This window comes from Microbacterium sp. MMO-56 (genome assembly GCF_037146215.1).
Taxonomy (GTDB): domain Bacteria; phylum Actinomycetota; class Actinomycetes; order Actinomycetales; family Microbacteriaceae; genus Microbacterium.
Window position 1 is genome coordinate 1 of record NZ_JBBCVW010000019.1, and the last position, 55,107, is coordinate 55,107.

The 55,107-nt window shown below is 72.7% G+C and carries 53 protein-coding genes and 1 riboswitch (1 of these 54 only partly in view); of the genes, 24 read left to right on the forward strand and 29 right to left on the reverse strand.

Annotated features, from left to right (window positions below; genetic code table 11):
* Positions 1-90: 90 nt before the first annotated feature.
* The 7 genes from WFI00_RS15050 to WFI00_RS15080 form a co-directional block, all read right to left on the reverse strand.
* A complete protein-coding gene (locus WFI00_RS15050; protein WP_336633212.1) occupies positions 91-465 on the reverse strand; it encodes an ATP-binding cassette domain-containing protein in 375 nt (124 codons plus the stop codon).
* The gene (locus tag WFI00_RS15055; protein ID WP_336633213.1) at positions 462-1,415 is read right to left on the reverse strand and encodes an ABC transporter permease; all 954 of its coding nucleotides are present in this window, start codon (positions 1,413-1,415) and stop codon (positions 462-464) included. The genes WFI00_RS15050 and WFI00_RS15055 overlap by 4 nt, the downstream gene beginning before the upstream one ends.
* 25 nt (positions 1,416-1,440) lie before the next feature.
* A complete protein-coding gene (locus WFI00_RS15060; RefSeq protein WP_336633214.1) occupies positions 1,441-2,412 on the reverse strand; it encodes an ABC transporter permease in 972 nt (323 codons plus the stop codon).
* Positions 2,413-2,443: 31 nt separating this feature from the next.
* The gene (locus WFI00_RS15065; RefSeq protein WP_336633215.1) at positions 2,444-4,060 is read right to left on the reverse strand and encodes an ABC transporter substrate-binding protein; all 1,617 of its coding nucleotides are present in this window, start codon (positions 4,058-4,060) and stop codon (positions 2,444-2,446) included.
* Positions 4,061-4,305: 245 nt separating this feature from the next.
* Entirely contained in the window at positions 4,306-6,219 is a 1,914-nt protein-coding gene (locus WFI00_RS15070; protein WP_336633216.1) for an FAD/NAD(P)-binding protein, read from the reverse strand.
* Entirely contained in the window at positions 6,216-7,577 is a 1,362-nt protein-coding gene (locus tag WFI00_RS15075; protein WP_336633217.1) for an NtaA/DmoA family FMN-dependent monooxygenase, read from the reverse strand. Before WFI00_RS15075 ends, WFI00_RS15070 begins: the two co-directional genes overlap by 4 nt.
* The gene (locus WFI00_RS15080; protein ID WP_336633218.1) at positions 7,574-8,779 is read right to left on the reverse strand and encodes an LLM class flavin-dependent oxidoreductase; all 1,206 of its coding nucleotides are present in this window, start codon (positions 8,777-8,779) and stop codon (positions 7,574-7,576) included. Before WFI00_RS15080 ends, WFI00_RS15075 begins: the two co-directional genes overlap by 4 nt.
* 140 nt (positions 8,780-8,919) lie before the next feature.
* Here WFI00_RS15080 and WFI00_RS15085 point away from each other — a divergent pair, with 140 nt between their 5' ends.
* Positions 8,920-9,639, forward strand: a complete 720-nt coding sequence (locus WFI00_RS15085; protein ID WP_336633219.1) for a GNAT family N-acetyltransferase — start codon at positions 8,920-8,922, stop codon at positions 9,637-9,639.
* Between the two features lie 61 nt (positions 9,640-9,700).
* Here the strand turns inward: WFI00_RS15085 and WFI00_RS15090 are convergent, their stop codons facing one another.
* Complete coding sequence (locus tag WFI00_RS15090) at positions 9,701-10,555, reverse strand: sulfurtransferase (RefSeq protein ID WP_336633220.1); 855 nt, start codon at positions 10,553-10,555, stop codon at positions 9,701-9,703.
* 178 nt (positions 10,556-10,733) lie between these two features.
* Here WFI00_RS15090 and WFI00_RS15095 point away from each other — a divergent pair, with 178 nt between their 5' ends.
* Together WFI00_RS15095 and WFI00_RS15100 are read left to right on the forward strand one after the other, a co-directional pair.
* Positions 10,734-10,940, forward strand: a complete 207-nt coding sequence (locus WFI00_RS15095) for a hypothetical protein (protein WP_336633221.1) — start codon at positions 10,734-10,736, stop codon at positions 10,938-10,940.
* Between the two features lie 79 nt (positions 10,941-11,019).
* Positions 11,020-13,095 (forward strand): bifunctional lysylphosphatidylglycerol flippase/synthetase MprF, encoded by a 2,076-nt coding sequence (locus tag WFI00_RS15100; RefSeq protein ID WP_336633222.1) that lies wholly within the window; start codon positions 11,020-11,022, stop codon positions 13,093-13,095.
* A gap of 11 nt (positions 13,096-13,106) precedes the next feature.
* Here WFI00_RS15100 and WFI00_RS15105 read toward each other — a convergent pair whose 3' ends face one another.
* From WFI00_RS15105 to trmB, 3 genes are all read right to left on the reverse strand, one after another.
* On the reverse strand, positions 13,107-13,427 hold the full coding sequence (locus WFI00_RS15105) for a DMT family transporter (RefSeq protein ID WP_336633223.1): 321 nt from the start codon (positions 13,425-13,427) through the stop codon (positions 13,107-13,109).
* Positions 13,428-13,437: 10 nt separating this feature from the next.
* A riboswitch (guanidine-III (ykkC-III) riboswitch) is annotated at positions 13,438-13,501 on the reverse strand.
* Positions 13,502-13,545: 44 nt separating this feature from the next.
* On the reverse strand, positions 13,546-14,391 hold the full coding sequence (locus tag WFI00_RS15110) for a CPBP family intramembrane glutamic endopeptidase (protein WP_336633283.1): 846 nt from the start codon (positions 14,389-14,391) through the stop codon (positions 13,546-13,548).
* A gap of 2 nt (positions 14,392-14,393) precedes the next feature.
* Positions 14,394-15,173, reverse strand: a complete 780-nt coding sequence (gene trmB / locus WFI00_RS15115; RefSeq protein ID WP_336633224.1) for a tRNA (guanosine(46)-N7)-methyltransferase TrmB — start codon at positions 15,171-15,173, stop codon at positions 14,394-14,396.
* A gap of 67 nt (positions 15,174-15,240) precedes the next feature.
* Between trmB and WFI00_RS15120 the strand changes: the two genes are divergently transcribed.
* Both WFI00_RS15120 and WFI00_RS15125 read left to right on the forward strand, forming a co-directional pair.
* Positions 15,241-15,618, forward strand: coding sequence for a YidH family protein (locus WFI00_RS15120; RefSeq protein WP_336633225.1), 378 nt, complete (start codon positions 15,241-15,243; stop codon positions 15,616-15,618).
* A gap of 10 nt (positions 15,619-15,628) precedes the next feature.
* Positions 15,629-15,991: a DUF202 domain-containing protein gene (locus WFI00_RS15125; RefSeq protein ID WP_336633226.1), complete on the forward strand. Its 363-nt coding sequence runs from the start codon at positions 15,629-15,631 to the stop codon at positions 15,989-15,991.
* A gap of 18 nt (positions 15,992-16,009) precedes the next feature.
* Here WFI00_RS15125 and WFI00_RS15130 read toward each other — a convergent pair whose 3' ends face one another.
* Complete coding sequence (locus tag WFI00_RS15130) at positions 16,010-16,852, reverse strand: DUF3097 family protein (protein WP_336633227.1); 843 nt, start codon at positions 16,850-16,852, stop codon at positions 16,010-16,012.
* Positions 16,853-17,072: 220 nt separating this feature from the next.
* Here WFI00_RS15130 and WFI00_RS15135 point away from each other — a divergent pair, with 220 nt between their 5' ends.
* From WFI00_RS15135 to WFI00_RS15150, 4 genes are all read left to right on the forward strand, one after another.
* A complete protein-coding gene (locus WFI00_RS15135; protein ID WP_336633228.1) occupies positions 17,073-19,094 on the forward strand; it encodes a TPM domain-containing protein in 2,022 nt (673 codons plus the stop codon).
* A 75-nt stretch (positions 19,095-19,169) separates the two neighbouring features.
* Positions 19,170-19,904 (forward strand): PspA/IM30 family protein, encoded by a 735-nt coding sequence (locus WFI00_RS15140; RefSeq protein WP_336633229.1) that lies wholly within the window; start codon positions 19,170-19,172, stop codon positions 19,902-19,904.
* A 95-nt stretch (positions 19,905-19,999) separates the two neighbouring features.
* Entirely contained in the window at positions 20,000-20,875 is an 876-nt protein-coding gene (locus tag WFI00_RS15145) for an arginase family protein (protein ID WP_336633230.1), read from the forward strand.
* Positions 20,872-21,321, forward strand: coding sequence for a Fe-S oxidoreductase (locus tag WFI00_RS15150; RefSeq protein WP_336633231.1), 450 nt, complete (start codon positions 20,872-20,874; stop codon positions 21,319-21,321). Before WFI00_RS15145 ends, WFI00_RS15150 begins: the two co-directional genes overlap by 4 nt.
* 48 nt (positions 21,322-21,369) lie before the next feature.
* Here the strand turns inward: WFI00_RS15150 and WFI00_RS15155 are convergent, their stop codons facing one another.
* Genes WFI00_RS15155 through WFI00_RS15165 form a run of 3 tightly spaced genes read right to left on the reverse strand, consistent with a single transcriptional unit; the run spans position 21,370 to position 23,133 of the window.
* Positions 21,370-21,858, reverse strand: a complete 489-nt coding sequence (locus WFI00_RS15155) for an SIP domain-containing protein (RefSeq protein ID WP_336633232.1) — start codon at positions 21,856-21,858, stop codon at positions 21,370-21,372.
* Between the two features lie 40 nt (positions 21,859-21,898).
* Positions 21,899-22,645, reverse strand: a complete 747-nt coding sequence (locus WFI00_RS15160; RefSeq protein WP_336633233.1) for a tyrosine-protein phosphatase — start codon at positions 22,643-22,645, stop codon at positions 21,899-21,901.
* Positions 22,642-23,133, reverse strand: a complete 492-nt coding sequence (locus WFI00_RS15165) for a carboxymuconolactone decarboxylase family protein (RefSeq protein ID WP_336633234.1) — start codon at positions 23,131-23,133, stop codon at positions 22,642-22,644. The genes WFI00_RS15160 and WFI00_RS15165 overlap by 4 nt, the downstream gene beginning before the upstream one ends.
* A gap of 72 nt (positions 23,134-23,205) precedes the next feature.
* Between WFI00_RS15165 and WFI00_RS15170 the strand changes: the two genes are divergently transcribed.
* The 8 genes from WFI00_RS15170 (at position 23,206) to WFI00_RS15205 (ending at position 30,693) form a co-directional block, all read left to right on the forward strand.
* On the forward strand, positions 23,206-24,126 hold the full coding sequence (locus WFI00_RS15170) for an alpha/beta fold hydrolase (protein WP_336633235.1): 921 nt from the start codon (positions 23,206-23,208) through the stop codon (positions 24,124-24,126).
* 141 nt (positions 24,127-24,267) lie between these two features.
* Positions 24,268-25,773: an ABC transporter substrate-binding protein gene (locus tag WFI00_RS15175; RefSeq protein ID WP_336633236.1), complete on the forward strand. Its 1,506-nt coding sequence runs from the start codon at positions 24,268-24,270 to the stop codon at positions 25,771-25,773.
* Positions 25,774-25,801: 28 nt separating this feature from the next.
* A complete protein-coding gene (locus tag WFI00_RS15180) occupies positions 25,802-26,752 on the forward strand; it encodes an ABC transporter permease (protein WP_336633237.1) in 951 nt (316 codons plus the stop codon).
* Complete coding sequence (locus WFI00_RS15185; RefSeq protein ID WP_336633238.1) at positions 26,749-27,663, forward strand: ABC transporter permease; 915 nt, start codon at positions 26,749-26,751, stop codon at positions 27,661-27,663. Before WFI00_RS15180 ends, WFI00_RS15185 begins: the two co-directional genes overlap by 4 nt.
* A complete protein-coding gene (locus WFI00_RS15190) occupies positions 27,660-28,448 on the forward strand; it encodes an ABC transporter ATP-binding protein (protein WP_336633239.1) in 789 nt (262 codons plus the stop codon). The genes WFI00_RS15185 and WFI00_RS15190 overlap by 4 nt, the downstream gene beginning before the upstream one ends.
* 20 nt (positions 28,449-28,468) lie before the next feature.
* Positions 28,469-29,257, forward strand: a complete 789-nt coding sequence (locus WFI00_RS15195; RefSeq protein ID WP_336633284.1) for an ABC transporter ATP-binding protein — start codon at positions 28,469-28,471, stop codon at positions 29,255-29,257.
* Between the two features lie 51 nt (positions 29,258-29,308).
* Positions 29,309-30,355: a M4 family metallopeptidase gene (locus WFI00_RS15200; protein WP_336633240.1), complete on the forward strand. Its 1,047-nt coding sequence runs from the start codon at positions 29,309-29,311 to the stop codon at positions 30,353-30,355.
* On the forward strand, positions 30,352-30,693 hold the full coding sequence (locus WFI00_RS15205; protein ID WP_336633241.1) for a protealysin inhibitor emfourin: 342 nt from the start codon (positions 30,352-30,354) through the stop codon (positions 30,691-30,693). Before WFI00_RS15200 ends, WFI00_RS15205 begins: the two co-directional genes overlap by 4 nt.
* A gap of 9 nt (positions 30,694-30,702) precedes the next feature.
* On the opposite strand, the gene WFI00_RS15210 is transcribed toward WFI00_RS15205, so the two are convergent.
* Genes WFI00_RS15210 through WFI00_RS15220 form a run of 3 tightly spaced genes read right to left on the reverse strand, consistent with a single transcriptional unit; the run spans position 30,703 to position 32,580 of the window.
* Complete coding sequence (locus WFI00_RS15210) at positions 30,703-31,326, reverse strand: GNAT family N-acetyltransferase (RefSeq protein ID WP_336633242.1); 624 nt, start codon at positions 31,324-31,326, stop codon at positions 30,703-30,705.
* Positions 31,327-31,336: 10 nt separating this feature from the next.
* On the reverse strand, positions 31,337-32,065 hold the full coding sequence (locus WFI00_RS15215) for a uracil-DNA glycosylase (RefSeq protein ID WP_336633243.1): 729 nt from the start codon (positions 32,063-32,065) through the stop codon (positions 31,337-31,339).
* Positions 32,065-32,580: a phosphoribosyltransferase gene (locus WFI00_RS15220; protein WP_336633244.1), complete on the reverse strand. Its 516-nt coding sequence runs from the start codon at positions 32,578-32,580 to the stop codon at positions 32,065-32,067. The genes WFI00_RS15215 and WFI00_RS15220 overlap by 1 nt, the downstream gene beginning before the upstream one ends.
* A gap of 40 nt (positions 32,581-32,620) precedes the next feature.
* Here WFI00_RS15220 and WFI00_RS15225 point away from each other — a divergent pair, with 40 nt between their 5' ends.
* Positions 32,621-34,120 carry an MFS transporter gene (locus WFI00_RS15225; RefSeq protein ID WP_336633245.1) on the forward strand — a complete coding sequence of 500 codons (1,500 nt, stop codon included), beginning with the start codon at positions 32,621-32,623 and terminating at the stop codon, positions 34,118-34,120.
* Positions 34,121-34,124: 4 nt separating this feature from the next.
* Here WFI00_RS15225 and WFI00_RS15230 read toward each other — a convergent pair whose 3' ends face one another.
* Positions 34,125-35,228 carry a hypothetical protein gene (locus tag WFI00_RS15230; protein WP_336633246.1) on the reverse strand — a complete coding sequence of 368 codons (1,104 nt, stop codon included), beginning with the start codon at positions 35,226-35,228 and terminating at the stop codon, positions 34,125-34,127.
* Positions 35,229-36,032 (reverse strand): SDR family oxidoreductase, encoded by an 804-nt coding sequence (locus WFI00_RS15235; protein ID WP_336633247.1) that lies wholly within the window; start codon positions 36,030-36,032, stop codon positions 35,229-35,231.
* Between the two features lie 130 nt (positions 36,033-36,162).
* Here WFI00_RS15235 and WFI00_RS15240 point away from each other — a divergent pair, with 130 nt between their 5' ends.
* A complete protein-coding gene (locus tag WFI00_RS15240) occupies positions 36,163-37,485 on the forward strand; it encodes a bifunctional o-acetylhomoserine/o-acetylserine sulfhydrylase (RefSeq protein ID WP_336633248.1) in 1,323 nt (440 codons plus the stop codon).
* Between the two features lie 223 nt (positions 37,486-37,708).
* Complete coding sequence (gene metX, locus WFI00_RS15245) at positions 37,709-38,911, forward strand: homoserine O-acetyltransferase MetX (protein WP_336633249.1); 1,203 nt, start codon at positions 37,709-37,711, stop codon at positions 38,909-38,911.
* A gap of 393 nt (positions 38,912-39,304) precedes the next feature.
* On the opposite strand, the gene WFI00_RS15250 is transcribed toward metX, so the two are convergent.
* Complete coding sequence (locus WFI00_RS15250; protein WP_336633250.1) at positions 39,305-39,934, reverse strand: GNAT family N-acetyltransferase; 630 nt, start codon at positions 39,932-39,934, stop codon at positions 39,305-39,307.
* Between the two features lie 99 nt (positions 39,935-40,033).
* On the opposite strand from WFI00_RS15250, the gene WFI00_RS15255 reads away from it, so the two are divergent.
* Complete coding sequence (locus WFI00_RS15255) at positions 40,034-40,666, forward strand: TetR/AcrR family transcriptional regulator (RefSeq protein ID WP_336633251.1); 633 nt, start codon at positions 40,034-40,036, stop codon at positions 40,664-40,666.
* A gap of 69 nt (positions 40,667-40,735) precedes the next feature.
* Here the strand turns inward: WFI00_RS15255 and WFI00_RS15260 are convergent, their stop codons facing one another.
* The 4 genes from WFI00_RS15260 to WFI00_RS15275 form a co-directional block, all read right to left on the reverse strand.
* Positions 40,736-41,956, reverse strand: a complete 1,221-nt coding sequence (locus WFI00_RS15260; protein WP_336633252.1) for an MFS transporter — start codon at positions 41,954-41,956, stop codon at positions 40,736-40,738.
* 20 nt (positions 41,957-41,976) lie between these two features.
* Positions 41,977-42,309, reverse strand: a complete 333-nt coding sequence (locus tag WFI00_RS15265; protein WP_336633253.1) for a thiamine-binding protein — start codon at positions 42,307-42,309, stop codon at positions 41,977-41,979.
* 67 nt (positions 42,310-42,376) lie between these two features.
* Positions 42,377-43,603 carry a hypothetical protein gene (locus WFI00_RS15270; RefSeq protein ID WP_442928335.1) on the reverse strand — a complete coding sequence of 409 codons (1,227 nt, stop codon included), beginning with the start codon at positions 43,601-43,603 and terminating at the stop codon, positions 42,377-42,379.
* Position 43,604: 1 nt separating this feature from the next.
* Positions 43,605-44,432 (reverse strand): ADP-dependent NAD(P)H-hydrate dehydratase, encoded by an 828-nt coding sequence (locus WFI00_RS15275; RefSeq protein ID WP_336633255.1) that lies wholly within the window; start codon positions 44,430-44,432, stop codon positions 43,605-43,607.
* A gap of 77 nt (positions 44,433-44,509) precedes the next feature.
* Between WFI00_RS15275 and WFI00_RS15280 the strand changes: the two genes are divergently transcribed.
* Complete coding sequence (locus tag WFI00_RS15280; protein WP_336633256.1) at positions 44,510-45,580, forward strand: NADH:flavin oxidoreductase/NADH oxidase; 1,071 nt, start codon at positions 44,510-44,512, stop codon at positions 45,578-45,580.
* Positions 45,581-45,639: 59 nt separating this feature from the next.
* Here the strand turns inward: WFI00_RS15280 and WFI00_RS15285 are convergent, their stop codons facing one another.
* The 3 genes from WFI00_RS15285 to WFI00_RS15295 all read right to left on the reverse strand — a co-directional run bounded on the left by WFI00_RS15285 (position 45,640) and on the right by WFI00_RS15295 (position 50,050).
* On the reverse strand, positions 45,640-46,692 hold the full coding sequence (locus WFI00_RS15285) for a hemolysin family protein (protein WP_336633257.1): 1,053 nt from the start codon (positions 46,690-46,692) through the stop codon (positions 45,640-45,642).
* Complete coding sequence (locus WFI00_RS15290) at positions 46,689-48,017, reverse strand: hemolysin family protein (RefSeq protein ID WP_336633258.1); 1,329 nt, start codon at positions 48,015-48,017, stop codon at positions 46,689-46,691. Before WFI00_RS15290 ends, WFI00_RS15285 begins: the two co-directional genes overlap by 4 nt.
* Positions 48,018-48,592: 575 nt before the next feature.
* Entirely contained in the window at positions 48,593-50,050 is a 1,458-nt protein-coding gene (locus WFI00_RS15295; protein ID WP_336633259.1) for a GuaB1 family IMP dehydrogenase-related protein, read from the reverse strand.
* A gap of 109 nt (positions 50,051-50,159) precedes the next feature.
* Between WFI00_RS15295 and WFI00_RS15300 the strand changes: the two genes are divergently transcribed.
* Both WFI00_RS15300 and WFI00_RS15305 read left to right on the forward strand, forming a co-directional pair.
* Positions 50,160-53,876, forward strand: coding sequence for a multifunctional oxoglutarate decarboxylase/oxoglutarate dehydrogenase thiamine pyrophosphate-binding subunit/dihydrolipoyllysine-residue succinyltransferase subunit (locus WFI00_RS15300; protein WP_336633260.1), 3,717 nt, complete (start codon positions 50,160-50,162; stop codon positions 53,874-53,876).
* 168 nt (positions 53,877-54,044) lie between these two features.
* Complete coding sequence (locus tag WFI00_RS15305; RefSeq protein WP_336633261.1) at positions 54,045-54,998, forward strand: diacylglycerol kinase; 954 nt, start codon at positions 54,045-54,047, stop codon at positions 54,996-54,998.
* Here the strand turns inward: WFI00_RS15305 and WFI00_RS15310 are convergent.
* On the reverse strand, positions 54,934-55,107 hold the 3' end of the coding sequence (locus WFI00_RS15310; protein ID WP_336633262.1) for a sensor histidine kinase. The gene runs 741 nt beyond the window's last position; only the last 174 of its 915 coding nucleotides appear in the window; its start codon lies beyond the right edge, outside the window; its stop codon occupies positions 54,934-54,936. The two genes, WFI00_RS15305 and WFI00_RS15310, sit on opposite strands and share 65 nt — an antisense overlap.

Sequence of the window (55,107 nt, forward strand, 5' to 3'; positions counted from 1 at the left end):
CCGCCGGATCGCCCGCGGCTTCACCAACTACGACAACTACCGGCTCCGCATGCTCCTGATCGCCGGCGGACTTGACCCCCTCACCCCCACCTAGAATGCGCAGAGCCGGATGACGAGCGGCTCGCCGACCTGTCGGCCGATCCGCTGGACCGGATCGAGGCTCGTCGCCGGATCCTGCGGGATGAGCCCGATCCGCCGCCCGCGCACGTCGCGCCAGGCGCGGGGCGAGAGCGCGGACAGATCCTCGCCGTCGAAGCGGAAGGTGCCGGCATCCACCGTCGCGTTGCCTGCGAGCAGGTGCAGCACGGCGTGCGCGGTCGTGCTCTTGCCCGAGCCCGATTCGCCGACGATCGCGACGATCTCACCGCGGTCGACGGTGAAGCCGACGCCGTCGACCGCGGTGCGCGAGCGCCCGTCGACCGTGTACGAGACGGTGAGGCCCTCGACCTCGAGCAGCGCGCTCATCGGCGTCCTCCGTTGCGCTCGATCGCCCGCGAGATGCGGTTCGCCGACAGCACGACCGCGACGATGACCAGCCCCGGCAGGGTCGTCGGCCACCAGGCGACGGCGAGGTAGTCCCGGCCTCCCGCGACGAGGGACCCCCACTCGGGGGCGGGCGGAGGGGCGCCGAAGCCGAGGAAGGACAGCGACGAGATGGCGAGCACCATGACGCCGAACTCCAGGGCCGCGAGGGCGACGACCGGTCCCGAGGCGTTGGGCAGCACGTGACGGCGCAGGATCGTGTACCACCGCACCCCGGCGACGCGCGCCGCCTCGACGTAGACGGCGGTGGCGACCGAGAGGACCTCGGCGCGCATCACGCGGGAGAACGAGGCGATGCTCGCGAGGCCCACGGCGACGGCGACGTTCAGCGTCCCGAAGCCGAGCGCCGTGATGAGGGCGAGGGACAGCAGCAGGCTCGGGATCGCGAGCAGGACGTCCATGAAGCGCATGATCGCGTCGTCGACGATGCCGCGGAGGAACCCGGCGAGCAGCCCGAACAGCGACCCGACCGTGAGGCCGACGACGACCGCGACGCTCGTGGCCGCGAGCGACGTCGCCGACCCGTGCACGACACGCGCGAAGAGGTCGCGCCCGAGGTTGTCGGTGCCGAACCAGTGGTTCGCACTCGGCGGCTGGAGCCGGTCGGCGGGAACCCCCTCGATCGGGTCCCACGCCGTGAACCAGGTCGGGACGAGAGCCCACAGCGTGACCAGGACGAGCACGAGGATCGACAGGACGAGCGAAGGCTGGGCAAGGAAGGACCGGACGCGCGACGGGCGGCGCGCCTCGGCCGCGGCGACGGGCGCAGGGACCGGGGTCCCGGCATCCGTCACCGCGGGCTCGGCGGGCAGGGACGCGCGCGTCGAGACGTGTGCGTGGTCGGGGGCGGCGAGCGCCGTGTCGAGCGTCATGGGTGCTCCGTTCGGATGTCGGGGCTCACGCGACGGCGAGCGCGCTGCGGGCGAGCGTGATGCGGCGGTCGACGAGCGGGTAGACCAGGTCGACGAGCAGGTTGGCGAGGACGAACACGAGGGCGGCGAAGACGACCACGATCTGCACGACCGGCACGTCGCGGTTGTTCACCGCCGTGACGACGAGTCGTCCGATGCCGAGGCGCGAGTACACCGTCTCGGTGACGACGGCGCCCGACAGGAGCCCGCCGACCAGCACGCCGAGCATCGTGAGGGTCGGGATCACGGCGTTGCGGAACGCGTGCCCCAGCTGGACACGGGCCTCGGTCGCCCCCTTGGCCCGGACCACCTCGACGTACGGCTCGGCCAGGGTGGAGCGCAGGCTGCGGGCGAGCAGCTGCGCGACAAAGGCGCCCGAGGGGATGGCGATCGTGAGGGCCGGCAGCACGAGGCTGACCAGCCCCGCATCGCCCACGGAGGGGAACAGCCGCAGCCGGAACGAGAACGCCTGCAGCAGGAGCAGCCCGATCCAGAAGACCGGGATCGACACCCCGATCGGCGGCAGCGAGAACAGGATGTTCCGCACCCACACGGGCCGCGCCAGCGAGGCCGCGAGCGCGAGGCCCACCCCGAGCAGGATGGACAGCGCCAGCGCGAGCGAGGTGAGGGCGAGGGTCGGCGGGAGAGCCTCGATCAGCAGCGCGGATGCGGGGCGCCCTGTCTGCGTGGAGAGCCCGAAGTCACCGGTCAGTGCACGGCCGAGCGCCGTGAGGTACTGCTCCCACAGGGGCCGGTCGAGCCCGAGCTCGCTGCGCAGCGTCGCGACGAGCTCGGGGTCGAGGGCGGCCTGATCGCCTCCCCCGGCGAACAGGGTCGCCGCATCGCCCGGCAGGAGGTACAGGATGAGGAACGAGACCGTGTAGGCCGCCCACAGCACGAGCACTCCCTGGCCGATCCTCCTGCCGATGTAGCGCAGCCACACGATCTCGTTCCTCATGGTCGTCACCTCTGTTCCGCGGAAGACGCGGTCACTCCGCGATCCAGGCGTCGTAGAAGTCGAGCCGGCTCGACGCCTCGAAGGTGAGGCCGGCGACCTTCTTCGCGGCGGTGATCGTCGTCGACAGCTGGTAGATCGGGATCGAGTACGCGTCGGTGACGAGCAGCGTCGCGGCCTCGTCGACGACCTTCTGGCGCGCCGCGCGGTCGGTGATCGACGCCTGCTCGGCCAGCAGCTCGTCGATCGGCTCGACCGCCGTACGCCGTGTCGAGTTGTTCGTCCCCTGCGACGAGAAGATGGTCCGCAGCACGTCCGGATCGGCTCGGGTCAGGTTGCCGTAGCTGAAGTCGTAGTCGCCGTTCGCCTGCGCCGCCTGCACGTCCGCGAAGGCGGCGAACTTCAGCTGCAGGTCGACGCCGATCTGGCGCAGCTGCTGCTGGACGAGCTCGAGGACCTCCTTGGGGGACTGCCAGTACGTCACGAGGAAGCTCAGCTTCTCGCCGTCCTTCTGACGGATGCCGTCGGGCCCCACGGTCCACCCGGCGCCGTCGAGGAGTTTCTCGGCCGCCGCGGGGTCGTACACGAGCACGTCGCTCAGATCGGTGAACGAAGGGGTCGAGGAGGACAGCGGCGACACCGCGGGAGTGTCCTCCGGGCCGAGCAGCGACGCCGTGATCTGGGCTCGGTCGATGCCCTTCTGGATCGCCTGGCGCACCGCCTTGTCGGCGAGCGTCGGCGTCGACTGGTTGGCGTACAGGTTGTACACCACACCCGGGTTGGCCCGGTTCAGGGTCCAGAACCCGTCGGTCTGGAACAGCGGCTCGTCGGTGGGGGCGATGCCGGTGGTGGCGTCGATCTGACCCGACTGCAGGCTGCCGGTGCGGTTGCCCGACTCCGGGATCACGACGTAGGTGATCGTGTCGAGATAGGCGTCGCCGGTGTGCGCGGCGGTGGGCGGCGCCCACGCGTATCCCGTGCGGCGCTCGAGCACCGCGCCCTGGTTCGGGGTGTAGCTCTTCACCGAGAACGGGCCCGAGCCGACGTAGTTCCCGAGGCAGCGGTCGGCCTGACCGACCGCTGCGGTCGCAGGCGAGAGGAGCCCCAGCGAGAACGTCGACGTCGCCTGCAGGAACTGCGCGCTCGGCGCGGAGAAGTCGACCGTGACGGTCCTCGCGTCCGGCACCTCGATGCCCGTCAGTCCCGCGAGGTACGACGAGCCCAGCGAGGCCTTCGCCCCGAGGGCCTGGATCGCCTCGAAGTTCGTCTTGACCGAGGCGGCGTCGATCGGCGCGCCGTCGGCGTACGTCGCGCCGTCGCGGAGGGTGAACGTGAAGCTGGTCGCGTCGTCGTTGACCGTCCACGACTCGGCGAGCCACGGCAGGATCTCGCCCGTCGCCGGATCCTGCGTCGTGAGCGAGGCGACCGTCTGCCGGGCGATCGCGATGGCGTCGTTGTTGCCCACCTGCTGCGGGTCGATGCACTGGCTGTCGACCGAGATCGCGAAGGTCAGGTTGCCGCCGGGGACGGCGGCGGCGGACGAGGCGGTGGGGGCGGCGGCGGGCGCGCCGCCGGCGCACGCCGTCAGCACGAGGGCCAGCGCTCCCCCGGCGGCGGTCAGCGCCGCGGCGCGGGATCGGGTGTGGGACATGGGTGACTCCAAGCTGTGTGAGGGACGGGATGCTGCGCTCCCGGCCTCCAGGTTCTCCGGGGGCGCCCGGCGGCGCACGACGTCGTGTCACGAGACTCAATCCGCCGTCATGATGCTCAACATGACGACGCACGACGTCACATCGACGCACGCGGTGACGCCAGGTACTCCGCAGATCGGCGCGAACTCCGCAAGCGATTCGCGGAACGCGTGCGGAGGACGTGTCATCCTGCGGAGTTCGCGCGTCAGGTGCGGGCGGTCGGAAGGGCGGACCGTCGAGCGGGGGCGACGAGCAGCCGGTCCCGCAGGACGCCGGCGAGGCGATCGGTCTGGCGGAAGGACAGGGCGTCGCTGCGCGGACGCGTGAAGGCGCCGCCCTCCGGATGCGTCGTGAACGGGCCGAGGGCGAAGAGCGCCTCGTGCGCCGAGCCGTCGCGACGGACCACGCGACCGTCGGCGTCGACCACGACGCGGCCGATGCGAGCGGTGCGGTCCCCGTCGGTGACCCGCAGAGTGGTGCCGTGCACGCTCGCGAGCTGCCGGAGGACGGGGCTGAGACTCGCCTCCGCGTCGGAGTCGGGCAGCCAGGCATCCACCGCGATGCGGGCCTGTGTCCCGCCGGGCACCGACGGGCCGGATGCCGTGAATGAGGCGTCACCGCGGGCATCCGCCTCGATGCCGACCGTGACATCGGGGCCGAGGAAGCGGACGATCCCGGCGTCGGCGAGGGCCAGCAGCTCCTCGAGGCGGTGCGCGGGCGGCCCGCTCGCGATGTAGCTGAAGAAGGTGTGCCAGCGGACGGGCAGCGTCTCGGCGCGCGAGCGCGCGGTCCATCGCTCGGCGGGGATCTCGCTGACGGCGAGGAAGGAGAGGAGCGCGGCGACGAACAGGCCCTGCGCGGGGCTGCGCTCGTCGGACGTGCGCAGGTGCAGGTCTCGCCGGATGTGCGCCACCACCGCGTCGTGCGCCTCGTCGCCGTCGCCGAATCGCGCGCCCGCCAGCGGCCGATCGAGCTCGTCGATGTCGAGCCGGTCGAGCGGATCCGGGACGAGGCCGGCGAGGGCGGCGTGCAGGGCGGGGTCGTCCCAGGCGTGGGCGCCGAGCAGGCTTCGCGCCCGCTCCCAGGTGCCCGAGACGCGGTCGGGATGTCCCGTGAACAGCTCGCGGTAGTGTCCGTGCAGCAGCTCGCTCGCGATCAGGGGCCACACGTCGCGCGGGAAGTCCAGCGGGGGCGCGTCGCCCTCCGACGCCGCGAGAGCGGCGATCGCGGCGGGCGTGAGGACGTCGCGCCGCGGGGTGTCCCCGCGCAGGCGCGACGACACCTTCGAACGGTACGGCACGCCGCGGCGCGAACCGAGGTGGAGGCGAGGCTCGCGCCCGGAGGGCAGATAGCGCAGGCCCGTGTCTGTCCGCTCGAACCGCCCGCCACGACCCTGCGTGAGCAGCACGACGAGGTCGACGGACGCGAGCCCCATCCCCCGGACCAGGACGTCCGCGCCGGGCGCGATGCCGTCGAGGTCGAGATCGGCGGTGAACGCCGGCGGCACGTGGAGGAGTCCCGCGCGCCGTGCGGCGTCGGCGAGAGGCGTCGACTCCGGCTCGGAGCCGATGTGCCCCAGCGCGTAGACGACGACGTCCGCCGCCAGCGAGCGCCCCGAGGCGAGCTCGACCGCCCATCCCGCGCCGCGAACGTGCACCGCGTCGACCGTGTCGCGGTGGGTGCGGACGACGATCCCCGCGGGAGCGGACGCGATCACCCGGCGCGCGAACCACTCGAGGTAGTAGCTCTGCAGCCGGCGCGTCGGGAAGCCGTCGCCGCGGAGGCTCCGTGCCTCGGCGGCCACGACCTCGTCGTCGATGTCGACCTCGGGCAGCGCACCCCGGCGCCACTCCTCCACCCACTCGATCAGCGACGGCCCCGGGACGATCGGCCCCGCGATCGTGCAGCTCTCGTCGGTGAAGACCGTCACGTCCTGGGCCATGGAGTTGAGCTTGAGCAGCGGCGACTGCGCGCGTCGCCAGATGCGGCCTCCGCCGACCGGGTGCGGATCGACGAGATCGATCCGCAGATCGCTGCCGACGTCGGCGCGGGCGATCAGCCGCTCGAGCAGCATCACCGCCCGCGGGCCGCCGCCGACGATGACCAGTCGCGCGGTCATCGCGCGGCGATGCCCGCATCGACGGGGTGGACGGCGGGCAGTCCGAGCAGGTCGCGGAGCGTCGCGCCCTCCTCGTACGCCTCACGGTACGAGCCCCGTTCCTGCAGGAGCGGGACGACGCGGTCGGCGAACTCGTCGAGGCCGTGCGGGGTGAGGTGGCCGACGATCGTGAAACCGTCGGTGGCCCGCCCCTGCACGTAGCGATCGATCTCTGCCGCGATGTGCGACGGTGTGCCGACGAAGGTGTGCCTCGCCGTCAGTCGGATCACGACCTCGCGGATGCTGAGGTTCTCGCTCTCGCTGAGTTCGCGCAGCGTCGCGATCCGCTTGCGGACGGCCGCATGCCGGTTCGCCCAGCCGTGGTCGGACTCGGCGCCCGTGTCGGGGTCGACGTCGGGCAGAGGCCCGTCCGGGTCGTACCCGCTCAGGTCGCGGCCCCACACCTGTTCGACGTAGGTGAGGGCGGTCTCGGGTCGCACCTGCTGCAGCGCGATCTCGCGCGAGCGCTCGCGCGCCTCGTCGGCGGTGTCACCGATGACGAAGGTGGCGGCGGGCAGGATCTTCACCGACTCCTCGTCGCGTCCGAACGCCGCCAGGCGCCCCTTGACGTCGTCGTAGAACACGCGGGCATCCTCGAACGCCGTATGGAGCGAGAAGATCACGTCGGCGTGCGAGGCCCCGAAGTCGCGACCGTCGGCGGAGTCGCCGGCCTGCACGATGACCGGCCGGCCCTGCGGCGAGCGCGGCACGTCGAACAGCGCCTCGACGTCGAAGTGGGCGCCACTGTGACGGACCGGGATCGGCGACCCCGCGCGCAGGAACTCGCCCGTCGCGGCGTCGGCGACGACGTCGCCGTCCGCCCACGAGTCCCACAGCTTCTTCGCGAGCTCGGCGAACTCGGCCGCGCGGGTGTACCGGTCGGCGTGGTCGAGATAGCCGCCGCGACGGAAGTTCGCGCCATGGAACGCGTCGGAGCTCGTGACGGCGTTCCACCCGGCGCGGCCCTGCGAGAGCCAGTCGAGCGTCGCGAGCTGCCGAGCGAGCTCGTACGGCTCGTTGAAGGTCGTGCTGAGCGTGCCCACCAGGCCCACGTGTTCGGTGACCGCCGCGAGCGCCGCGAGGATCGACAGCGTGTTCGGGCGCCCCACGACGTCCCGCCCGTGGATCCGGCCACGGTGCTCGCGCAGCCGTAGCCCCTCCGCGAGGAAGACGTAGTCGAACAGGCCGCGTTCGGCGGTGCGCCCGAAGTACTCGAAGGACGAGAAGTCGATCTGGCTGCCCGAATGGGCGTCGTTCCATACCGTCGTGTTGTTCACCCCGGGGAAGTGGGCGGCGAGGTGGATGCGGCGACGGCTCATGCGGAGACTCTCTCTCGGTGGCGGCGGGCGGCGGGCCGCTCGAGGCCGAGCCGCCCGCGCAGGGACACGCGGTCGTCACGGACGAGGCCGCCGAAGGAATCGAGCAGCGGCACGACGCGCTCGGCGATCGCGACGACGTCGCGCGGCTGACGCGCGGGCCGCAGGCGGACGCCGTCGACCCCGGCCTCGGCGAGGGCGCGGATCTCGTCGACGACCTGCAGCGGGGTGCCGACGACGTAGCGTGCGTCGGAGACGAAGGCGGCGCCGGCGAGGTCGTCGAGCCGCCCGGCCGCGGCGCGCGCGGCCGCGGCCGTCTCCTCGATCAGGACGACGAGGTCCGCGAACACGCGCAGCCGTTCGCGGCCCTGACGACGCTCGGCGACGGCCTGGTCGAGCTCGGCGAGGATGCCGGTGGCCGAGGTCTCGTCGTGCGGCGTGACGAACACGACGTCGGCGTGCTCGGCGGCGAGCCGATAGGGGATGCTCTGGTGCGCGAGCACCGTGATGAGCGGGCGCCCCTGCGGCGAGCGGGGAACGATCGACGCGCCCTCGATCGAGAAGTACTCGCCTCGGAACCCGGCCGGATGCACGCGGTCGGGGTCCAGGAAGAGCCCCGCGGCGGCGTCGCGGACGATCGCGTCGTCCTGCCACGAGTCCCACAGCCGGTCCAGCACCTCGGCGACCTCCGCCGCCTCGCGGAAGGCCGAGACCAGCGCGGGCGAGTCCTCGACGCGGCCGGACGCGGGAAGCGCGTCGGGGCCGTCGCCGCGCCGCCCGAAGTTCGCGCGCTCGGCGGCCGAGGCCCCGGCGACGAGGCGCACCCCGGCACGGCCGCGGCTCGCGAAGTCGAGCGTCTGGATGCCGGTCGCGACGTGGAACGGCTCGGTGTGGGTCGTCGTGACCGTCGGCACGAGCCCGATCCGCTGCGTCAGCGGCCCGACGTACGACGCGATCAGCACGGCGTCGAGCCGCCCGCGCACGCGGCCCGGCGCGAGCGGCTCGGAGGTCTCGAAGCGGTCCGGGAGCGACAGCGCGTCCTCGATCGTCGCGAGGGTGAGCCCCGCTCGGTCGACCGTCTGCACCAGCCGTCGCCAGTAGGCCGGCGAGGGGAGTTCGGCGGGCGTGGCCGAGGGGTCTCGCCAGGCGGCCGGATGCCACCCGGCGCGGTCGAGGGCGATCGCGAGATGCACCGTGTCTGTCATGACGCCACTGTGCGGCGCCGCTCGCGCACGGATCAATCCGTGACGACACGCGGCGTCGCACCCGGTCATCCGACGTCATCTGGGCACGGGCGACGCCCCTCCGCTTTGCGATCCGCTCTCCGACCGCGGACAGTGGACGGATGACGTCCGCCCCACCCGCCGCCCGTCCGTCCTCCGCGGACGAGACCGCGCTCGACAACGCCCCCTGGTCATCGCTCACCGGTCCGCACGCGGCCTTCGCGATCGGCGGGGAGCTCGCCCGCCGCTACCCCGACGAGGTCTCCCCGTTCGTCGCCGTGCGCTCCTGGGACGAGCCGGCGGTGTGGGATGCCCTCCGCGAGATCCTGGCGCCGGGCGAGGGCTTCGGGGCCTCCGGGTTCGACGGGGAGCCGCCCGCAGGGTGGACGGTGCTCGGCGGCGCCGAGGGCGTGCAGCTCGTCGAGACGACGGAGCTGCGGCCACGGCCGGACGCGGAGGCCGTCGTCCTCGACGAGGGCGACGTGTCCGAGATGCTGGCGCTCGTGGAGCGGAACCAGCCGGGCCCGTTCCGACCCCGCACGATCGAGCTGGGCCGCTACATCGGCATCCGTCGCGGCGGGCGCCTCGTCGCGATGGCGGGCGAGCGCCTGCACCCGCAAGGGTGGACGGAGATCAGCGCCGTGGCCGTCGACGAGGACCACCGCCGGCAGGGCCTCGCGTCGCGGCTGGTGCTCGACGTCGCCTTCCACATCCACGAGCGGGGCGACCGGGCGCTGATGCACGCCGCGGCGTCGAACACGGGCGCGATCGCCGCGTACGAGCGGCTCGGGTTCGCCCTGCGACGGCGCACCCGTTTCAGCTCCGTGCGCGCACCGGGCTGAACGAGGCGCTCCGGCGGCGCGCCGCCGATCCCGGAGAGGACGGCGCCCGCCCGCGACCAGGTCACCACCCGTGGTACGCGCCCGCGGGCTTCGGGCCGACGGCCACCGGCCGGCGACGATCCCGGGCCCACTGGCTCCAGGAGCCCGCGTAGACGGTCGCGGAGATCCCCGCGGTGGCCAGGGCGAGAGCGGAATGCGCCGAGGCGACCCCCGTGCCGCAGTACAGCACGACGGGACCGCGCGGGTCGACGCCGCTCCTGTGCAGCGCGTCGCGGACGACCTCCGGCGGCTCGAGCGTCCCGTCCTCGCGGATGTACGCGCTCGTCGGGAGGTTGATCGCACCGGGGATGTGCCCGGCGACGGGGTCCGATCCGCCCGCGAGGCCCCGATAGTGGGCGGCGGAGCGGACATCGATCAGAGCGCCCGAGATGTGGGCGCGCGCGGTCGACTCGATGTCCGCGGTGGGCGGCTCGTCCTCCCCGAGGACGACGTCCCCGGGAGAGGGCTGAACGTCCGCCGCGGCGATCGGGTAGCCCTGGGCGACCCACGCGCGCAGACCTCCGTCGAGCACACGGATGTCCACTCCGCGCGGCCTCAGCAGCCACCACGCCCGAGCCGCGGCGACGGAGTCGTTGTCGTCGTACGCCACGACGAGGTCGCCCGCGTCGATCCCCCACCGTCGGGCGGCACGCTGCAGCTGCTCCCGGCCGGGGGGCGGCAGGCGCCCCTCCTCCGGGTGACCCGGGCGCGAGAGGTCTCGTTCGAGATCCACGTACACCGCACCGGGGAGGTGCGCCGCGAGGTAGGCCGGCCGCCCTTCCGGCACGTCGAGCCTCCATCGCACATCGAGGAGCCGGACCGGTCTCGACGCATCGATCGCCGCGCGGACGGCGGTCGCGTCGATGAGGTGTGACATCTGTCCAGCGTGATCCCCCGGGGGCGTCCGGAGGGAGTCGCGATGAAACCATTCGCAACAGGAGGAAAGACGGCGACTCACAGGACCTGGCCGGGGGACGCGAGATCATCCTGCAGACGGATACCGCTCCGTCCCCGGGGCGATGCGGCGGACCGGCCGCGCTTCGTAGCGTCGAGACATGGCCACCGTCAGCGTCTCCGTGCCCGCCACCCGCTCCGTCCCCGTCGCGCGCCCCCGCCTGCGCGACCGGGTCTCCGCCGGCGGAGCGACGGTCCTGTCGATCCTCGGGCTCGTCGGTGTGATCGGCATCGTCGCCCTCGCCCTGCTGGTGATCCCGGTCGCGGCGCTCCTGGCGTTCGGACCGGCCCTGCTCGCACGGCTGTGACGGCGCGCCGCCCGTGCGAGACGCGCCCGACGGCGCGGCACGCTCGCGAGGTGCTCCCCGCTCTGGGTAGCGTGGGGGCATGACCCCCTCCCCGGTTCCGGCGCGCCCACGAGGCGTGACGGCCGTCCTCCGGCGCACACCGGGCACGCTCGTCCTGCTCGCGATCCTTCTCGTCGCCGGTGTGGTCTCGCGCGGCCTCTGGGAGCCGTTCGTGGAGAGCGCCGGGATGGACACCTGGGCGTACGGTCTGGTCGCCTTCGACGAGGGCCGCTGGTGGACCCCGGTCGCGGGCACGTTCCTCGTCGTGGAGCCGTGGGTGTACCTGCCCACTCTGCTCGGCATCGCGGCCGTCGGTGCGCTCGAATACCTGCGCGGCACCCGCGCCGCGCTCGCCTACTTCTGGATCGGCCAGCTGTTCGGGATCTTCGCGACGGCGCTCCTGCTGAGCGTCCTGCGCATGTTCACCGAGTGGGGATGGGTGCAGGAGACGGCGAGCGCCCTCGACGTCGGCCCGAGCGCGGGCGCCCTCGCGTGCGTCGCGGCTCTCATCGGCATCGCCCCGGCGCCCTGGCGCACGCGGGCCTGGATGGTCTTCCTCACCGCCATCATCGTGGGCGTCCTCGTGTTCGGCACGGTCGCCGACCTCGAGGACGTGTTCGCCGTGCTCCTCATCCTCGTGGTCGACCGGACCCTGCGGCCGCAGCGGGCGACCGTCCGCGAACAGCGCTTCATCGCCTTCCTGGGGATGCTCGTCTTCGTGGCGATCGAGGTCATCCTCGCCCTGGTGCCCACCGACGGTCCGTTCGGCGCGACCGATCCGCTCGACGGGAGCTGGTGGTCGACCGCCGTCGACGTCGTCGTCGTGATCGTGATCGCCAACGGCCTGCTCCAGGCCCGCCGCTGGGCGTGGATCGTCGCGCTCCTGCTGATGACGATCAACGTGCTGAGCGCAGTCGGGCTCGCCCTGCTCTTCCCGATCGTGCGCGAGTTCGACGTCGACTTCGAGATGCTCGGAGAGGTCTCGCTCGAGATCGGCGCGGGCTTGCTCTCGCTCGTGATGCTCGTCTATCTCGTGAGCGTCCGGGGAGCCTTCGCGCGCCACCGCCGCACGACGCTCGGATCGGGCGACGAGCCGACGGTGGAGGAGGCGACCGCCCTCCTGCGCTCCTCGGGCGGCGGGACGCTGTCGTGGATGACCTCGTGGGAGGGCAACGACTACTTCCGCACGTCGACGGGCATCGTCACGTTCCAGAAGCGCGTGGGCACGGTCATCGCCCTCGCCGATCCGCTGGGCCCGGAGGCGGGGCGGGCGCGATCGGTGGCGGAGTTCATCCACGAGGCGGAGCACTCGGGGCTCGTGCCGTGCTTCTTCAGCGCGGGCGAGCAGACGCGCGCCGCCGTCCCGGAGACGTGGCGCTCGCTCGTCGTCGCCGACGACACGATCGTGGATCTTCCCGGCCTCGCGTTCACCGGCAAGGCGTGGAACTCGGTGCGCACGTCGCTGAACAAGGCCACCCGCGAGGGCATGACCTTCCGGCTGACGCGGCTGCGCGACGAGCCCTGGGGCGTGCGCACGCAGCTCAGCGCGATCTCCGAGCAGTGGGTGGGCGACAAGGACCTGCCCGAGATGCGGTTCACGCTCGGGACCCTGCTGGAGGCCGAGGACCCGGAGGTGCGCATCGCCCTCGCGATCGACCCGCACGGGACGGTCGACGGCTTCCTCTCCTGGCTGCCGGTCCACGGCGAGGGCGGAGTGCGCGGCTGGACGCTCGATCTCATGCGGCGCCGCGAGGGCGGCTTCGGCCCCGTCATGGAGTACCTGATCGCGTCGTCCGCCGTCGCGTTCCGCGACGAGGGCGCGGAGATCATGTCGCTGTCCGGCGCTCCGCTCGCGCACGAGTACCCGCCGGAGGCGAGCGTGCTGGCGGCGCTCAGCTCGCGACTGTCGGACGGACTGGAGCCGGTCTACGGCTTCCAGTCCCTGCACCGCTTCAAGGCCAAGTTCCAGCCTCGCTACGAGACGCTGTACCTCCTTTTCCGCGACGAGGCGGACCTGCCTCGGATCGGTGCGGCGCTCACGCGGGCGTTCCTGCCGGATGCCACGACGCGGCAGTTCGCGCGCGCGGGACTGGAGCTCGTCCGCGGCTCGGACTGACCTCCCCCGCGTCAGTGCTCGCCGACGAGCTTCAGCCCGACGACGCATCCGACGAGCCCGAGGATCAGGAGGATGCGGACGAGGGAGACGCCCTCGTCGCCCGTGATCATGGCGTAGCCGACCGTCAGGGCGGCGCCGATGCCCACCCACACGGCGTAGGCGGTGCCGGTGGGGATCTCGCGCATCGCCCACGCGAGACCGCCCATGCTCGCCAGCAGCGCGACGGCGAACACGAGGGAGGGGACGAGTCGGGTGAAACCCTCCGACTTGCCCAGCGCGGTCGCCCAGACCGCTTCGAGGACACCGGAGACGATGAGGACGACCCACGACATGACGTGACCTTCCGGCCAGTCTTGTCGCTCACCGGGTACTGATCCCTCGTCCGGGGGCCCGGTCGGGGCCCGCGGCCACTCTAGCGCGGCCGCCTGGGCACGAGCCGGGCACCGCCGCTCAGGGCGAGACGAGGAACAGCCGGTCCAGCAGGCCGGGGTTGTGCGCGTGCACGAGCACGGCGAACACGACGGCATCGAACAGGAGGTGCACCGTCACGACGTACGCCAGCGATCTCGTGCGCAGGAAGATGACCGCCTGCAGCAGCGCGAACGGGACGGTGAGCAGCGGCCCCCAGGACCGGTACCCGAGCTCCCACAGGAAGGACACGAACACGACGGCCTGCAGCACGTTGGCCGCCACGTCGGGCAGGTGCCGGCGCAGGAGCGCGAACACGGTGCAGATGAAGAAGAGCTCGTCCCAGATCCCGACGGCGCCCACGCCGACGAACAGGCGCCCGACGAGCTCGGGCGTGTCGACCACGGGCCAGTTGCGATAGACCCCCGAGGTCAGGAAGTAGAAGGGCAGGATCAGCCAGCCGAGCACCAGCACGGCGCACAGCCACGCCCACTGCCAGGGGCGCCAGCGGCCACCGCCGCGCCAGGGGAAGCGGATCGCGCGGTCCCGGTACACCCACCGCGAGACCGCGTAGGGCACGACGACGGCGCCGCCCAGGACGAGCGTGAAGCGCACCATCGACGCCGTGTCGAGCTTGGCCTCCAGCGACATGGTGCTCACGATGAGCATCCCGAGCGAGACGAGCGACAGATCGCGGGCGAGCGACGGGGCGGGCGCGGAGATCCGGCCGCGCTCCGCCGCCGCCGCGACACCGACGCCGCCGACGAGGAGCGCACAGCCCAGCCACGGCATCAGCAGCACGAAGAACGCCGGCGCCGCGAGGCACACGAGCGCCGCCGCGAGACCGGGCACCGGGGCGAGGGTGCGGGAGCCGTCGGCGGAGCCCATCCTCACGGGTGGCCGGGGACGCCGTCGGCGCGGTCGACCCGGCGGTAGGCGAGATCGCGGATGGCGCGGCCCTTCGCGATCCCCTTGCGTTCGAACGCCGTCATCGTGCGCCCCTCGTACCGGGGAGCCCACGCGCCCTCGAACGCGGGCGCGAACGCATCGGCCTCCCCCAGGACCGCGCGCATCTGCACGGCGTAGTCCTCCCAGTCCGTGGCGAGACGCAGCACACCGCCGTCCCGGAGCGCGCGGGCGGCGATCGGCGGGAAGGCCGGCGCGATGAGGCGGCGCTTGTTGTGCTTGGACTTGTGCCACGGGTCGGGGAAGAACACCCACACCTCGTCGACGGAGGCCTCCGGCAGAAGGTGCTCGAGCACCTCGGGCGCGTTCGCCTCGACGAGCCGCAGGTTGCGCACCCCGGCGCGGTCGGCGTCGAGCATCGTGCGGGCCAGCCCCGCGCGGAACACCTCGACGGCGAGGAAGTCCACCTCCGGGCGGCTCGCGGCGGCGTGGACGATCGCGTGCCCCTGGCCCGATCCGATCTCGACGACCAGCGGGGCGGAACGGCCGTAGACCTCGGCGGGGTCGATCATCCTCCCCGGCCGGACGCTGGTCGCCGCCCGAGCGCGTTCGACGTCGATCGCGTAGACGGCGGAGAGCTCGCTCCACGCGCGCTCCTGCCCGTCGCTCATCCGGCCGCTGCGGCGTACGAACGAGACGGGCGCCTCGCGGAAGCGGCGCGCCTCACCGTCGTCCGGGGCGGTGTCGGGGGTGGCATCCGGCATCCTCTCAGGCTATCGGGCGCCGGGCGACGCGGAGGGCATCGGGCGTCCCGTCCGTAGGATCGTGGACGTGGACCACGATTTCGCCCCGGCCCGGCGCTTCCCCCGCTCCGTCTACGGCGTCGGCACGGAGCCCGACGCGCGCTTCACCCTCGCCAACGAACGCACGTTCCTCGCGTGGATCCGCACGTCGCTGGCCCTCCTCGCCGGCGGAGTCGCCCTCGAGCTGCTCGGGCTGCCCCTGCATCCCGGTCTGCGCCTCGCCGCATCCCTCGTGCTCGTGGCCGCGAGCGTCCTGGTCCCGGTCGTCGCGTGGTTCGGATGGATGCGCACCGAACGCGCCCTCCGGCAGGACCGACCCCTCCCCTCCTCCCCGCTGGGGCCGGTCATCGGTGCCGCGGTGAGCGCGGCGGGCGTGCTGATCCTCTTCGCGATCGTGCTGGCGTGAGGCCGCGCGGATGACCACCCGCTCCGCGCCGACCGAACCCTGGGACGCCGGCCTCCAGCCCGAGCGCACCGAGCTGGCGTGGCGGCGCTCCGCGCTGACGATCGCCCTCGGCTCGCTCGTGGCGGCGCGGCTGCTGCCGGTCGTCCTCGGCGATCCGTGGTGGGCGCTGTTCGGTGTCGCGGGCTTCGCGGCGGCCGTCGTCGTGTGGATCGGCGCCCGTCGGCGCTACCTCGCGATGACGCGGCGCCTGGAGGCCCACGGTGATCGCGCCCCGCTGACGGGCGGACCGGCGGTCGCCGCGATGGCGCTTCTCGCCTTCGTCGCGGCGGTCTCCGCCCTCGGCATCGTGGTGGCGGGCGCGCTGCAGCGCTGAGCGAGAGCCCGCCGCGGATCAGGCCGTGACGAAGTCGATGAGCTCCTCGACGCGTCCGAGCAGCGCCGGATCGAGGTCGCGGTAGCTGCGCACCGACGCGAGGATGCGCTGCCAGGTCCGGGCGATGTCGGCCTGGTCCTCCGCGGGCCAGCCGAGCGCGCGGCTCACCCCGACCTTCCACTCGATGCCGCGGGGCACGGTCGGCCAGGCGGGGATCCCGAGCGAGGAGGGCCGCACGCACTCCCAGACGTCGATGTGCGGATGTCCCACGATGCGCACGTGCGCACCGTGCGGCCCGCGCGCCACGGCCTCGGCGATGCGCGACTCCTTCGAGCCGGGGACCAGATGATCCACGAGGACGCCGTACCGCCGTCCCTCGCCCGGCGGCTCGTCGCGCAGCACGCTCTCGAGCAGGTCGACCCCCTGCAGGTACTCCACGACGACGCCTTCGACGCGCAGATCGTCGCCCCAGACCTTCTCGACGAGCTCCGCGTCGTGGCGGCCTTCCACGAGGATGCGCGAGGCCCGAGCCACGCGGGCGCGCGCCTGGGGGGCGGCGAAGGAGCCCGACGCCGTGCGGGCGGGCCCGGTGGGTGCCGCACGCGGAGCGACGAGGCGCACGGCCTCGCCGTCGATGAGGAAGCCCCCGCCGAGGGGGAACAGGCGGCGTCCGCCCCTGCGGTCCTCGAGCTCCACCGTCCCGGACTGGACGCGGGTGACGGCGCCGCAGAAGCCGTCGACGGCCACCTCCACGACCAGATCCGCCTGCGCCGGGACCTCCCGCACCGCGCGCCGTCCCGCCTCGCGCCATCCCGCCGCGAGGACGTCGCCCCCGTACCGGTCGAACCCGTCGTTTCCCATGTCGCCTCCGAAGGCGCCACCCTATCCGGCGCCGCGTCGACGCCCCGGCAGCGACGCTCGATTTCGCCGGGGCTCGTCCGCCGGACGTCCGCCGAGCGTGCGCCGGACGTCCGCCGGCCGTCGGGCTGGGCGGATTCACGGGCCGCGGCCTACCGTCGCATGCTCCGCCCGGAATAGGATCGGAGAGGGCCCACCGCGGCCCGCAACGGAGGGAAAAGGCGTGCGCTCGCGTGTGATTCTGGCCCTGACGGCCGCGCTGGCCGTCGTGCTGGGCGGTGTCCTGGGAGGTGCGAGCGCGGCCTTCGCCACCGATCCGGTGACCCTGCAGGGATCGCGGGTGCTCGACACGTCGGACGTGCTCACCGATGCGCAAGAGACCGCCCTCGACACCCGGCTGCGCTCGCTCCACGCCAGCTCGGGGGTCGATCTGTGGGTCGTGTACGTGCCGACCTTCACGAACCCGTCCCGAGCCGAGGACTGGGCGACCGAGACCGCCGACCTCAACGGGCTCGGTCCGACGCAGTACCTCCTCGCCGTCTCCACCGACGGCCGCCAGTTCTACCTGTCCGGTTCGTCCGTGGGGCCCGTGAGCGAGGACCAGCTCGGGACCATCGAGAACCAGCGCATCCAGCCCGCTCTCGCGGCCGGCGACTGGGAGGGCGCCGCGACAGCCGCGGCGGACGGCCTCGCGGATGCGGTCAACGGCGGGTCGGGAGCGCCGGCGTCACCCGCGGGCGCGATCTTCCCCATCCTGCTCGTCGTCGTGCTCGTCGCCCTCGGTGCGCTGCTGGTGTGGATCGTCGTGCGCTCCCGCCGCGCGAAGACCGCCGCCGTCCGGGCGGGCGACGGACCGCCCGACCCTCTCGCAGGGGTGTCCACCGAAGAGCTCGCGCAGCGGGCGTCCTCCGCGCTCGTCCAGACGGACGACGCGATCCGCACCAGCGAGCAGGAGCTGGGCTTCGCCCGCGCCCAGTTCGGTGACGCGATCGCGGAGGAGTTCTCCCAGGTGCTCGCCCAGGCCAAGAACGGCCTCGACGAGGCGTTCCGGCTCAAGCAGCAGCTCGACGACGAGATCCCCGACAGCGAGAGCGACATCCGCTCGTGGAACGCGCGGATCCTCGAGCTGTGCGAGCAGGCCAACACGAGTCTCGACGAGAAGGCACAGGCCTTCGACGACCTGCGCCGACTCGAGCAGAACGCCCCCGAAGCCCTCGCCCGGGTGCGGGCGGAGCGCACGCGCGTGGCGGCGGAGGCCTCCGCCGCCGCCGACGCCCTCGCCGCGCTGCAGCGCTCGTACGCTCCGGCGGCGCTCGCCACGGTGGCAGGGAACCCCGCGCAGGCGGCGCAGGACCTCGCCTTCGCGCAGGAGCGGCTGACCTCGGCGGAGCAGTCGATCGGGTCCGCCGCGGGCGCCGCCGCCGCCGTCGACATCCGCGCGGCCGAGGACGCGGTCGCCCAGGCCGACCTGCTCCACGCCGCCATCGGCAAGCTCGGCGCCGACCTCGCCCGGGCCGAGACGGACGCCGCGGCGCTCGTCGCCGAGCTCGAGCACGACATGGCCGCGGCGAGCGGGATGCCCGACCCCGACGGCCGCCTCGCCGCCGTGGTGGCGGGCACGCGCGCCCGGACCGACGCGGCGGGCGCCCTGCTCCGAGGCGACGAGAAGAACCCCATCGCCGCCTGGGAGTCGCTCGGCGCGGCCAACACGGAGATCGATGCGGCCCTGGCCGGCGTCCGCGACGCGCAGGAGCGGGCGCAGCGCGCGGCTCAGCAGCTGAACGCGCTGCTCGCCCAGGCGCAGGGGCAGGTCTCCGCCGCGGAGGACTTCATCACCTCGCGTCGCGGCGCGATCGGCGCCGACGCCCGCACCCGCCTCGCCGAGGCCGGCGCCTCGCTCGTCCAGGCCCGCCAGCTGCAGCAGAGCGATCCCGCCCAGGCGCTGTCCTTCGCGCAGCGCGCCAACGACCTCGCGGCGCAGGCCATCCGTCTCGCCCAGAACGACGTCGGCGCCTTCCAGGGCGGAGGCATGCTCGGCGGCGGAGGGGGCGGCGGCAACGTCATGGGCGCGGTCCTCGGCGGCATCGTCATCAACTCGCTGCTGAGCGGCGGCGGCCGAGGCGGAGGCATGGGCGGCATGCTCGGGGGCGGAGGCCGCTCCGGCGGCGGCCGCTCGGGCGGCATGGGCCCCGGCAGCTTCGGCGGCGGCGGCACGCGCAGCCGCCGCGGAGGAGGCCGATTCTGACCGCCCCCGACCGCACCACCGACCGTCCACGACCCCACGCTCCCCTGGGAACATCCCGTTAGGAAAGGAAAACCGATGGCAAAGCAGTCCATCTTCGGCCGCATCTCGACGCTCGTGAAGGCGAACATCAACGCGCTGCTCGACTCCGCCGAACACCCGCAGAAGATGCTCGACCAGCTCGTGCGCGATTACACCAACAACATCGCCGACGCCGAATCGGCGATCGCCGAGACGATCGGGAACCTGCGCCTGCTCGAGCGCGACCACGAGGAGGACGTGAAGGCCGCCGCGGAGTGGGGCAACAAGGCCCTCGCCGCGAGCCGCAAGGCGGATGAGCTGCGCGGGGCGGGCAACACCGCCGATGCGGACAAGTTCGACAACCTGGCCAAGATCGCCCTGCAGCGTCAGATCAGCGAGGAGAACGAGGCCAAGGCCGTCCAGCCCACGATCGCGTCGCAGACGGAGGTCGTCGACAAGCTCAAGGACGGCCTCAACGGCATGAAGCAGAAGCTCGAGGAGCTCAAGTCCAAGCGCAGCGAGCTGCTCGCACGCGCGAAGACCGCCGAGGCCCAGAACAAGGTGCACGACGCCGTCAAGTCGATCGACGTCATGGACCCGACGAGCGAGATCGGCCGCTTCGAAGACAAGGTCCGCCGCCAGGAGGCGCTCGCCGCCGGCAAGGCGGAGATCGCCGCGTCGTCGCTGGACGCCCAGTTCAACCAGCTGGAGGACGTCGGCGAGCTCACCGAGGTCGAGGCGCGCCTGGCCGCGCTGAAGAGCGGCACGCCCGCCGCCGCGATCGAGCAGTGACCCCCTGACGCGAGACCGCCCGTATGTCCGCTCCGCGAAGCGTGACATACGGGCGGTCTCGCGTCGGCGCTGCAGGACGGTGGGAGGATGAGGGGATGACCCGGTTCGTGGTGGTGCCGCAGTGGCAGGGCTCGCCGTCCGCGCGCGCCATGCAGCTCGTCGACGGCGCCGAGGCGATCGCCGGCGATCTGCCGCGACAGCGGACGATGCGCGTCGAGGTGCCGGCCTCCGCCGGCGAATCCCTCGACACGGGGATCCGCCGGCTCAGCTCGCTCCTGCGCGCGCGGGATGCGCTCGGCGACGCCCTCGATCGGACCGATGCCACGGGCTCCCCCGACGCCGAGGACCCTTCCCCCGCCGACCCCCGCTCCGCAGAGCCGGTGATCGTCGTCGGCGGCGACTGCGGGGTCGCCGTGCCCGCGATCGCCCACGCGGCGGCGCGGCACGATCTGCTCGCCGTCGTGTGGTTCGACGCGCACGGCGACCTGCACACGCCGGACTCGTCGCCCTCGGGCGCGTTCGCCGGGATGGCCCTGCGCGCGGTCGTCGAGCCGCTGCCGCTGTCCGCCGCGGACGCGGGCGGCCGGGTCTCCCCCGACCGCGTCGTGCTGGCCGGCGCACGCGAACTCGATCCGCCCGAGCGCGCCGCCCTCGCCGAGACGGGCATCGCGCATCTCGGCGTGGACGACCTCGCCGACGCCGGCGCGCTGGTCGCCCTCCTGGCGGGCTCGGGCGCGACGGCGGTCCACATCCACGTCGACCTCGACGTCCTCGACCCCGCCGTCATCTCCGGCGTCGCTTCTCCCGTGCCGTTCGGGCTGTCGCTCGACGACCTCGTCGGCGCGATCCGCGCCGTCCGCACGGTCCTGCCGCTCGCCGGCGCCTCGATCGCGGGGTTCGCCCCCGCGTCGCCCGCCGCCGCCGTCGACGACCTCGGCACGATCCTGCGGGTCGTGGGGGCGCTCGCGTGATCGCCCGCCCGCCCGCCGGCTGGCGGGAACGTGCCGCCCGGGCGGTCTCCCGCGGGGCGGCGATCGACCGCGTCATCCCGTCCGTGCTGCTCGATTCGCCGATCAGTCTTCTGGGGTACGCGTGGGGCACGGCGGTGGGGTGGAGCTGGGGCGGGCTGTGGTCGACCGGTCGCGTCGAGCGACGCGCCGGCCTGTGGGTCTTCACGGGGATGCCCGAGTGGACCTTCGGCCGCGGTGGGGTGTGCGTCGGCGGCTGCTACCTCACCGGGTCGGCGGAGGTGACCGACGACGTGCTCCGGCACGAGGCGGTGCACGCTCGTCAGTGGCGCCGGTACGGATTCCTCATGCCGGTGCTGTACCTGCTCGCGGGTCGGAACCCGCTGACGAACCGCTTCGAGATCCTCGCGGGGCTCGAGGACGGGAACTACGTGCCGCGGGGCAGCTGACGGCGGACGAGGACGGGATGCGCGGCGCGGCTCAGTGCCCGACGCGGGTCAGTGCGCGGTCGCGAGGCCGAAACGCTCCGGCGTGTGCACCGAGGCCTCGTCGACGCCGAGGACCTCCGTGAGATGGTCGGCGATGTCCGCCGTGCCCAGGAAGCCGCCGAGCAGATGGATGCCCGTCCGCGCGGCGGGCACGTCGCCCTCGGCGCAGAGCATCTCGTCGGCCCACGCGGTCACGGCGCGCACGAGGGCCTGACCCGGCGCGCAGGCGCGACCCGTGCCGGGGTCGCCGCCGCGGCGCGACCGGTCGAGCCAGGTGACGATCATGCGGGCCGGCACGGCGAGGTCGACGATCCAGGAGGCATCGGGAACCTCGACGAACACGCGGCCCGTGGAGCAGATCGGAAGCGTCGCGATGAGAGTCTCGAGCTCGATGAGCGACGTCTCGTCCGCCGTGATGAGCTGCTGGACGCGCGCGTGCCGCGAGGCACGGCAGGCGGCGGCGTCGTGGGCGACGGCGTGCTCGATCAAGGTGGCCATGATGAACCCCATCATACGCCCTCTTTAGGCGAGCCTTACCTCAGAGTTCGCCGGGCGTGGGTCCGCCGGTCACCAGCGCGACCCGGAGATCGTCCAGCTCGGCGGCCGAGACCCCGTGCGCACACAGATACTCCGCGGCCGAGCCGAATCGCGCGTCGATGTCCTCGAGCGTCTCCCGCATGACGTGCGCGGGCGAGCGCGTCGCGAGGTCTTCGAGGTGTCGGGAGTGCGGATGCAGCGCGCGCAGATACGCGAGGACGCGGGCGTTGCGCTCGGGCGGGAGCAGGGACTCGGTGCGCGCGTAGTCGGCGATCACGGCCTCCCGGTCGACGCCGACGGCCTCGAGGATGAGCGCCACCGCCACCCCGGTGCGATCCTTGCCGACCGTGCAGTGGACGAGCACGGGCCCTCCCGCGAGCACGGCGCGCGCGACCGCGGCGAGCCGATCCGGGGCGCCGTCGACGAGGCCGCGGTACATCTCGGACAGGGAGAGGTCGTCGATGAAGAACGACGAGGTGGACCCGAGGAAGAGCGGTGCGCGCACCGTCTCCGCGTCCAGACCGGCGAGCCGGCTCGGCTCGCCGGCGATCTCGTCGTCCTCGCGCAGGTCGACGATGCGACGTATGCCGAGGCGCCGGAGGGTCGCGACGCCCTCCGGAGTCACCCGTGCGAGGTTCCCCGATCGGTAGAGCATCCCCCGCCGCGTGACCGCGTCGCCCGCCGCCAGCCCGCCGACGTCGCGGAAGTTCATCGCCCCGGCGATCACCGGGGCATCCGTGGGCGTCACGCCGGCGCGGCTGCGTCGCGCTCGCCCCGGCGCGGGGGCACGGGGTACTTGCCGGCGATCGTGATGCGGTTGAAGGCGTTGATGGAGACGAACAGCCAGCTCAGCGCGACGTACTCCTGCTCGCTGAGGATGCCGCCGACGTGGTCGTACACATCGTCGGGGATGCCCTCCTCGTGGATGTACACGTAGCTCTCCGCGAGCTCGAGGGCGGCCCGCTCCCGCGCCGAGAACACCCCGGACTCGCGCCACGTCGCCAGCTGGGCGATCTCGTCGGCGGTGAGACCGGCCGCGACGCCGCGGTCGACGTGCACCCGCACGCAGTACGCGCATCCGTTCAGCTGCGACGAGTGGATGAGGGCGAGCTCCTTCAGCCGATCGTCGACGCCGGCCTCCGCCGCGATGCGGCCGACGGTCTGCGAGAACGCCTCGAGGGCGTCGTAGGCGGGGCGGGCCGAACGGGACAGATGGACGCGGCGCTCGACGGTCATGCCTCCACCCTAATCACGCGCCGCCGGCCGGAAAGGGTGCCGACGCGTCGCCGCGTGCCCCACAATGGCGGGATGGACGACGAGTTCTCCTTCTTCGACGCGCAGGCGCGTGATCTGGGCGTCGGCGCCCCGCCGATCCGGCGCCTCTCCCACACCCTCGACGACGGTCGCGTCGTCAGCGCGCTGCGCTACGGGGAGGACGCCCCGGTGGTCACCTTCCTGCACGGGGCCGGCCTGAACGCCCACACGTGGGACTCGACCGTCCTCGCGCTCGGTCTGCCGGCGCTCGCGATCGACCTGCCGGGGCACGGCGATTCGTCCTGGCGGGACGACGCGGCCTACACCGGGCGGACCCTCGCCGCGGACGTCGCCCCGGCGATCGCTGCGTGGACGGATGCGCCGCAGGTCGTGGTGGGCCAGTCGCTGGGAGGTCTCACCGCCGCAGCCCTCGGCGCCGCCCATCCCGAGCTCGTCCGGGCTCTGGTCGTCGTCGACATCACCCCGGGGATCGATCCCGACGGCGACGCCGCGCAGATCGCCGCCTTCTTCGCCGGGCCGACCGACTGGGCGAGCCGCGACGAGCTCGTCGAGCGGGCGCTCTCGTTCGGCCTCGGCGGCACGCGCGACGCCGCCACGCGCGGCGTGCACCTCAACTCCCGCGTGCGCGCCGACGGGCGGGTCGAGTGGAAGCACCACTTCGCGCATCTCGCCCACACCCTCACGGAGGACCCGGCTGCGGCCGCGGCCGCCGGTGCGCAGCGCGCGGCGATGCGCGGCGCCCTCTCGGCGTCCGGCTGGGACGACCTCGCGGCGGTGCGCGCGCCGATCACGCTCGTCCGCGGCGAACGCGGGTTCGTCACCGCGGAGGACGCCGACGCCTTCCGCTCCCGCCTGCCCGACGCCGCGATCCTCGTCGTCCCCTCGGGCCACAACGTGCAGGAGGAGCTGCCCGTCCCGCTCGCCGCGCTCGTGCGCGACGTCGTCGATGCGTGAGGTCGCCCCCTCTCGTCACAGATGACGGCGGATGACCGGGGGCACGCGCCGGGAGCCTAGGCTGTAACCCGCACCGAGTCCACGGACGGGCGGGACAGCAACCCGATGCCCGCCGCCCGCCCCTGCGAAAGGAACCTCCTCATGCCTCGCCGCCTCACCGTCGCCGCAGCCGCGCTCGTCGCCGCCGGCGCTCTGCTGCTCAGCGCCTGCTCCGGCGGCACCGCTGCAGACCCCACGGCCACCGCCGGCCCCGCCGACCCCGCCGCCTCCGTCGCCGTGCGCCTGGTCGCCGAGCCGGGCAACCTCGACATCCGCGAGACGGCGGGGGCCGCCCTGGACCAGATCCTCATCGACAACGTCTACCAGGGTCTCGTCTCCCGCACTCCCGACCAGGAGATCGTCGACACGCTCGCCTCCCGCCACACCGTCTCCGACGACGGCCTCACCTACACCTTCACGCTGCGCGAGGGCGTCACGTTCCACGACGGGTCGCCGCTCACCCCGGCGGATGTCGTCTGGTCGCTGCAGCAGGTGAAGGACACCCCCTCCTTCCGGGACTCGGCGCGGCTGGCCGGCGTCACCTCGATCGCCGCGAACGGACAGGACATCGTCCTCACCCTCGGCGAGCCGGACTCGACGCTCCTGTGGAACCTCACCGGTCGCGCCGGTGTCGTCCTCAAGGAGGGCGACACGATCGACCGCAAGACGGCGGCGAACGGGACCGGCCCGTACAAGCTGGACAACTGGAAGCAGGGCGCGTCCATCACGCTCAGCCGCAACGACGCCTACTGGGGCGAGAAGGCCCAGGTCGCCGAGGTCGTCCTCGACTTCATCCCCGACAACCAGGCCGCCCTCAACGGTGCTCTCGCGCACGAGCTCGACGTCGTCACCGGCTTCGACGCGAACCTCGAGGACCAGGTGGAGGCGAACGGCGACTTCGCGGTCGTCGTGGGCAAGTCCACCGACAAGGGCACCCTCGCGATGAACTCGACGAAGGGACCGCTCGCCGACAAGCGGGTGCGCCAGGCCATCCGCCAGGCCATCGACCACGATGCGATCGTCAAGGCGCTCGGTGCCGGCCAGACCCTCTTCGGACCGATCCCCGAGCTCGACCCGGGCTACGAGGACCTCCGTTCGACCGCACCGTTCGACCCCGACGCGGCCAAGAAGCTCCTCGCCGAGGCCGGGGCGCAGGGAACGACGCTGACCCTCACGATCCCCTCCTTCTACGGCACGACGGTCTCGCAGATCCTGGTCTCCAACCTCAACGACGTCGGCATCACGCTGAAGGTCAACGCGGTCGAGTTCCCGACGTGGATCAAGAACGTCTACACCAACAAGGACTACGAGCTGAGCTTCGTCCTGCACACCGAGGCACGCGACTTCGAGAACTGGGCGAACCCGGACTACTACTTCACCTACGACAACCCGAAGGTGCAGGACCTGTACGCGCAGTCCCTGCGCGCCACCGACCCCGACACGTCCGCCGACCTGCTGAAGCAGGCCGCCCGCATCGTCGCCGAGGACCAGGCCGCCGACTGGCTCTACAACGGGGCCTCCGTCGTCGCCGTCGGCACGAACGTCACGGGCTTCCCGTCCGTGAACGTCAACGAGCGCATGAACCTCGCCGCGCTGGCGAAGAGCTGACCCGGCGCGCCCGGCACGAGGGGACGGGGTGATCCGTTACGCGCTGACCCGACTGGCCCTGCTGGTGCTGGGCCTGTTCGTCGCCAGTGCGCTGATCTTCCTCACCCTGCGGGTGCTGCCCGGCGATGTGGCCCAGCTCATCGCGGGGCTGAACTCGACCCCCGAGCAGATCGCGGCGATCCGCGAGCGGATGGGCCTCGACGAGCCGCTCGCCGTGCAGTACCTCGCCTGGATCGGCGGCGTGCTGCGCGGCGACCTCGGCACGTCCCTGCTCACCGGGTCGTCGGTCGCGTCCGAGCTCGCCCAGAAAGCCCAGGTGACGATTCCGCTCGGACTGCTGGCGATGGTCGTCGCGCTCGCCGTCGCGCTGCCCTTCGGCGTCGTGTCCGCGATGCGCCGCGGACGCGCCGACGGGACGGCGCTGAGCATCGGCGCCCAGACCGTCGCGGCCGTGCCCGTCGTCTGGGCGGGCATGATGCTCGTCCTGGTCTTCGCGGTCTGGCTCGGGTGGCTCCCCGCCCAGGGGTTTCCGCGCACCGGATGGTCCGATCCCGCGCTCGCGTTCCGCTCGCTCCTGCTCCCCGCGATCACGATCGGCGTCGTGGAGGGTGCGATGCTCATGCGGTTCGTGCGGTCGGCCACCCTCCAGGCGACGGGTCAGGACTTCGTGCGGACGGCGGCGGCCAAGGGGCTCACCCGCACCCAGGCGCTCGTGCGCCACGGCCTGCCGACGGTCGGACTGTCGATCGTGACCGTGCTGGGCCTGCAGGTGGCGGGCATCATCGTGGGGGCCGTCGTGATCGAGCAGCTCTTCAACCTGCCCGGCGTCGGACGGATGCTCGTCGCCGACGTCGGCAACCGGGACCTGCCGAAGGTCCAGGGCGAGCTGCTCGTGCTCACCGGGTTCGTCCTCGTCGTCGGTTTCGTCGTGGACCTGGTGCACCGTCTCATCGACCCCCGGCAGCGGGAGGCGGAATGAGCACCGACACGCGCTCGACGTCCGGACCCGCTCGCGACCGCCTCGGGTGGCTCCGGCGACTCCTGTCGCTGGCGACCGGCCGCTTCGGTGTCGCGGTGGTGGTCCTCGTCGGGCTCACCGCGCTCGTCGCGCGGTTCTGGACGCCGTTCGATCCGCAGCGCGTCGATGTCGCCGACCGCTGGGCCGCGCCCGGCCTCCCGCACCTCCTCGGCACCGACGGCTCGGGGCGCGACATCCTCAGCCTGCTGATGGCGGGGGCGCGCACGACCGTGTGGGTCGCCCTCGGCGCGGGGGTGGTGGCGACCCTGCTGGGACTTCTCCTCGCCGCGCTCGGCGCCCTGACGACGCGGTGGATCCGCGAGTCGATCGCCGTGCTGGTGGACATCCTCATCGCCTTCCCCGTCCTGCTGATCGCGATGATGGTCTCCTCCGTGTGGGGAGGCTCGCTGTGGGTCGTGATCCTCGCCGTCGGGATCGGCTTCGGCGTCAACATCGCCCGCGTGACGCGCCCCGAGCTGCGCCGGGTGCTCCACAGCGACTTCGTCCTGGCGGGGCGGGCGTCGGGGCTGACCCCTCTGCAGAACCTGGCGCGGCACCTCCTTCCGAACGTCGCGCCGGTGTTCATCGTCCAGCTGTCGTGGGGCATGGCGGTGGCCGTGCTCGCCGAGGCGGGGCTCAGCTACCTCGGCTTCGGCGCGCCGGTGACCGAGCCCAGCTGGGGGCTTCTGCTGAAGGACCTGCAGCAGTACATCTCGGTGCATCCGCTGAGCGTCGTGTGGCCGGGGCTCGCGATCACGCTGACCGTCCTCGGCCTGAACCTCCTCGGCGACGGCCTGCGCGAGGCCACCGATCCGACCCTGTCGCGACGACGCAGCGCCGCGCACACCCATCAGCCGGCGGTGATCGCATGAGCCTCGAGGTGGAGCGCCTCCGCATCGAGATCGACGGCGCCCGTGTCGTCGACGACGTGTCGTTCGCCGTCCCGGACGGCGCGCGCCTGGGCCTCATCGGCGAGTCGGGATCGGGGAAGTCGCTCACGGCGCTCGCCGTCCTCGGGCTCCTCCCGGAGGGGGCGACGGTCAGCGGGAGCGTGCGGTGGAACGGTCGCGAGCTGATCGGGCTGCCCGACCGGGAGCTCGCGACCCTCCGCGGCGACGAGATCGGGATCGTGTTCCAGGAGCCGCGCACCGCGCTCAATCCGATCCGCACGGTCGGGCGTCAGATCGCCGAATCCGTCCGCATCCACGAGCGCGTCGGCCGGCGTGCGGCCGCCGCACGCGCGGTGGCGGAGGCGGAGCGGGTGCACCTTCCCGACCCGGAGCAGATCGTCCGCCGCTATCCGCATCAGCTCTCGGGGGGCCAGCGGCAGCGCGTCGCGATCGCGATGGCCCTCGCGTGCCGTCCGCGCCTGCTGATCGCCGACGAGCCGACCACGGCGCTCGACGTCACGATCCAGGCGGAGGTGCTCGACCTGATGAACGGACTCGTCGCTCGGGACGGCATGTCCCTCGTGTTCATCACCCACGATCTCGCCGTGCTCTCGCAGGTGGCCACGGACGCCGTCGTTCTCGAGCACGGCCGCGTGGTCGAGCACGGCCCCCTGTCGCGCCTGCTGACGGCCCCTGCCTCGCCCGTGACGCGCGGGCTCCTGCGCGACGCCACCGCCACCCTGTGGAAGCCGGGAGGGATCGCATGAGCTATCCGGATGCGCCCGAGATGCTCCTGCGCGGACGCGGCCTCGGCCGCAGGTTCCGCCAGCGCGGCACCCGGCTCTTCGAGCGGCCGCGCACCACGGTCGCCCTCGACGATGCGGACATCGACGTCGCCGAGGGATCGGCCGTGGGGATCATCGGGGAGTCCGGATCGGGCAAGTCGACCCTCGTCCGCATCCTGCTCGGGCTCGACTCCCCCACCGCCGGCACCGTCGAGTTCGACGGCCGCGCGGTGGACGCCCGCGCCGGCGCCCGGTCGCTGCACTGGCTGCGCCGGGCCACCGGCATCGTCTTCCAGGACCCGTACGCATCGCTGGACCCGCGGATGAACGTCGGACGCATCGTCGCGGAGCCGCTCTGGGCGCTGGGCATCCCCGGCGACCGGCGTGCGCGGGTCGGAGAGGTGCTGCGCGACGTCGGCCTCGAGGCGGAGATGGCCGAGCGCTACCCGCACGAGTTCTCCGGCGGCCAGCGCCAGCGCATCGCGCTGGCGCGCGCCCTCGTGCACCGGCCGCGCCTGCTGGTCGGCGACGAGCCGCTGTCGGCGCTGGATGTCACGGTCCGCGCGCAGATCCTCGAGGTCCTGCGCGAGCTGCGGGCGGCGCAGGACCTCACTCTCCTCCTCGTATCCCACGACATCGGGGTCGTGCAGAGCCTGTGCGACGAGGTGATCGTGATGAAGGACGGGCGCATCGTCGAGGAGGGGCCGACGGAGAAGGTCCTGCTCGCGCCGCAGGTCGCCTACACCCGGCGCCTGCTCGCCTCGATCCCGGTGATCGAACCGCCCCGGTAGCGCCGCGCGGCCCATCTGTCCGGTGTCGGGGCCGCGGCGTAGGGTGTCGCCATGCACGCGATCATCCCTCCGTACCTGCTCGCCCGCCTCGCGGCGGCGGACGCGCCGCACCTGTCCGGCGCGGTGGCCGCGGCACGTGCGACGCTGGCGATGCCACGCGTCCACCACGGCCTGAGGGGGAACCTCGAGGTCTCGGTCGAGGGCGACGCGCTCGTGTTCGAAGGGTCGCCCGCGCCGGACCGGGTCATCTCCGACGCCGAGCACCGCGAGACGCTCCCGGGCGTCCGCGTGCGCGGCGAGGACGATCCCGCGACCGGCGACGTCGCCGCCGACCAGGCGTTCGACGGGCTCGGCGAGACCTTCGCGTTCCTCTGGGACGCTTTCGCGCGCGCCTCCATCGACGGGGCGGGCAGCACCCTCGCCGCGACCGTGCACTACGGCGACCGCTACGACAACGCGTTCTGGAACGGCGAGCGGATGGTCTTCGGCGATGGTGACGGCGAGGTCTTCACCGGGTTCACGGGCTCGCTCAGCGTCATCGCGCACGAGCTCGGGCACGGTGTCGTCGAGCACAGCGGCGGACTCGAGTACCGCGGGCAATCGGGCGCCCTCAACGAGTCGGTCGCGGACGTGTTCGGTGCCCTCACCGAGCAGCACGCCCTCGGACAGACCGCCGCGCAGGCGAGTTGGCTGATCGGTGCCGGCATCTTCACCCCCGCCGTCCAGGGCACGGCGCTGCGCTCGATGAGCGCGCCGGGCACGGCGTACGACGACGACGTGCTCGGCCGCGATCCCCAGCCGGGCCACATGCGCGACTACGTCGACACGACCGAGGACGACGGCGGGGTGCACATCAACTCGGGCATCCCCAACAAGGCGTTCCACCTCGTCGCCGCGGCGCTCGGCGGTCACGCCTGGGAGCGCGCCGGACGCATCTGGTACCTCACGGTCACCTCCGGAGCGCTCTCCCCGACCGCCGACTTCGCGGCGTTCGCCGCCGCCACCACGGCGACCGCGACGGCGGAGTACGGTGAGGAGTCGGAGGAGGCCGCCGCCGTGCGCACCGCGTGGAACGCCGTCGGCGTGACGGAGCAGTGACCGACGATCCCCACCCCGCGGCGCCCGAGCCGATCGTCGTGACGGTCGCCCGGTCGGGAGGCATCGCCGGACTCACCCGCCGCTGGGGCGTGCAGGCTCCGCCCTCCGACCCGGAGCACTGGCACATGCTCGTCGACGCCTGCCCCTGGAATCACGGGGTGGACGAAAGCGAGGGCATGGACGCCGAGCGTGCGACCGGCGCCGACCGCTTCGCCTGGACGGTGGAGGTCTCGTGCGCCGGGTCGCATCACCGCGCCGCCCTCAGCGAGACGCAGGCCACCGGCCCCTGGCGCGCCCTCATCGACGCCGTCCGGGCGGCGTCGGCCGGCCCGGGCTGAGAACGGCGGTCAGTCCGGGCGACCGCGACCGAACAGCGTCCGGCGCTTCTTGACCGGCTTGAGCTGCTTCTGCAGGTAGATCGTGCCCAGCCACCGGCCGAACTTGAACCCGACGCGGCCCATCCGGCCGACCTCGACGAACCCCAGCCGCTCGTGCAGCGCGATCGATCCCTCCGCGCCCTTGTCGCTGATGACCGCCACCATCTGGTGGATGCCCGCCTGCTCGCTCGCGGCGATGAGGGCCTCCAGCAGCGCCCGCCCGAGCCCCTTGCCCGTCGCGGCCTGACCGAGGTAGATCGAGTTCTCCACGCTGTAGCGGAAGGCCGACTTCGACGACATGGGCTGCACGAGCGCGTATCCCAGGATCTGACCGGTGGGCGACTGCGCGACGAGGAACGGCATGTCGTGCTTCTGCAGGTGGGCGAGCTTCTCGCGCCACTGCGCGAGGGTCCACTTCTTCTCGTCGAAGGTCACGACCGAGTTGGTGACGTAGTGGTTGTAGATCTCACGGATGTCGGGGATGTCGGCGGCGCGGGCCGGGCGGATCTCGTACGAGAACGGACGCTCCGGCTCCACGCGGCGCAGGTGCGCGGGCAGTCGCCGCCGCGAGGTGTCGTACTCCTCTTCCAGCATGGGCGTCAGCCTACGCGTTCGCGTCGGCGCGGGCGCCGGGTGCCGGCACGTCGGGCACACGCCAGTCCACCGGCGCCGCGCCCTGCTCCGCGAGGAGCTCGTTCGCGCGCGAGAACGGCGCGGAGCCGAAGAAGCCGCGGCTCGCCGACAACGGGGACGGGTGCGCCGACGCGAGGATCGGCGTCGTCCCGAGAAGTGGACGCAGGTTTCCCGCGTCGCGGCCCCACAGGATCGCGACGAGCGGGGCGTCCCTCGCCACGAGCGTGCGGATGGCGTGCTCGGTCACCTTCTCCCATCCCCAGCCGCGATGCGAGGCCGGGGCGCCCGGAGCGACGGTGAGCACGCGGTTGAGGAGCATGACGCCCTGATCGCTCCACGCCGACAGGTCGCCGTGGCTCGCCCTCGGCACCCCCAGATCGCTCTCCAGCTCGGTGTAGATGTTCGCGAGGCTGCGCGGCAGCGGCCGCACGTGCGCGTCCACCGCGAACGACAGGCCGATCGGATGCCCCGGCGTCGGGTACGGGTCCTGCCCCACGATGAGGACCTTGACCTCGGCGAGCGGCCGCGCGAAAGCGCGCAGCACCCGGTCGCCGGCCGGCAGATAGCTGCGACCCGCGGCGACCTCGGCGCGCAGCCGATCCCCCAGCGCCGCGATGTCCGGGGCGACCGGTGCGAGCGCCGCCGCCCACTCCGGGTCGATGAGCCCCGCCGCAGCGAGCTCTTCGAGGCTCTTCGCCATCAGGCGCTCGCGTCGGCGCCGGCGTCCTCCTCGGCGACCGTGCCCCGAGCCGACCACGGGAAGTCGATCCATCGGTCGGTCTCGCGCCACGCGTAGTCGGGCGTCGCGACCGACCCCGGCTTCGTGTAGATGCACACGGAGCGGACGTCGGCCCCGGCCTCCACCAGCATCCGGACCGCCAGTGCGAGCGTGCGCCCGCTGTCGGCGACGTCGTCCACCAGCAGGACGCGCTTGCCGGGGAGGTAGCCGAGGTCGAGGTCCGGCGGCAGCAGGGCGGGGGCGTCGAGCACCGTGCCGATGCCGGTGTAGAACTCCACGTTCAGGGCCCCGCAGCTCTTCACCCCGAGGCCGTAGGCGACGGCGCCGGCGGGCAGGAGGCCGCCGCGGGCGATCGCCACGACGACGTCGGGAGCGAACCCGTCGGCGAGGATGTCGCGGGAGAGGGCCCGGGTGGCGTCGCCGAACCCGTCCCAGGTGAGGATCTCGCGGGGGGCCGCGGCAGCGTCTGAGGTCACCCCTCCAACCTATCGCCGCCGCGTCCCTAGACTGAGCGCCATGACGACGCCGGTCCCCTCCGCCACGGCCTCCCTGCGCACCTCGACGATCGGGGTGACGGCGGGGCTCATCGGATGGTTCGTGCTCGTCGAGCTCGTCAGCGGCATCCTGCAGGGGTACTACGTCCCGCTGTTCAGCGACATCGTCGTCTCGCTCGGCATCCACGACTCCGACGTCAACTGGTTCGAGGCGGCGCAACTGCTGCTGTCGGCGCTCGTCGTCCCGATCCTCGCCAAGCTCGGCGACATGTACGGCCACAAGCGGATCCTGCTGATCGCGGCGATCCTCACGGCGGGGGCGACGTGGTGGCTCGCCTTCGCGACGTCGTTCTGGTCCTTCCTCCTCGCGTGGGCACTGCAGGGCTTCTACGTGGTGTGGCTCCCACTGGAGATCGCCCTCATCTTCGAGCGCGGCCGGCGCCGTCGGCACGGGGTCTCCACGACGCGGCGGGCGGCAGGCCTGCTCGTGGTGGGCCTCGAGGCGGGAGCGATCATCGGCGCGCTCGCGGCCGGCCGCATCTTCGCCGCCACGGGCGACCTCACCACCACCCTCCTGGTGCCGGCGATCGCGGTCACCCTCGTCGCGGTCGTCATCTGGCTCGGCGTGCCGGAGTCGACCCCCGAGCCGGGGCGCCGGCTCGACACGTGGGGCTTCGTCATCCTGGCGTGGGGGCTGCTGCTGGTCACCGGCGGCCTCGCCTGGATGCGGATGATCGGCGAGCTGGGCCTCGGCGCGAGCGCCTGGTGGTGGGTCATCGCCCTCGTCGCCGCGGGGATCGGCGTGTTCGCGTGGTTCGTCGCCCACGAGCTGCGCCAGGACGACCCCGCCATCGACATCCGGGTCCTGCGCCGGCCCGAGATGTGGCCGGTCCAGATCACCGCCTTCCTCATCGGCATCAGCCTGTTGGGGGCGCAGGGGCCGCTGTCCACCTACGCGGGCACGGACCCCGCGCTCGGCTACGGCCTGGGCCTCGACGCCACCGACCGCTCCAACCTCATCGGCGTCTACCTGGTCTCGCTGATCGTCGGTGCCGTCGCGTTCGCGGTGACGTCGCGGCGCGCGAGCCCGCGCGTCGTCCTCATCGTCGCCGCCGCGCTGGTGGGCGTCGGGTACGCGCTCTTCCTCCCGTTCCACCTGGAGACCTGGCAGGTGGTCGTGAACCTGTCGATCGCCGGGATCGGATCGGGCGCCCTCGTCGGGGCCCTTCCGGCCGCGGCCGCCGCGGCGGCTCCGGCCGGCCAGACGGGCATCGCGTCCGCGCTCACCAACACGACGAAGACGATCGGCGGGACGTTCTCCTCGGCGGTCTTCGGAGTCGTGCTCGCCGCCGGCGCCGGAGCGGTCGCGAGCCAGACCGCGGCATCGCTCGGCGGCTACATGACGGTGTGGGCGATCTGCGCCGGCGGCGGCTTCCTCGCCGCGGTCCTGCTGCTGTTCGTCCCGAAGGTCGCCTTCGCCGACGGCGACGCCGCGCCGGTCGCCCCCGTCGAGGTCCGCTGAGGCGTCACAGGGAACCGCCGAGGACGACGGCGGCGACGAGCAGAGCGGCGAAGACGATCCAGACCCAGGTCGCGGCGCTCCACCTCGTCCGCAGACGTCGACCGCGGCGCGCGACGACCGCGGTTCCCGCCTCCCGACCCGAGCCGGGCCGGGCGACCACCACGGCCTTCTCGTCCCGCCAGCGTTCCCAGTGATCGACCTGACGGGCGAAGGCCTCGGCGGTGCGGACGAGACGCATCCATTCCGCCGGGTCGACGGAGACCACGTCACGGGGGCGCACGAGAAGGAGCACGTCGTCCACGATCTCGATGTCCCACCCGCCCGCATCGTCGACGGCGGTCGCCATGACGTCGGGGGTGAACAGGTACAACGCGTCCCGCTCGTAGCCCGCGGGACAGTAGAGGGTGAAGTACCGGTCGAAATCGCCCTCGAGCGACAGACGCTGCGACTCATCCGGGACGGCGGCGGTCGACAGCATCCTCGAGCCCCGGCCGGTGGCGCGCACGACGATGTGCGGCAGCGGACGGCCCAGCTGGACCGCGATCCATCCGCCGAACTGGGTATGCGTCGACGCGCGGGAGGAGCGGCGCAGCTCGTAGTCGGCCCACTCGATCGTGCGCCCGCCGGGGGCGACGGTCCGCATCGCGCGCGAGACGACGAGTCGCCCGCGGTGTCGCCACTCCTCCAGCCCCCCGACGACCGGCTCTGGCGCGTAGACGAAGCCGTTGTCGGCGGCGAACCGGGCGAGCGCCCAGTGCTGGCGCGGGCTCGTGCGGCGACCGCTCGTCCGCAACGCCGCCCACAGCAGCACGCTGAACGCGATGACGACGAGGAGCCCCACCATCAGCATGTTGATCACCTGTTCGGGCGAGCGCTGCGCACCTCCGCTCAGCGCTCGCGAGGTGCCGAAGACCATCGTGAGCGTGCCGATTCCTCCCGCCGCTGCGCCGACACGGAGGATCACCCGCCGTACGCGGGCTCGGGTGTCGCCGAGCCGGGGGTGTCCGGCGCGGAAATCCGACCAGAAGCGCGCCACGTCGCCGCGGTCGGGGCGTTCGAGCAGCGCGTCGACGTTCAGCGACCGCGGCACCTCGACACCCGCCGGCACTCAGCTCTCCGTGCTGCGCACCCGCAGCGGCCCGCGGGCGAGCAGGTGCTGCGCCGACTGCGCGACCGGACGCATCGTGACGAGGTCCAGGTTCACGTGCCCCGGAGCGTTCAGGGCGTACGAGACCACGTCGGCCACGTCGAGCGCCGTCAGCGGGTTCTCCACGCCGTCGTACACGCGCTCCGCGCTCGCCACGTCCCCGCCCAGCCGGTTGAGCGTGAACTCGGGGGTGTAGACCATCCCCGGCGCGATCTCGGTGACGCGGATCGGCTCTCCGTTCAGCTCGAGGCGCAGGGCGTGGACGAGCATCGCCTCGCCCGCCTTGGCCGCGTTGTAGCCCGCACCCCCGGCGTACGCGGCCTGGGCCGCGGTCGAGGTGATGTAGAGCGTGTCGGCGTGACCGCCCCCGTGCGAGATCGACGCGCGCAGCAGCGGAAGAAGAGCGGCCGTCACGAGCTGTGCCGAGAGCACGTTCACCTCGAACATCCACCGCCAGTCGGCGGGACGTCCGTCTTCGACGCGATCGGTGCCGCGGGCGCCGCCCGCCACATGCACGAGGGCGTGGACGGCCCCGGTGCCCTCCAGGTGTGCCGCGAGGGCGGTGACGTCCGCCTCGCTCGTGAGGTCGGCCGCGAAGGACGCCGATCCGACCTCGCGGTCGAGCGCCTCGAGCCGGTCGGCGCGGCGAGCCACGCCCACCACCTCCCAGCCCGCGGCGCGCAGGGCGCGGACCGTCGCCTCGCCGATCCCCGAGCTCGCTCCGGTCACCACGGCACGTCTGATGTTCGTCTCCGGCGTCGTCATGCCCCCACGCTACCGGCACCTTCGTTACGTCACATTTCCCCGCCGTTGTTGACAACCGGGGCCCGACCGTACTCTCGGGGGTGGCCGCGGCATCCGTCGTCGCCCCACCCGACCTCCGCAGGAGCACGACATGTCCGCAGCCGAGAACTGGCGCTTCGAGACCACGCAGATCCACGCCGGCGCCCAGCCCGACCCGGTCACCAAGGCGCGTGCCACGCCGATCTACCAGACGACCTCCTACGTGTTCGACAACGCCGACCACGCGGCGAACCTCTTCGCCCTCGCCGAGTTCGGCAACATCTACACCCGCATCCAGAACCCGACTCAGGACGTCGTCGAGCAGCGTGTGGCCGCTCTGGAGGGGGGCACCGGCGCCCTCCTCGTCGCCTCGGGTCAGGCGGCGGAGACCTTCGCGGTCCTGAACATCGCCGAGGCCGGCGACCACATCGTGTCGTCGTCGTCGATCTACGGCGGAACGTACAACCTCTTCAAGTACACGCTGGGCAAGCTCGGCATCGAGGTCACCTTCGTCGAGAACCAGGACGACCCGGAGGAGTGGCGCGCCGCGGTGCGCCCGAACACGAAGCTCTTCTTCGCCGAGACCATCGGCAACCCGAAGATCAACGTGCTCGACATCCGCTCCGTCGCCGACGTCGCGCACGAGGCAGGCGTCCCCCTGATCGTCGACAACACGATCGCGACCCCGTACCTCATCCGTCCGTTCGAGCACGGCGCCGACATCGTCGTCCACTCGGCGACCAAGTTCCTGGGCGGCCACGGCACGGTCATCGGCGGCGTCATCGTCGACGGCGGGACGTTCCCCTGGACGGAGCACGCCGACCGCTTCCCCGGCCTCACGACGCCGGACCCCTCCTACCACGGCGCGGTCTACACGCAGGCGGTCGGCGATGCGCTCGCCTACGTCATCAAGGCCCGCGTGCAGCTCCTGCGCGACCTCGGCGCCGCGATCTCGCCGCAGAGCGCGTGGCTGCTCATCCAGGGCATCGAGACCCTGTCGCTGCGCATCGAGCGCCACGTGCAGAACGCGCAGGAGATCGCCGAGTGGCTCGAGAACCACGACGACATCGCCTCGGTCAACTACTCCGGACTGCCGACCTCGCCGTGGTACGCCGCCGCGAACCGGTACGCGCCGAAGGGCGTCGGCGCCGTGCTCTCCTTCGAGCTCAAGGGCGGCGTCGAGGCCGGGCGCGAGTTCGTCAACTCGCTCTCCCTCTTCAGCCACCTCGCGAACATCGGCGATGTGCGCTCGCTCGTCATCCACCCGGCGTCCACGACCCACTCGCAGCTCACCCCCGAGCAGCAGCTCACGACCGGCGTCACGCCGGGCCTCGTGCGTCTGTCGGTGGGCCTCGAGAACGTCGAGGACCTCAAGGCCGACCTCGAGCAGGCTCTCGCCGCCGCCCGTCGCCTGTCGGAGGCCGCGCGCGCCTGACCCGCGCGTCACGCGGCCCCCGAGACGGGCTGCATGGGGCGGGCCTCCTGGAACGGGCCGCATGGCCCACGAACTCCGCAGGATGTCACGAACTCCGCACCCGATCACGTAATCGGGTGCGGAGTTCGTGCGTTTCTGCGGAGGTCGCGCGTGCGCGCACCGCGGCGTCACAGGCGGGCGTAACAGTGGGGAGGGCGCGGCGCCGAGCGGACAGAATGGAGGCATGGACTGGCAGGCCTCCGAGGACTCGGTGCCGTCGGCGCCCATCTCCGAGGCCGACGCGCGACTGCTGCGTGCCCGCCCGCCCGCGAGCGGTGCGTGGCGGGACGGAGACCCCGCCGGGCGGCGCCGGTTCGCCGGTCTCGGCGCCTTCCGCACGGAGAACGGGCAGAGCCTCCCGTCCGCGCGGCTCGCCTACGAGACCTGGGGCGAGCTGGACGTGCGCGGGAGCAACGCGGTCCTGATCCTGCACGCGCTCACCGGTGACACCCACGTCCGCGGCGAGGCCGGCCCCGGCCATCCGACATCGGGATGGTGGGAGGACGTCGTCGGACCGGGAGCCGCGATCGACACCGACCGCTGGTTCGTCGTCGCACCGAACATGCTGGGCGGATGCCAGGGCTCGACCGGTCCGTCCTCGATCGGCCCCGACGGGCTCGAGTGGGGTCCCCGGTTCCCGTACCTCACGATCCGCGACCAGGTGGCGGCGCAGACGACCCTCGCCGACGCGCTCGGCATCGAACGCTGGGCGGCCGTCGTGGGCGGATCCATGGGCGGCATGCACGCCCTCGAGTGGGCCGTCGGCCATCCCGAGCGGGTCGAGCGCCTCGCGCTGCTCGCCGCTCCCCCGATGACCACCGCAGACCAGATCGCGCTGAACTCCGTGCAGCTGGAGGCGATCCGCATCGACCCGCGCTTCGCGGGCGGCCAGTACTACGACGCGGCCGACGGCGACGGCCCGCACCGCGGTCTCGCCCTCGCCCGCCGGATGGCGATGCTGAACTACCGCAGCCCGGTCGAGCTGAACCTCCGCTTCCAGCGGTCGTGGCAGTCCGGCGTCAGCCCCCTCGGCGGCGGCGGCAGGTTCGCGGTGGAGAGCTACCTGGATTTCCACGGCAACAAGTTCACGCGACGCTTCGACGCGAACAGCTACCTGACTCTCGTCGAGGCGATGAACTCGCACGACATCGGACGCGATCGCGGCGGCATCGAGGACGCCCTGGCCCGGGTGAGCGCCCGCACCCTCGTGCTCGGCATCGACAGCGACCGGCTCTTCCCCGTCGACGGGCAGGAACGCATCTTCCGCGGCATCCGCACCACGATCGACACGGAGACGGTCGTCCTCTCCAGCGACTTCGGCCACGACGGGTTCCTGATCGAGACCACCCCGGTGGGAGCGCACCTGCGCCGCCTGCTGGGGAGCTGAGCCCGTCGCGAGCGACCTCCCCGGGTTCGGGTTCGGATTCGGTCCAGGGTGGGGTGGGATCCGCGCCTGGCTCAGGGTGAGGCCCGAGTCAGGTTCGGGGCCCGGTTCATGCCCGAGTCAGGTTCGGGGTCGCATGTGGTCGGTCTGGACGAGGCGAAGCGACCCGAGGCGACCCCGAACCTGCGGCGAGGCGACCACACGCGACCCCGAACCCGACGGGAGGCACGACGAGGCGACCACACGCGACCCCGAACCCGACGGGAGGCACGACCAGGCGACCACACGCGACCCCGAACCTGCGGCGAGGCGACCACACGCGACCCCGAACCCGAGGGGAGCCACAGCGAGGCGAGGCACAGCCAGGCGACCACACGCGACCCCGAACACGCGCGCTCAGGTCGCCGTGGCGACACGGGGCGCGCGCAGCATCCGCGCGGGGGCAGCGCCCGGGATGCCCTCGATCGCGCCGGCCTCCCTGAATCCGAGCCTGCGGTACAGCCGGCGGTTCTCGGGGGTCGAGGACTCCAAGTAGGCGGTCTGCTCGTCGGCGTCGAGGCGCGCCAGCCGCGCGGTGAGCAGAGCCGCGCCGACTCCGGCGCCGCGACCGGCCGGGAGCACCCCGACCTCGGCGAGGTACCAATGCGGGAACGACGGGCGCCGACGGTCGAGGCGACGCTGGATGCCGGCGGCGCGGCCCAGGCCCCTCCAGCCGAGGGCGCGCACGAAGGCGGGCAGATGGCGCGCCTGGCGCACCAGAGCTCCCCGCACTCCCCGGGGGCCCTCCCACGCGGCGACGCCCACGATCCGCGGATCGTCGTCGACGCGGGCGATGTCGACGGCGCCCGTCGCGAACGCCCCGGCCGACAGCGTCGCCGTGAACAGCTCGGCGAGCGCGGACTGGGGCTCCGCATCGCGCGGGATGACGGCGCGCATCACCGGGTCGTCACGGAACGCCGCCGCGAGCACGGCCGCCGCCTCCCGGGCCTGCGTCGGGTCCGCCCTGGTCACTGTCACCTGCGCCATGATCCGTCCTCCGTGTCGTGGTGCGGGCTCTCTCGAGCAGATTGGTCCGTTCGGATAATAGTATCCGCACCCTGTCCTGCGGCATGCTGGGAAGCACCCATGAACGCCCCCTCGGAGACCCGCTCCTACCTTCCGCGCGCCGATCGCCGCGAGCGTCTCCTCGACGCCGCGCTCGACGTCGTGGCGGAATCGGGCGCCGCGTCGCTCTCCCTGCGCTCGGTCGCCGAGCGCGCGGGGGTCGCCCACCGCGTGGTCTCCTATGCGTTCGGCTCGAAGACCGAGCTCGTCGCCGCACTGCTGCGCCGCGAATCGCAGCGCACGCTGGCGTCGGTGTGGGCGACGCCGTTGCGCGACGAGTCGCTCCCCGCCGCCGTCCGCGCCGCTCTCGCGGCGTATGCGCGCGATCTCGTCGCCCGACCCGCCGCTCACGCCGCGGTGGCCGAGCTCACCGCGGCGGCCCGCGGCGCAGACCGGATCGCCGTCGCCGAGGAGGCCGCCCTCGCCCGCCGCGCGATCGCCGACCGCCTGGACGAGTGGTGCGCCCTCACCGGGGCGCGCCTCTCCGTACCGCGCGAACTCGTCGCGACCGTGCTGCTGATCTGCGCCGACGGCCTCGCCGCCTGGCAGACCACCGCCCCCGAAGCGGGGCCGGATGCCGTCCTCGACACCCTCAGCGCCGGCTTCGCGCACCTCCAGGTCACCTCTCCCGCGACCCGAGACCCCGCGGCCTGAGGCCCCGCGCCCCGAGACCCCGCGGCCTGAGCCGCCGCGACCCGGACCCGGCCACACGGCCGGTCCGGATCAGGACCCGACGGCGGCGCCAGCACGCGCCGGGAGGCCGAAGCTGACGGCGGCGAGCACGAGTCCCGCGGCCGCGAGCGCGGCTCCGACCCACACCGGAGCGGCGAATCCGAAGCCGGCGGCGATCACGACGCCGCCGAGGAACGCGCCGGTCGCGTTCCCGATGTTCAGCGCCGAGTGGTTCAGCGCCGCCGCGATCGACTGGTTGTCCGCGGCGACATCCATCAGCCGGGTCTGGATGGCGGGACTGATCACCGACGAGACGAAGCCGACCGCGAACACGAACACGGCCAGCGCGACGATCGACGTCGCCGTCAGCGCGAGCAGCACCTGCACGAGGACGAGTGCGGCGAATCCCCCCAGCACCGTCCGGCGCAGGTCGATGTCGGCGAGCCGACCTCCGACGAGGTTGCCGATCGTCATCCCGAGCCCCATCACGACCAGCACGAGCGGCACGACCCCGTCCGGCGACCCGGCGACCTCCGTCACGAGGGAGGCGATGTAGCTGTAGGCGGCGAAGAACCCGCCGAAGCCGATCGCCCCGATCCCCAGCGTGAGCCAGACCTGGCCGATCCGGAAGACGCCCAGCTCGGCGCGCAGAGTGCGTCCGGGGTCGCCCGCGTGCGCAGGGACCGTGACGGCCAGCAGCACCGTCGCGAGGGCGAAGATCCCCGCGACGAGGGCGAACGCGGCGCGCCAGCCGAACTGCTGCCCGAGGAACGTGCCGAACGGCACACCGACCACGTTCGCGATCGTGAGGCCGGTGAGGACGAAGGCGACCCCCTGTGCGCGCTTGCCCGGCCCGAGGACGTCGGCGGCCACGAGAGCGCCGATCCCGAAGTAGGCGCCGTGCGGCAGCCCGGCGAGGAAGCGGGACGCCGCGACGAGCTCGAAGGTCGGCATGAGGAAGGTCAGGGCGCTGCCGACGGTGAGCGCCACGGCGAGCGCCACCATGACGACGTGCCGCGGATACTTCGCCACCGACGCGGCGATGGTGGGCGCGCCGACGACGACCCCGAGCGCGTAGAGCGTGATGAGCCATCCGGACTGCGCGACGGCGGCGTCGGGAGCGGTCGCCGAGAGCTGCGGCAGCAGGTCGGCGGAGATCTGCGGGAGCAGTCCCATGACGACGAACTCGGTCATGCCGATACCGAAGGAACCGATGGCGAGGGAGAGGAGCGCCCACGTCGCCGCACCCCTCGACGGGGTCGAGGAGGTCATCCCGCCATGCTACCGGCGCGTCAGGGGGTGGCCGGGCCGTCGCCCAGAGCGGCCTCCAGCCGCGCCACCTTGCCGTCGAGCTCTCCCTCGTAGCCGGGCCGGATGTCCGCCTTCAGCACGAGCGACACGCGCGATCCGAACGGCGCGACGGCCTCGGTCGCACGCTTGACCACGTCGAACACCTCGTCCCACGAGCCCTCGAGCTCGGTGAACATGCTCGTCGTGCGGTGCGGCAGGCCGGATGCACGCACGATCGCGACGGCGGCGGCGACGGCATCGTGGACGGAGCCGTCGGCGGAGGCGGAGCCGCCGGCCGGTGCACCGGAGGGGGCGACGGAGAAAGCGATGAGCATGGGGACCTCCACGGTCGGTCGGTTCGGAACGGATCTGGGTCGGGTCTGGGGTGGCCGGGTCGACGGGTCAGCGCACCGGAGCGGGGACCGCGACCGCGCGGCGGGCGGCCGGAAGACGTGCGACACGCACCACCATCCACGCCAGCAGGGCGATCAGGACCAGGTTGCGCAGCGTCAGCACCACCACCGGGAACGGCTCGGGATGGAGGATGCCGGCGTACAGGACGGGGTACACCAGCTGGGTGAGCAGGGCCGCGGCCAGGGCGACGAGCGCGGGCATCACCCAGACCCGACGTGCGAGCACGAGCCCCATCGCGATCGACGGCACGAGCCAGGCGAGGTACTGCGGCGAGCCCACCTTGTTGCACACGATGAACGCGAGCACGAGGGCGAGCGAGAGCGGCGGGAACAGCGCGCCGAACCGGACGCCCCGTGCCGCCGTAACGGCGCCGAGCGCGGCGATGCCGGCCATCGCGAGCACGAGGACCGGAGTCATGGCGCCGATCACGGGATCGATCTGCGTCCCGGTCACCTGGAAGGTGAGCAGCTCGAAGGAGTAGTAGACCTGGAAGCCGGGCATCCCCATGAGCGCGCCCCACAGGTACGGCGACGCGATGGGCGCCTCGACCTGCAGCCCGCGCGTCGTCTGCTCACCGACGAAGCCGAAGGCGTGGGCAGCGCCGCCCGCCGCGACGACCGCCAGGAGCGTCAGCGCGCAGACCGCGACCGCGCCGCCGACGAGCGCGCCGCGGCGGCGGAGCGCGATCACGGCGGCGGCGAGGAGCGCCGCCGGCCACACCTTGATCCACGTCGCCACGGCGAGGATCATCGCCGCGGTCCAGGGACGCCCCACGAGCCACAGGCATCCGACGATCGCGAGGGCGACGGTGATCGCTTCGAGGCGATACAGACCGACCGGGCCGAGGGCGAGGATGAAGGCGAGCCAGAACCACGCCGCCCGGACGCGGCCGCGGGAGCGGGCGCGTCCCACGAGGACCGCGAAGGCGGCCGCGTCGACGAGGGTGACCAGGATCGCCCAGCCGACGACGTATCCGGCGATCGGCACGAACGCGTGGGCGAGCACCATCGGCACGAGGGCGAGCTGCGGGTAGACCCACGGCTCGGTGATCCCCACGATGCCTTCGCCGCCCAGCGCGCGCATCGACCACGGCTCGTACACACGGTAGACGTCGCCCATCGGCTCGTTGGGAAGGAGGAACCCGAGCGCCGCGACCGCGGCATGGACCAGCGCGAACGCGATCCACAGCACAGCCCGCCTCGACACCCTTCCCATCCTATGAGGGCCGCAGCAGGGACCCGACGACGGATGCCACGGCCTCCGCCACGTCGAGCGCGGTGATCGGGCCCCCCTCGCGCTCCGCCGACGCCCGGGCCGCGGCGAGACCGTGCACGCGGGCGGCCGTCGCCGCGAGCGGGCCCAGCTCCTGGACCTCGCGAGGCGCCGCGGCGGCGACGAGGGCGCCGAGGATCCCGCCGAGCACATCGCCCGTGCCTGCGGTCGCGAGCCATGGCGTGGGTGCCACCACGACGAGGATCCGGCCCGACGGGGTCGCGACGACGGTGCGCGCGCCCTTGAGGAGCACGACGACGCCGAGCGTCCGCGCGGTCTCCGCGGCCCCGCGCGCACGATCCTCCCCCACCGCGGCGAGTCCGGCGGCGGCGCGCAGCCGCTCGTGTTCGCGATCGTGCGGCGTGACGACGATCGGGGCCCGCCGGTGGCCGGCGGGCACGAGGTCGAGCGCCCCCGCATCCACCACCACGGGCACGTCGCCCTCGATGACGGCGCGCAGCTCCTCCGCCTCGTCCGGGGTCCGATCGTCGGCATCGGTACCCGACCCGATCAGCCACGCCTGGACGCGGCCGTCGGAGGTGACCGTCTCGGGGCGGCGGGCGAGCACGAGCGACGTCGGCCTGTCGTCCCCCAGGTACCGGACCATTCCGACCCCGGTGCGGTGGGCCGCCTCGACGCCGAGGACCGCCGCACCCGGATAGCGCTGCGAGCCGGTGCGGATGCCGAGCACGCCTCGGGAATACTTGTCGTCCGCCGCGGTTGGCCTCCGCAGGGTCCCCGCCGCATCGGCGTCCGTCCACTCGGTCGTCATGGCGTCACCCTACCCGCGCACGCGGCCGGAACCCTCCGGACTGCCCGCCCCGTCTCCACCGCGTAGAGAGTGCCCGCATGAGTCTGCTGTTCACCCCCATCGAGCTCGGCGGCGTCACCGCCCGCAACCGCCTGTGGGTCGCCGCCATGTGCCAGTACTCCGCCGTCGACGGGCTGCCCGACGACTGGCACCACGTCCACCTGGCGCAGTTCGCCTCGGGCGGAGCCGGAGTCGTCATCGCCGAGGCGACCGCGGTGCTCCCCGAGGGGCGGATCTCCCCCGACGACACCGGCATCTGGAACGACGCGCAGCGCGACGCGTGGGCGCCGATCGCCGCGGCGATCCGGAGTCGGGGCGCCGTCCCGGGCATCCAGCTCGCGCACGCCGGCCGGAAGGCCTCGACGTGGTCGCCGCTGCGCGCGGCGCGCGGTACGGTGCCGGCGGCGGACGGCGGCTGGCAGACCGTCGCCCCCTCCGCGATCGCCTACGAGGGCTTCGCCGCGCCCACGGCGCTCGACGAGGACGGCATCGACCGGGTGGTCGAGGCGTTCGCGTCGGGGGCCGCCCGCGCCGCCGCCGCCGGTTTCGAGATGCTCGAGATCCACGCCGCGCACGGCTACCTGCTGCACCAGTTCCTCTCCCCGCTGTCGAACCGTCGCGACGACGCGTACGGCGGATCGTTGGAGAACCGCGCGCGACTTCTCCTGCGCGTCGTCGACGCGGTGCGGGATGCCGCGCCGGAGGCCGCCGTCACGGTGCGCTTCTCCGCCACCGACGGCGCGGCGGACGGGTGGGACGTGGTCGAGACCGCGACGGTCGCCGAGTGGGCCGCCGAGCGCGGCGCCGTCTTCTTCGACATCTCCAGCGGGGGCCTGGTCGCCCATCAGCGGATCGTCGCCGGCCCGGGCTACCAGGTGCCCCTCGCCGCCGAGGTGCGCGCCCGCTCGGGCGCGAGCGTCGGGGCGGTGGGCGAGATCACGACGGGGCCGCAGGCCGAGGGCATCCTCGCCGCCGGCGACGCGGACGTCGTGCTCGCCGCCCGCGAATGGCTGCGCGACCCGCACTTCGCGCTGCGCGCCGCGGGCGAGCTGGGCGATCCCGCACAGGCCCCCTGGCCCGCGCCCTACACCCGCGCGATGCCGCGCTGACGCCGCGGGGAACCGCGCCGGTCGCAACAGGACCGGCGCGGTCCCCGAGGGTGGTGGGTCTACCTGCGCCGGGTGGCGTCGTGGACCTCGCCGACGAGCTCCTCGATGATGTCCTCCAGGAACAGCACCGCGGTCGTCTCGCCCTCGGCGTTGCGCACCTGCGCGAGGTGACGGCTCGAGCGTCGCATCAGCGCCAGGGCATCCTCAAGATCCGTCGTCTCGGCGAGCGGCACCATGTGGTGGATGCGCTTGGGCTGGATCGGGACGGCGACCCGCGCGTCCGCATCCTGCCCTTCGGCCGCGCGCAGGACGTCCTTGAGGTGCACGTAGCCCAGCGGCGCGCCGGACGCGTCGACGATCACGTACCGGGAGAACCCGTGCTTGGCGACGGCGCGCTCGATCTCGTCCGGCGTCGTCACCTCGGGGAGGGTCACCAGGTCGGAGAGGGGCACGGCGACGTCCCGGGCCTTCTTCTCGGTGAACTCGACCGCGGCGGTCACCGCGCCCGAGGCGTCGTCGAGCACGCCCTCGATGCGCGACTGGTTCACGATCGTGGCCACCTCGTCGAGCGTGAAGGTCGAGGCGGCCTCGTTCTTCGGCTCGACGCGGAACAGCCGCACCGCGTGGTTCGCGATCCAGTTCAACGCGACGATGACCGGGTGGAAGAGCTTCGAGACCCACACGAGCGGGGTCGCGAGCAGCAGCACGGCCCGGTCGGGCAGCGAGAAGGCGAGGTTCTTCGGCACCATCTCGCCGAACACGACGTGCAGGTAGGACACCAGGATCAGCGCGATCGCGAACGCGACGCCCCCGATGACCGCCTCGTTCCACCCGGTGAGGGCGAGCGGCTCCTCCAGCAGGTGGTGGATCGCCGGCTCCGACACGTTCAGGATCAGCAGCGAGCAGATCGTGATGCCCAGCTGACAGGTCGCGAGCATGAGCGTCGCGTGCTCCATCGCGTACAGCGCCGTCTTGGCGGTCTTCGACCCGCGCTCGGCGAGCGGCTCGATCTGCGAGCGGCGTGCGGAGATGACGGCGAACTCGGCGCCGACGAAGAAGGCGTTGAACGCCAGCAGCACCACCAGCCAGGCGATTCCGGCCCAGTCGTTCATCGCGTCTCACCCCCTTCGGTCGCGGCGCCCTCCGGCAGCGGATGCGGCGTGAAGCGCACCCGGTCGACCCGGCGTCCGTCCATGCGGTGCACCTCGAGGGTGCCGTCTTCGAGGTCGATGCGGTCGCCGACGACGGGGATGCGTTCGAGCCGGGCCATGAGGAACCCGCCGACGGTGTCGTACACGTCGCCCTCGGGGACGCGGATGCCGGTGCGGTCGAGCACCTCGTCGGGGCGCAGGTCGGCGGGGAAGATCACGGAGCCCGCGACCCGCACGACGCCGGCGATGCTGCGGTCGTGCTCGTCGAGCACCTCGCCCACGATCTCCTCGACGAGGTCCTCCAGGGTCACGACGCCCGCCGTGCCGCCGTACTCGTCGACGACGATCGCCATCTGGTAGCCGCGTGAGCGCAGCTCGGTCATCACCGCGTCGAGGTGCACGGCCTCGGGCACCCGCAGCGGCTCCTCGGCGATCGCGGCGGCGGGCACGTCGGAGCGACGCTCCCGCGGCACGCTGACCGCCTGCTTGAGGTGCACGATCCCGGTGATGTCGTCCATGGAGTCGCCGAACACGGGGAAGCGGCTGTGCCCCGTCCGCCGCGCGAGCTGGATGACGTCCTCGACGCTGTCGCCGGCGGCGACCGCGTGCACGCTCGGGCGCGGCGTCATGACATCCGCCGTGGTCAGTCGGGTGAAGGTCAGGGTGCGATCCAGCAGCGAGGCGGTGTCCTGCTCCAGCACGCCCGCGCTCGCCGAGCGCCGGACGAGGCTCGACAGCTCCTCCGCGGTGCGTGCGCCGGACAGCTCCTCCTTCGGCTCGATGCCGATCCCGCGGAGGATGCCGTTGGCGCTGCCGTTGAGCACGACGATCGCCGGGCGGAAGACCGTCGTGAAGGCGACCTGGAACGGCATCACGAGCTTGGCCGTCTGCCGCGGCACGGCGAGCGCGAAGTTCTTCGGCACCAACTCACCGAGGATCATCGAGAAGGTGGTGGCGATCGCGATGGCGACCACCGTCGAGATCGCCCGGCCGGCGGCGTCCGGCATGCCGACCGAGTGGAACAGCGGGCTCAGCAGGTTCGTGAGCGCCGGCTCCATCGTGTACCCGGTGAGCAGCGTCGTCAGCGTGATCCCCAGCTGCGCGCTCGACAGGTGGGTCGAGGTCTTCCGCAGGGCGTCGATGGTCAGCGACAGCCGGCTCTCGCCCGCCGCGCGGCGGGCTTCCAGGTCGGCCCGATCCAGATTCACGAGGGCGAACTCACTCGCGACGAACAGACCGGTCCCGATCGTCAGCAGCAGCCCCACGCCCAACATGACGTAATCCATCACACGTCACCTCCGCTCGTGCGGAAGGAGGGTCGGTGGGGCGATCGTCTGCAACTGGGAGGGTCGTCCATGATGCGAAGAGTTTACGGCACGCCCGTCGCGCGCGGCCCGTGAGTGTGCCACGCGCGGGTTCGGGGTCGCGTCTGGTCACCCCACCCAGGTTCGGGGTCGCGTCTGGTCACCCCACCCAGGTTCGGGGTCGCCTGTGGTCACCCCACCCAGGTTCGGGGTCGCGTGTGGTCACCGCCACCCAGGTTCGGGGTCGCCACTGGTCGCCCACCCAGGTTCGGGGTCGCCTGTGGTCACCCCCACCCAGGTTCGGGGTCGCCACTGGTCGCCTCAGCCCGCCCGACCCGACAACATGCGACCCCGAACCTGCACAGCTCACCCGGGAACGCGAGGGGCGCGGGGGCGCGGCGGCTTGGACGAGGGGCACGACCAACCCAGAACCAGGCCGAACCCCGGAACCAGGCCGAACCCGGAACCAGGCCGAACCCCGGAACCAGGCCGAACCCCAGAACCACGCCGAACCCCAGAACCACGCCTAACCCCAGAACCAGGCCGCCCCCCACCCGCTACCAGCTGACGGGGAGAGCCTTCCCCTCCTCGTAGCCGGCGGCGGACTGCAGCCCCACCGTCGCGCGCTCGTGGAACTGCGGCACCGTGGACGCACCGGCGTAGGTGAAGGAGGAGCGCACGCCCGACGTGATCATGTCGAGCAGGTCCTCCACCGACGGACGCAGGGGGTCGAGGTAGATCTTCGACGACGAGATCCCCTCGGCGAACAGCTCCTTGCGCGCACGCTCGTAAGGGTCGAGCCGTCCGAAGCGGCCCTGGACGGCCTTGGTGGATGCCATCCCCCACGACTCCTTGTAGACGCGGCCGGTCTCGTCGACCTGTAGCTGCCCGGGAGCCTCGATGGTCCCCGCGAACCAGGAGCCGATCATGACCGAGGCGGCGCCGGCGGCCAGGGCCAGCGCGACGTCGCGCGGGTAGCGCACGCCGCCGTCCGCCCACACGTGCGCCCCGAGGTCTGCGGCGGCCTGTGCGGTCTCGAGCACCGCGGAGAACTGGGGGCGTCCGACGGCGGTCATCATGCGGGTCGTGCACATCGCGCCGGGTCCGACACCGACCTTGAGGATCGACGCACCGGCCTCGACGAGGTCTCGCGCGCCCTCACCGGTCACGATGTTGCCCGCCGCGACCGGGATGCCGAGGCCGAGCCCCGCGACGGTGCGCAGCGCGCGGAGCATCCCCTCCTGATGTCCGTGCGCCGTGTCGACGACCAGCACGTCCACGCCGGCGGCGACCAGGGCTCGCGCCTTCGCCGCGACGTCGCCGTTGATCCCGACGGCCGCGGCGACGATGAGCCGTCCGTCGGCGTCCACGGCGGGCCGGTAGAGCGTCGTGCGGAGCGCCGTGCGCTGCGACAGGGTCCCCACGAGGAAGCCGTGGTGGAGGACGCACACGGTCTCCGACTCGGCGGCCACGATCAGGTCGAACGCGTGGCGGGCATCCGTCACATCGTCGGCGTCGATCGACGGGGTGCGGCCGCGCACGAGGTCGCCGAGCCGGGCATCCGGCAGCGCCGTCCCCAGACGCGTGGCCGGCACGACGCCGAGGATGTCGTCGACGTGGAGCCGCGGCGACACCTCCCGCGCCACGACGATGCCGTGCCCGGCGGTGGCGGGCAGCAGCGCGGCCGCCTCCGCCACGGTCGCGTCCGCGGAGAGGACCACGGGGCTGTCCCAGCGCACCGGCTGGTCCTTGACCCAGCGGATGGCGGCGTCGAGGTCCTGCAGGGGCATGTCCTGCGGCAGGACGCCCAGGCCTCCGCGGCGGGCGAGCGCGGCGGCGAGGCGTGGCCCGGTAACGGAGTTCATGTTCGAGGAGACCAGCGGGATCGTCGCGCTCGTGCCGTCGCCGGGCGACAGGTCGACGTCGAGCCGACTCGTGACGTCCGAGCGTCGCGGGACGAGGAAGACATCCGAGTACGTCAGATCGACCGTGGGCTGGGCGCCGGAGAAGTGCATGCCTCCACGGTACCGGCGTCAAACCTGGGATACCCTTGATGGATGTGTGCGTGAGGGCCCGCACAGGTCCCGCGCCTTCTGAACTTCATCGACGAAAGCAGGCGCTACCGTGTCCAGTCAGGTGACCGGCGTGGGGACTTCGAACGACGGCGATTTCGGAGCCAATGAATGGCTCGTCGCCGAGATGTACGACCAGTTCGCGAAGGATCGCAACTCGGTGGACCAGTCCTGGTGGCCGGTCCTGGAGGCGTACGAGAAGTCGCAGCAGGATGCCGGAGGTGCGGCACCGGCCGCCGCCCCCGCCCCGGCGGAGCCCGCGCCGGCCGCGACTCCGGCGGCCTCGGCCGAGCCGCGCCCCCTCACCGCGCCGATCCCCGTGGTCGGCGCTCAGCCCGTCGCCCGCACGACGGCCCGCCCCGCCGCCCCGCAGCCCGTCCCCGCGCAGGCGCCGCACACCGCCCCCGCTCAGCCCGCCGCAGCCCGCGAGGACGTCGTCACCCCGCTGCGCGGCATGCCGAAGACCCTCGCGGCGAACATGGACGAGTCGCTCACCGTCCCGACCGCGACGAGCGTCCGCACGATCCCGGCGAAGCTCATGATCGACAACCGGATCGTGATCAACAACCACATGTCGCGCACCCGCGGCGGCAAGGTGAGCTTCACCCACCTGATCGGCTGGGCCCTCATCCAGGCGCTGAAGGTGTTCCCGAGCCAGAACGTGTCCTACGCGGAGATCGACGGCAAGCCGTCGGTCGTCGCGCCCGCCCACATCAACCTGGGCATCGCGATCGACCTGCCCAAGCCGGACGGCTCGCGCGCGCTCATGGTGCCGAGCATCAAGCAGGCCGAGTCCCTGACCTTCGGCGAGTACCTCGCCGCCTACGAGGACCTCGTCAAGCGCGCCCGCGGGAACAAGCTGACGGCCGCCGACTTCCAGGGCACGACGATCTCGCTCACCAACCCCGGCGGCATCGGCACGGTGCACTCGGTGCCCCGTCTCATGAAGGGCCAGGGCTGCATCGTCGGCGCCGGCGCCCTCGAGTACCCGGCCGAGTTCCAGGGATCGAGCGAGAAGACCCTCGTCGAGCTCGGCATCGGCAAGACGATCACCCTCACGAGCACCTACGACCACCGGGTCATCCAGGGCGCCGGCTCGGGCGAGTTCCTGAAGATCGTCCACGAGCTGCTGATCGGTCAGCGCGGCTTCTTCGAGGACATCTTCGCCGCGCTGCGCATCCCCTACGCGCCGATCCACTGGGCGGGCGACATCAACGTCGACATCGCCGAGCGCGTCGACAAGACCGCCCGCGTGCAGGAGCTCATCAACGCCTACCGCGTCCGCGGCCACCTGATGGCCGACATCGACCCGCTCGAGTACGTGCAGCGCACGCACCCCGACCTCGAGATCGAGAACCACGGGCTGACGTTCTGGGACCTCGACCGCGAGTTCGTCACGGGCGGGTTCGGCGGCAAGCGCGTGCTGAAGCTCCGCGACATCCTCGGCGTCCTCCGCGACTCGTACTGCCGCACGATCGGCCTCGAGTACATGCACATCCAGGACCCGGCCCAGCGCAAGTGGTTCCAGGACAACGCCGAGGTCAAGTACCAGAAGCCCGGCCACGACGAGCAGCTGCGCATCCTCGACAAGCTCAACCAGGCCGAGGCGTTCGAGACGTTCCTGCAGACCAAGTACGTCGGGCAGAAGCGCTTCAGCCTCGAGGGCGGCGAGTCGCTGATCCCCCTCCTCGACGAGATCCTGCAGGGCGCCGCCCGTGCCGAGCTCGACGGCGCCGCGATCGGCATGGCCCACCGCGGCCGCCTGAACGTGCTGACGAACATCGCCGGCAAGACGTACAGCCAGATCTTCCGCGAGTTCGAGGGATCGGTCGCGATCGGCTCGAAGAGCGGGTCGGGCGACGTCAAGTACCACCTCGGCACCGAGGGCACGTTCGTGTCGGATGCCGGTGCGGAGCTCCCCGTCTACCTCGCCGCGAACCCGTCGCACCTCGAGACGGTGGACGGCGTGCTCGAGGGCATCGTCCGCGCCAAGCAGGACCGGATGCCCATCGGCTCGTTCTCGTGGCTGCCGATCCTCGTCCACGGCGACGCGGCGTTCGCCGGCCAGGGCGTCGTCGTCGAGACGCTGCAGATGTCGCAGCTGCGCGGATACCGCACCGGCGGCACGGTGCACGTCGTCGTCAACAACCAGGTGGGCTTCACGACCCTCCCGCAGGACGGGCGCACGTCCGTCTACGCGACGGATGTCGCCAAGACCATCCAGGCCCCGATCCTGCACGTGAACGGCGACGACCCCGAGTCGGTCGTCCGCGTCGCCGAGCTCGCCGTGGCGTACCGCCAGCAGTTCCAGCGCGACGTCGTCATCGACCTCGTCTGCTACCGCCGCCGCGGCCACAACGAGGGCGACGACCCCTCGATGACGCAGCCGCTCATGACGAACCTCATCGAGGCGAAGCGTTCGGTGCGCCGGCTCTACACCGAGTCGCTCGTGGGACGCGGCGACATCACCGAGGAGGAGTACGAGAAGGCCAAGCAGGACTTCCAGAACCGCCTCGAGATCGCCTTCGCCGAGACCCACGCCGCCGAGACCGGCACGACCGGCATCGTCACCCCGACGACCGGGGGCGTGGAGCAGGCCGTCGGCGAGCCCGACACGACGGGCGTCTCGACCGAGGTCGTGCACCAGGTCGGCGACGCGTTCGTCAACAAGCCCGACGGCTTCACGGTGCACCCGAAGATCCAGCAGCTGCTCGACAAGCGCCTCGACATGAGCCGCAAGGGCCAGATCGACTGGGGCTTCGGCGAGCTGCTCGCGTTCGGCTCGCTGCTCATGGAGGGCACGAACGTCCGCCTCGCCGGCCAGGACGCCCGCCGCGGCACGTTCGTGCAGCGGCACTCGGTCATGCACGACCGGGCGAACGGTCAGGAGTGGCTGCCGCTGGCGAACCTCTCGGAGAGCCAGGGACGCTTCTACGTGTACGACTCGCTGCTCAGCGAGTACGCCGCGATGGCGTTCGAGTACGGCTACTCCGTCGAGCGCCCCGACACGCTCACGCTGTGGGAGGCGCAGTTCGGCGACTTCGCCAACGGTGCCCAGTCCGTCATCGACGAGTACATCTCGGCCGCCGACCAGAAGTGGGGCCAGCAGTCCGGTGTCGTCCTGCTCCTGCCGCACGGGTACGAGGGCCAGGGACCGGACCACTCGTCGGCACGCATCGAGCGCTACCTGCAGATGTGCGCGCAGGACAACATGACCGTCGCGCGCCCCTCGACCCCGGCGTCGTACTTCCACCTGCTGCGCCGTCAGGCGTACGCGCGCCCGCGTCGGCCGCTCATCGTCTTCACCCCGAAGGCGATGCTGCGCCTGCGCGGTGCGACCAGCAGCGTCGAGGAGTTCACGACGGGCCGGTTCGAGCCGGTGATCGACGACGGCCGCGGGCTCGACGGATCGTCGGTGAAGCGGGTCCTGCTGCACTCGGGCAAGATCCACTGGGACCTCGTCAGCGAGCTGGAGAAGAAGCCGAACCCCGAGATCGCCCTCGTGCGCCTCGAGCAGCTGTACCCCGCTCCGATCGACGAGCTCAACGCGGTCATCGACCGCTACCCGAACGCCGAGATCGTCTGGGTGCAGGACGAGCCCGAGAACCAGGGCGCGTGGCCGTTCATCGCCCTGGAGGTCGTCAAGCACCTGCACGGCCGGACGATCAGCCGCGTGTCGCGTGCCGCGGCGGCATCGACGGCGACCGGCTCACCGAAGGTCCACGCCCGCGAGCAGGCGGCGATCATCGAGAAGGCGCTGACCCTCTAGCACCCGCCCAGCCGCCCGCCGCGGCGAACTCCGCAGATCGCGACGAACTCCGCATCCGGATCTCCCATCCGGTGCGGAGTTCGTCACATTCTGCGGACCTCGTGCGCGGCGCGTCACGACCGATAGGGGCGCGGCGCGGGATGATGGCGGGATGACACGGAGGACGACGTGGACGTCACACTCGTGCTGAACCCGGCGGCGCGCGCCGGCGCCCGGACAGGGGTCGCGATGCGCACCGCCGAGCGGCTGCGGGCCGGCGGCGTGCGGGTGACGATGGTCTCGGGCGGCAGCGCCGCCGAGACGACCGCCCTGCTGCGCACGGCGCTGGGTCTGGGGACCGACGCGGTGGTCGTCGCCGGCGGCGACGGGACGGTGTCGCTCGCGATCCAGGAGCTCGCCGGCACCGGTGTCCCGCTCGGGATCGTGCCCGTCGGCACCGGCAACGACCTCGCCCAGGCCCTGGGGCTCCGCGACCTCGACGCCGACGGAGCGGCGGCCGCGGTGCTCGCGGGCCGCACCCGCACGATCGACCTCGCCCGCGCGGTGCGACCCGACGGATCGAGCGTCCTCTACGCCACCGTGCTCGCCGGCGGGTTCGACTCGAGGGTGAACGACCGCGCGAACCGGATGCAGTGGCCGCGCGGCCCGCGGCGCTACACGGTCGCCATCCTCATCGAGTTCCTGACGCTGCGCGGCATCCCCTTCGACGTCGACCTCGAGCTCGCCGACGGCCGTGCGGTGCGTTCGTCCGGCGACCTGATCATGGCGACGGTGGGCAACGGCCCGTCCTACGGCGGCGGCATCCCCATCTGCCCCGACGCCGACCTCGAGGACGGACTGCTGGATGTCACGCTCGTGCGCCCGATCGGACGGATGCGGCTGCTCCGGCTGCTCCCCCGCGTCTACCGCGGCACCCACACCTCCCTCGCCCCGGTCGAGACCTTCCGTGCGCGCCGCGTGCGCCTCTCCGCGCCGGCGGTGACGGCATACGCGGACGGCGAGCCGCTCGGCTCCCTGCCCCTGGAGATCCAGCCGGCGCCACGTGCGCTCCGCGTCTTCACACGCGCGGCGCCGCCGGCAGCACGATCCGCGCCCGGGTCCCCTGACCTTCCCGTGAGGTGAGCGCGACCTCTCCCCCGTGCCGCTCCACGATCGTGCGCACGAGCGCGAGCCCGAGTCCCGACCCCGGGCGATCGCGCGCGTTGCCGGCGCGGGCGAGCTCGTCGAAGAC

Bases quoted from the DNA above. Each gene is read 5' to 3' on its own strand.
- WFI00_RS15050 (WP_336633212.1), bottom strand. From the start codon at position 465: ATGAGCGCGCTGCTCGAGGTCGAGGGCCTCACCGTCTCGTACACGGTC.
- WFI00_RS15055 (WP_336633213.1), bottom strand. From the start codon at position 1,415: ATGACGCTCGACACGGCGCTCGCCGCCCCCGACCACGCACACGTCTCG.
- WFI00_RS15060 (WP_336633214.1), bottom strand. From the start codon at position 2,412: ATGAGGAACGAGATCGTGTGGCTGCGCTACATCGGCAGGAGGATCGGC.
- WFI00_RS15065 (WP_336633215.1), bottom strand. From the start codon at position 4,060: ATGTCCCACACCCGATCCCGCGCCGCGGCGCTGACCGCCGCCGGGGGA.
- WFI00_RS15070 (WP_336633216.1), bottom strand. From the start codon at position 6,219: ATGACCGCGCGACTGGTCATCGTCGGCGGCGGCCCGCGGGCGGTGATG.
- WFI00_RS15075 (WP_336633217.1), bottom strand. From the start codon at position 7,577: ATGAGCCGTCGCCGCATCCACCTCGCCGCCCACTTCCCCGGGGTGAAC.
- WFI00_RS15080 (WP_336633218.1), bottom strand. From the start codon at position 8,779: ATGACAGACACGGTGCATCTCGCGATCGCCCTCGACCGCGCCGGGTGG.
- WFI00_RS15085 (WP_336633219.1), top strand. From the start codon at position 8,920: ATGACGTCCGCCCCACCCGCCGCCCGTCCGTCCTCCGCGGACGAGACC.
- WFI00_RS15090 (WP_336633220.1), bottom strand. From the start codon at position 10,555: ATGTCACACCTCATCGACGCGACCGCCGTCCGCGCGGCGATCGATGCG.
- WFI00_RS15095 (WP_336633221.1), top strand. From the start codon at position 10,734: ATGGCCACCGTCAGCGTCTCCGTGCCCGCCACCCGCTCCGTCCCCGTC.
- WFI00_RS15100 (WP_336633222.1), top strand. From the start codon at position 11,020: ATGACCCCCTCCCCGGTTCCGGCGCGCCCACGAGGCGTGACGGCCGTC.
- WFI00_RS15105 (WP_336633223.1), bottom strand. From the start codon at position 13,427: ATGTCGTGGGTCGTCCTCATCGTCTCCGGTGTCCTCGAAGCGGTCTGG.
- WFI00_RS15110 (WP_336633283.1), bottom strand. From the start codon at position 14,391: ATGGGCTCCGCCGACGGCTCCCGCACCCTCGCCCCGGTGCCCGGTCTC.
- trmB (WP_336633224.1), bottom strand. From the start codon at position 15,173: ATGCCGGATGCCACCCCCGACACCGCCCCGGACGACGGTGAGGCGCGC.
- WFI00_RS15125 (WP_336633226.1), top strand. From the start codon at position 15,629: ATGACCACCCGCTCCGCGCCGACCGAACCCTGGGACGCCGGCCTCCAG.
- WFI00_RS15130 (WP_336633227.1), bottom strand. From the start codon at position 16,852: ATGGGAAACGACGGGTTCGACCGGTACGGGGGCGACGTCCTCGCGGCG.
- WFI00_RS15140 (WP_336633229.1), top strand. From the start codon at position 19,170: ATGGCAAAGCAGTCCATCTTCGGCCGCATCTCGACGCTCGTGAAGGCG.
- WFI00_RS15145 (WP_336633230.1), top strand. From the start codon at position 20,000: ATGACCCGGTTCGTGGTGGTGCCGCAGTGGCAGGGCTCGCCGTCCGCG.
- WFI00_RS15155 (WP_336633232.1), bottom strand. From the start codon at position 21,858: ATGGCCACCTTGATCGAGCACGCCGTCGCCCACGACGCCGCCGCCTGC.
- WFI00_RS15165 (WP_336633234.1), bottom strand. From the start codon at position 23,133: ATGACCGTCGAGCGCCGCGTCCATCTGTCCCGTTCGGCCCGCCCCGCC.
- WFI00_RS15170 (WP_336633235.1), top strand. From the start codon at position 23,206: ATGGACGACGAGTTCTCCTTCTTCGACGCGCAGGCGCGTGATCTGGGC.
- WFI00_RS15175 (WP_336633236.1), top strand. From the start codon at position 24,268: ATGCCTCGCCGCCTCACCGTCGCCGCAGCCGCGCTCGTCGCCGCCGGC.
- WFI00_RS15185 (WP_336633238.1), top strand. From the start codon at position 26,749: ATGAGCACCGACACGCGCTCGACGTCCGGACCCGCTCGCGACCGCCTC.
- WFI00_RS15190 (WP_336633239.1), top strand. From the start codon at position 27,660: ATGAGCCTCGAGGTGGAGCGCCTCCGCATCGAGATCGACGGCGCCCGT.
- WFI00_RS15195 (WP_336633284.1), top strand. From the start codon at position 28,469: ATGCTCCTGCGCGGACGCGGCCTCGGCCGCAGGTTCCGCCAGCGCGGC.
- WFI00_RS15200 (WP_336633240.1), top strand. From the start codon at position 29,309: ATGCACGCGATCATCCCTCCGTACCTGCTCGCCCGCCTCGCGGCGGCG.
- WFI00_RS15210 (WP_336633242.1), bottom strand. From the start codon at position 31,326: ATGCTGGAAGAGGAGTACGACACCTCGCGGCGGCGACTGCCCGCGCAC.
- WFI00_RS15215 (WP_336633243.1), bottom strand. From the start codon at position 32,065: ATGGCGAAGAGCCTCGAAGAGCTCGCTGCGGCGGGGCTCATCGACCCG.
- WFI00_RS15225 (WP_336633245.1), top strand. From the start codon at position 32,621: ATGACGACGCCGGTCCCCTCCGCCACGGCCTCCCTGCGCACCTCGACG.
- WFI00_RS15235 (WP_336633247.1), bottom strand. From the start codon at position 36,032: ATGACGACGCCGGAGACGAACATCAGACGTGCCGTGGTGACCGGAGCG.
- WFI00_RS15240 (WP_336633248.1), top strand. From the start codon at position 36,163: ATGTCCGCAGCCGAGAACTGGCGCTTCGAGACCACGCAGATCCACGCC.
- metX (WP_336633249.1), top strand. From the start codon at position 37,709: ATGGACTGGCAGGCCTCCGAGGACTCGGTGCCGTCGGCGCCCATCTCC.
- WFI00_RS15250 (WP_336633250.1), bottom strand. From the start codon at position 39,934: ATGGCGCAGGTGACAGTGACCAGGGCGGACCCGACGCAGGCCCGGGAG.
- WFI00_RS15255 (WP_336633251.1), top strand. From the start codon at position 40,034: ATGAACGCCCCCTCGGAGACCCGCTCCTACCTTCCGCGCGCCGATCGC.
- WFI00_RS15260 (WP_336633252.1), bottom strand. From the start codon at position 41,956: ATGACCTCCTCGACCCCGTCGAGGGGTGCGGCGACGTGGGCGCTCCTC.
- WFI00_RS15265 (WP_336633253.1), bottom strand. From the start codon at position 42,309: ATGCTCATCGCTTTCTCCGTCGCCCCCTCCGGTGCACCGGCCGGCGGC.
- WFI00_RS15270 (WP_442928335.1), bottom strand. From the start codon at position 43,603: ATGGGAAGGGTGTCGAGGCGGGCTGTGCTGTGGATCGCGTTCGCGCTG.
- WFI00_RS15275 (WP_336633255.1), bottom strand. From the start codon at position 44,432: ATGACGACCGAGTGGACGGACGCCGATGCGGCGGGGACCCTGCGGAGG.
- WFI00_RS15280 (WP_336633256.1), top strand. From the start codon at position 44,510: ATGAGTCTGCTGTTCACCCCCATCGAGCTCGGCGGCGTCACCGCCCGC.
- WFI00_RS15285 (WP_336633257.1), bottom strand. From the start codon at position 46,692: ATGAACGACTGGGCCGGAATCGCCTGGCTGGTGGTGCTGCTGGCGTTC.
- WFI00_RS15290 (WP_336633258.1), bottom strand. From the start codon at position 48,017: ATGGATTACGTCATGTTGGGCGTGGGGCTGCTGCTGACGATCGGGACC.
- WFI00_RS15295 (WP_336633259.1), bottom strand. From the start codon at position 50,050: ATGCACTTCTCCGGCGCCCAGCCCACGGTCGATCTGACGTACTCGGAT.